Annotated in this window: 58 protein-coding genes and 1 tRNA gene (1 of these 59 only partly in view); 32 read left to right on the forward strand and 27 right to left on the reverse strand. The window is 69.9% G+C overall.

From position 1 onward, the window contains the following. Positions 1-125 precede the first annotated feature (125 nt). The 4 genes from ABZS97_RS03825 to ABZS97_RS03840 all read right to left on the reverse strand — a co-directional run bounded on the left by ABZS97_RS03825 (position 126) and on the right by ABZS97_RS03840 (position 3,876). Positions 126-374 (reverse strand): hypothetical protein, encoded by a 249-nt coding sequence (locus tag ABZS97_RS03825; protein ID WP_356133177.1) that lies wholly within the window; start codon positions 372-374, stop codon positions 126-128. A gap of 81 nt (positions 375-455) precedes the next feature. Further along, a complete protein-coding gene (locus tag ABZS97_RS03830; protein ID WP_356133179.1) occupies positions 456-1,346 on the reverse strand; it encodes an SDR family oxidoreductase in 891 nt (296 codons plus the stop codon). Next, positions 1,343-2,341 carry an alpha/beta hydrolase gene (locus tag ABZS97_RS03835; protein ID WP_356133181.1) on the reverse strand — a complete coding sequence of 333 codons (999 nt, stop codon included), beginning with the start codon at positions 2,339-2,341 and terminating at the stop codon, positions 1,343-1,345. The genes ABZS97_RS03830 and ABZS97_RS03835 overlap by 4 nt, the downstream gene beginning before the upstream one ends. After that, complete coding sequence (locus ABZS97_RS03840; RefSeq protein ID WP_356133183.1) at positions 2,338-3,876, reverse strand: NAD(P)/FAD-dependent oxidoreductase; 1,539 nt, start codon at positions 3,874-3,876, stop codon at positions 2,338-2,340. Before ABZS97_RS03840 ends, ABZS97_RS03835 begins: the two co-directional genes overlap by 4 nt. A gap of 163 nt (positions 3,877-4,039) precedes the next feature. Between ABZS97_RS03840 and ABZS97_RS03845 the strand changes: the two genes are divergently transcribed. After that, on the forward strand, positions 4,040-4,669 hold the full coding sequence (locus ABZS97_RS03845; RefSeq protein ID WP_356133367.1) for a MerR family transcriptional regulator: 630 nt from the start codon (positions 4,040-4,042) through the stop codon (positions 4,667-4,669). Positions 4,670-4,697: 28 nt separating this feature from the next. On the opposite strand, the gene ABZS97_RS03850 is transcribed toward ABZS97_RS03845, so the two are convergent. Continuing rightward, positions 4,698-5,495, reverse strand: a complete 798-nt coding sequence (locus tag ABZS97_RS03850) for an exodeoxyribonuclease III (protein ID WP_356133185.1) — start codon at positions 5,493-5,495, stop codon at positions 4,698-4,700. Positions 5,496-5,553: 58 nt separating this feature from the next. On the opposite strand from ABZS97_RS03850, the gene ABZS97_RS03855 reads away from it, so the two are divergent. Beyond that, positions 5,554-6,030 carry a GNAT family N-acetyltransferase gene (locus ABZS97_RS03855; protein WP_356133187.1) on the forward strand — a complete coding sequence of 159 codons (477 nt, stop codon included), beginning with the start codon at positions 5,554-5,556 and terminating at the stop codon, positions 6,028-6,030. Between the two features lie 358 nt (positions 6,031-6,388). Here ABZS97_RS03855 and ABZS97_RS03860 read toward each other — a convergent pair whose 3' ends face one another. From ABZS97_RS03860 to ABZS97_RS03870, 3 genes are all read right to left on the reverse strand, one after another. After that, positions 6,389-6,985, reverse strand: coding sequence for a DUF6082 family protein (locus ABZS97_RS03860; protein WP_356133189.1), 597 nt, complete (start codon positions 6,983-6,985; stop codon positions 6,389-6,391). 605 nt (positions 6,986-7,590) lie between these two features. Continuing rightward, a complete protein-coding gene (locus ABZS97_RS03865) occupies positions 7,591-8,124 on the reverse strand; it encodes a GNAT family N-acetyltransferase (protein WP_356133191.1) in 534 nt (177 codons plus the stop codon). Between the two features lie 21 nt (positions 8,125-8,145). After that, complete coding sequence (locus tag ABZS97_RS03870; RefSeq protein ID WP_356133193.1) at positions 8,146-8,919, reverse strand: GntR family transcriptional regulator; 774 nt, start codon at positions 8,917-8,919, stop codon at positions 8,146-8,148. Between the two features lie 165 nt (positions 8,920-9,084). On the opposite strand from ABZS97_RS03870, the gene ABZS97_RS03875 reads away from it, so the two are divergent. From ABZS97_RS03875 to ABZS97_RS03940, 14 genes are all read left to right on the forward strand, one after another. Continuing rightward, positions 9,085-9,432, forward strand: a complete 348-nt coding sequence (locus tag ABZS97_RS03875; protein WP_356133196.1) for a hypothetical protein — start codon at positions 9,085-9,087, stop codon at positions 9,430-9,432. A 5-nt stretch (positions 9,433-9,437) separates the two neighbouring features. Then, on the forward strand, positions 9,438-10,790 hold the full coding sequence (locus ABZS97_RS03880; RefSeq protein WP_356133198.1) for an FtsK/SpoIIIE domain-containing protein: 1,353 nt from the start codon (positions 9,438-9,440) through the stop codon (positions 10,788-10,790). Between the two features lie 82 nt (positions 10,791-10,872). Further along, positions 10,873-11,067: a hypothetical protein gene (locus ABZS97_RS03885; RefSeq protein ID WP_356133200.1), complete on the forward strand. Its 195-nt coding sequence runs from the start codon at positions 10,873-10,875 to the stop codon at positions 11,065-11,067. A 2-nt stretch (positions 11,068-11,069) separates the two neighbouring features. Next, entirely contained in the window at positions 11,070-11,249 is a 180-nt protein-coding gene (locus tag ABZS97_RS03890; RefSeq protein WP_356133202.1) for a hypothetical protein, read from the forward strand. 29 nt (positions 11,250-11,278) lie between these two features. Next, entirely contained in the window at positions 11,279-11,455 is a 177-nt protein-coding gene (locus ABZS97_RS03895) for a pRL2-8 (RefSeq protein ID WP_356133204.1), read from the forward strand. 77 nt (positions 11,456-11,532) lie between these two features. Continuing rightward, entirely contained in the window at positions 11,533-12,195 is a 663-nt protein-coding gene (locus ABZS97_RS03900; RefSeq protein WP_356133206.1) for a DUF2637 domain-containing protein, read from the forward strand. A gap of 14 nt (positions 12,196-12,209) precedes the next feature. Further along, entirely contained in the window at positions 12,210-12,407 is a 198-nt protein-coding gene (locus tag ABZS97_RS03905; protein ID WP_356133208.1) for a hypothetical protein, read from the forward strand. A gap of 25 nt (positions 12,408-12,432) precedes the next feature. After that, on the forward strand, positions 12,433-12,774 hold the full coding sequence (locus ABZS97_RS03910) for a SpdD-like protein (RefSeq protein WP_356133210.1): 342 nt from the start codon (positions 12,433-12,435) through the stop codon (positions 12,772-12,774). A 91-nt stretch (positions 12,775-12,865) separates the two neighbouring features. Beyond that, on the forward strand, positions 12,866-13,105 hold the full coding sequence (locus ABZS97_RS03915) for a hypothetical protein (protein ID WP_356133212.1): 240 nt from the start codon (positions 12,866-12,868) through the stop codon (positions 13,103-13,105). Continuing rightward, positions 13,102-14,625, forward strand: coding sequence for a DNA cytosine methyltransferase (locus ABZS97_RS03920; protein ID WP_356133214.1), 1,524 nt, complete (start codon positions 13,102-13,104; stop codon positions 14,623-14,625). The genes ABZS97_RS03915 and ABZS97_RS03920 overlap by 4 nt, the downstream gene beginning before the upstream one ends. After that, complete coding sequence (locus ABZS97_RS03925; RefSeq protein ID WP_356133217.1) at positions 14,625-15,050, forward strand: hypothetical protein; 426 nt, start codon at positions 14,625-14,627, stop codon at positions 15,048-15,050. The genes ABZS97_RS03920 and ABZS97_RS03925 overlap by 1 nt, the downstream gene beginning before the upstream one ends. Continuing rightward, positions 15,043-16,419 carry a replication initiator protein RepSA gene (gene repSA / locus ABZS97_RS03930; protein WP_356133219.1) on the forward strand — a complete coding sequence of 459 codons (1,377 nt, stop codon included), beginning with the start codon at positions 15,043-15,045 and terminating at the stop codon, positions 16,417-16,419. The genes ABZS97_RS03925 and repSA overlap by 8 nt, the downstream gene beginning before the upstream one ends. Next, positions 16,416-16,625, forward strand: coding sequence for a helix-turn-helix domain-containing protein (locus ABZS97_RS03935; protein ID WP_356133221.1), 210 nt, complete (start codon positions 16,416-16,418; stop codon positions 16,623-16,625). The genes repSA and ABZS97_RS03935 overlap by 4 nt, the downstream gene beginning before the upstream one ends. Further along, complete coding sequence (locus ABZS97_RS03940; RefSeq protein ID WP_356133223.1) at positions 16,613-17,845, forward strand: tyrosine-type recombinase/integrase; 1,233 nt, start codon at positions 16,613-16,615, stop codon at positions 17,843-17,845. The genes ABZS97_RS03935 and ABZS97_RS03940 overlap by 13 nt, the downstream gene beginning before the upstream one ends. A 73-nt stretch (positions 17,846-17,918) precedes the next feature. Here the strand turns inward: ABZS97_RS03940 and ABZS97_RS03945 are convergent. From ABZS97_RS03945 to galU, 7 genes are all read right to left on the reverse strand, one after another. After that, positions 17,919-17,992: transfer RNA gene (locus tag ABZS97_RS03945), tRNA-Ala, on the reverse strand. A gap of 86 nt (positions 17,993-18,078) precedes the next feature. Continuing rightward, on the reverse strand, positions 18,079-19,335 hold the full coding sequence (gene glpR / locus ABZS97_RS03950; RefSeq protein WP_356133225.1) for a gephyrin-like molybdotransferase receptor GlpR: 1,257 nt from the start codon (positions 19,333-19,335) through the stop codon (positions 18,079-18,081). Positions 19,336-19,550: 215 nt separating this feature from the next. Beyond that, entirely contained in the window at positions 19,551-20,168 is a 618-nt protein-coding gene (locus ABZS97_RS03955) for a GNAT family protein (RefSeq protein ID WP_356133227.1), read from the reverse strand. Between the two features lie 26 nt (positions 20,169-20,194). After that, positions 20,195-20,701 carry a MogA/MoaB family molybdenum cofactor biosynthesis protein gene (locus ABZS97_RS03960; protein WP_356133229.1) on the reverse strand — a complete coding sequence of 169 codons (507 nt, stop codon included), beginning with the start codon at positions 20,699-20,701 and terminating at the stop codon, positions 20,195-20,197. Continuing rightward, entirely contained in the window at positions 20,698-21,174 is a 477-nt protein-coding gene (gene moaC / locus ABZS97_RS03965) for a cyclic pyranopterin monophosphate synthase MoaC (protein ID WP_356133231.1), read from the reverse strand. The genes ABZS97_RS03960 and moaC overlap by 4 nt, the downstream gene beginning before the upstream one ends. Before the next feature lie 83 nt (positions 21,175-21,257). Beyond that, on the reverse strand, positions 21,258-22,580 hold the full coding sequence (gene glp, locus ABZS97_RS03970) for a gephyrin-like molybdotransferase Glp (RefSeq protein ID WP_356133233.1): 1,323 nt from the start codon (positions 22,578-22,580) through the stop codon (positions 21,258-21,260). A gap of 5 nt (positions 22,581-22,585) precedes the next feature. Continuing rightward, complete coding sequence (gene galU / locus ABZS97_RS03975; RefSeq protein WP_356133235.1) at positions 22,586-23,488, reverse strand: UTP--glucose-1-phosphate uridylyltransferase GalU; 903 nt, start codon at positions 23,486-23,488, stop codon at positions 22,586-22,588. Between the two features lie 133 nt (positions 23,489-23,621). On the opposite strand from galU, the gene ABZS97_RS03980 reads away from it, so the two are divergent. Further along, entirely contained in the window at positions 23,622-24,197 is a 576-nt protein-coding gene (locus tag ABZS97_RS03980; protein ID WP_356133237.1) for a 5-formyltetrahydrofolate cyclo-ligase, read from the forward strand. An 87-nt stretch (positions 24,198-24,284) separates the two neighbouring features. Here ABZS97_RS03980 and ABZS97_RS03985 read toward each other — a convergent pair whose 3' ends face one another. Next, the gene (locus ABZS97_RS03985) at positions 24,285-27,044 is read right to left on the reverse strand and encodes a penicillin acylase family protein (RefSeq protein ID WP_356133239.1); all 2,760 of its coding nucleotides are present in this window, start codon (positions 27,042-27,044) and stop codon (positions 24,285-24,287) included. Between the two features lie 211 nt (positions 27,045-27,255). Here ABZS97_RS03985 and ABZS97_RS03990 point away from each other — a divergent pair, with 211 nt between their 5' ends. From ABZS97_RS03990 to ABZS97_RS04015, 6 genes are all read left to right on the forward strand, one after another. After that, the gene (locus ABZS97_RS03990) at positions 27,256-28,755 is read left to right on the forward strand and encodes a potassium/proton antiporter (protein WP_356133369.1); all 1,500 of its coding nucleotides are present in this window, start codon (positions 27,256-27,258) and stop codon (positions 28,753-28,755) included. A gap of 261 nt (positions 28,756-29,016) precedes the next feature. Further along, positions 29,017-30,315, forward strand: a complete 1,299-nt coding sequence (locus ABZS97_RS03995) for an MFS transporter (protein ID WP_356133242.1) — start codon at positions 29,017-29,019, stop codon at positions 30,313-30,315. A gap of 206 nt (positions 30,316-30,521) precedes the next feature. Then, positions 30,522-30,854 carry an FmdB family zinc ribbon protein gene (locus ABZS97_RS04000; RefSeq protein ID WP_356133246.1) on the forward strand — a complete coding sequence of 111 codons (333 nt, stop codon included), beginning with the start codon at positions 30,522-30,524 and terminating at the stop codon, positions 30,852-30,854. A 78-nt stretch (positions 30,855-30,932) separates the two neighbouring features. Beyond that, a complete protein-coding gene (locus ABZS97_RS04005; RefSeq protein WP_356133250.1) occupies positions 30,933-31,811 on the forward strand; it encodes an S-methyl-5'-thioadenosine phosphorylase in 879 nt (292 codons plus the stop codon). A 165-nt stretch (positions 31,812-31,976) separates the two neighbouring features. Next, the gene (locus tag ABZS97_RS04010) at positions 31,977-32,588 is read left to right on the forward strand and encodes a hypothetical protein (RefSeq protein ID WP_356133252.1); all 612 of its coding nucleotides are present in this window, start codon (positions 31,977-31,979) and stop codon (positions 32,586-32,588) included. A 129-nt stretch (positions 32,589-32,717) separates the two neighbouring features. After that, entirely contained in the window at positions 32,718-33,194 is a 477-nt protein-coding gene (locus tag ABZS97_RS04015; RefSeq protein ID WP_356133255.1) for an MscL family protein, read from the forward strand. 79 nt (positions 33,195-33,273) lie between these two features. On the opposite strand, the gene ABZS97_RS04020 is transcribed toward ABZS97_RS04015, so the two are convergent. Beyond that, positions 33,274-33,456: a hypothetical protein gene (locus ABZS97_RS04020; RefSeq protein ID WP_356133257.1), complete on the reverse strand. Its 183-nt coding sequence runs from the start codon at positions 33,454-33,456 to the stop codon at positions 33,274-33,276. Between the two features lie 259 nt (positions 33,457-33,715). Here ABZS97_RS04020 and ABZS97_RS04025 point away from each other — a divergent pair, with 259 nt between their 5' ends. The 4 genes from ABZS97_RS04025 to ABZS97_RS04040 all read left to right on the forward strand — a co-directional run bounded on the left by ABZS97_RS04025 (position 33,716) and on the right by ABZS97_RS04040 (position 38,267). After that, positions 33,716-34,936 carry a low temperature requirement protein A gene (locus tag ABZS97_RS04025; RefSeq protein WP_356133259.1) on the forward strand — a complete coding sequence of 407 codons (1,221 nt, stop codon included), beginning with the start codon at positions 33,716-33,718 and terminating at the stop codon, positions 34,934-34,936. Positions 34,937-34,954: 18 nt separating this feature from the next. Continuing rightward, a complete protein-coding gene (locus ABZS97_RS04030) occupies positions 34,955-36,007 on the forward strand; it encodes a P1 family peptidase (RefSeq protein WP_356133261.1) in 1,053 nt (350 codons plus the stop codon). Positions 36,008-36,145: 138 nt separating this feature from the next. Further along, positions 36,146-37,363, forward strand: coding sequence for an Ig-like domain-containing protein (locus ABZS97_RS04035; protein ID WP_356133263.1), 1,218 nt, complete (start codon positions 36,146-36,148; stop codon positions 37,361-37,363). 157 nt (positions 37,364-37,520) lie between these two features. Beyond that, the gene (locus ABZS97_RS04040; protein WP_356133265.1) at positions 37,521-38,267 is read left to right on the forward strand and encodes a DUF6227 family protein; all 747 of its coding nucleotides are present in this window, start codon (positions 37,521-37,523) and stop codon (positions 38,265-38,267) included. A gap of 52 nt (positions 38,268-38,319) precedes the next feature. Here the strand turns inward: ABZS97_RS04040 and ABZS97_RS04045 are convergent, their stop codons facing one another. From ABZS97_RS04045 to ABZS97_RS04065, 5 genes are all read right to left on the reverse strand, one after another. Further along, on the reverse strand, positions 38,320-38,577 hold the full coding sequence (locus ABZS97_RS04045; RefSeq protein WP_356133267.1) for a hypothetical protein: 258 nt from the start codon (positions 38,575-38,577) through the stop codon (positions 38,320-38,322). Positions 38,578-38,673: 96 nt separating this feature from the next. Next, positions 38,674-40,803: a fructose-specific PTS transporter subunit EIIC gene (locus ABZS97_RS04050; protein WP_356133269.1), complete on the reverse strand. Its 2,130-nt coding sequence runs from the start codon at positions 40,801-40,803 to the stop codon at positions 38,674-38,676. A gap of 358 nt (positions 40,804-41,161) precedes the next feature. Continuing rightward, positions 41,162-42,109 (reverse strand): 1-phosphofructokinase, encoded by a 948-nt coding sequence (gene pfkB, locus ABZS97_RS04055; protein ID WP_356133271.1) that lies wholly within the window; start codon positions 42,107-42,109, stop codon positions 41,162-41,164. Next, positions 42,106-42,867 (reverse strand): DeoR/GlpR family DNA-binding transcription regulator, encoded by a 762-nt coding sequence (locus ABZS97_RS04060; protein WP_356133273.1) that lies wholly within the window; start codon positions 42,865-42,867, stop codon positions 42,106-42,108. The genes pfkB and ABZS97_RS04060 overlap by 4 nt, the downstream gene beginning before the upstream one ends. Positions 42,868-43,053: 186 nt before the next feature. Next, complete coding sequence (locus ABZS97_RS04065; RefSeq protein WP_356133275.1) at positions 43,054-44,598, reverse strand: MFS transporter; 1,545 nt, start codon at positions 44,596-44,598, stop codon at positions 43,054-43,056. A gap of 116 nt (positions 44,599-44,714) precedes the next feature. On the opposite strand from ABZS97_RS04065, the gene ABZS97_RS04070 reads away from it, so the two are divergent. Then, on the forward strand, positions 44,715-45,689 hold the full coding sequence (locus ABZS97_RS04070; RefSeq protein ID WP_356133277.1) for a WYL domain-containing protein: 975 nt from the start codon (positions 44,715-44,717) through the stop codon (positions 45,687-45,689). A 43-nt stretch (positions 45,690-45,732) separates the two neighbouring features. Here the strand turns inward: ABZS97_RS04070 and ABZS97_RS04075 are convergent, their stop codons facing one another. Together ABZS97_RS04075 and ABZS97_RS04080 are read right to left on the reverse strand one after the other, a co-directional pair. Next, positions 45,733-46,392: a TetR family transcriptional regulator gene (locus ABZS97_RS04075; protein WP_356133372.1), complete on the reverse strand. Its 660-nt coding sequence runs from the start codon at positions 46,390-46,392 to the stop codon at positions 45,733-45,735. A gap of 472 nt (positions 46,393-46,864) precedes the next feature. Next, entirely contained in the window at positions 46,865-47,866 is a 1,002-nt protein-coding gene (locus ABZS97_RS04080; RefSeq protein WP_356133279.1) for a sigma-70 family RNA polymerase sigma factor, read from the reverse strand. A gap of 173 nt (positions 47,867-48,039) precedes the next feature. On the opposite strand from ABZS97_RS04080, the gene ABZS97_RS04085 reads away from it, so the two are divergent. After that, positions 48,040-48,555 (forward strand): N-acetyltransferase family protein, encoded by a 516-nt coding sequence (locus tag ABZS97_RS04085; RefSeq protein ID WP_356133281.1) that lies wholly within the window; start codon positions 48,040-48,042, stop codon positions 48,553-48,555. A gap of 37 nt (positions 48,556-48,592) precedes the next feature. On the opposite strand, the gene ABZS97_RS04090 is transcribed toward ABZS97_RS04085, so the two are convergent. Beyond that, a complete protein-coding gene (locus tag ABZS97_RS04090; protein WP_356133284.1) occupies positions 48,593-49,378 on the reverse strand; it encodes a class III extradiol ring-cleavage dioxygenase in 786 nt (261 codons plus the stop codon). A gap of 143 nt (positions 49,379-49,521) precedes the next feature. On the opposite strand from ABZS97_RS04090, the gene ABZS97_RS04095 reads away from it, so the two are divergent. Beyond that, the gene (locus ABZS97_RS04095) at positions 49,522-50,037 is read left to right on the forward strand and encodes a MarR family transcriptional regulator (RefSeq protein WP_356133286.1); all 516 of its coding nucleotides are present in this window, start codon (positions 49,522-49,524) and stop codon (positions 50,035-50,037) included. A 175-nt stretch (positions 50,038-50,212) separates the two neighbouring features. Here the strand turns inward: ABZS97_RS04095 and ABZS97_RS04100 are convergent, their stop codons facing one another. Together ABZS97_RS04100 and ABZS97_RS04105 are read right to left on the reverse strand one after the other, a co-directional pair. After that, complete coding sequence (locus ABZS97_RS04100; RefSeq protein WP_356133288.1) at positions 50,213-51,760, reverse strand: MFS transporter; 1,548 nt, start codon at positions 51,758-51,760, stop codon at positions 50,213-50,215. A 198-nt stretch (positions 51,761-51,958) separates the two neighbouring features. Then, positions 51,959-52,609, reverse strand: a complete 651-nt coding sequence (locus ABZS97_RS04105; RefSeq protein WP_356133290.1) for a helix-turn-helix domain-containing protein — start codon at positions 52,607-52,609, stop codon at positions 51,959-51,961. A 273-nt stretch (positions 52,610-52,882) separates the two neighbouring features. On the opposite strand from ABZS97_RS04105, the gene ABZS97_RS04110 reads away from it, so the two are divergent. Then, positions 52,883-54,178: a M6 family metalloprotease domain-containing protein gene (locus tag ABZS97_RS04110; RefSeq protein ID WP_356133292.1), complete on the forward strand. Its 1,296-nt coding sequence runs from the start codon at positions 52,883-52,885 to the stop codon at positions 54,176-54,178. Positions 54,179-54,371: 193 nt separating this feature from the next. Continuing rightward, positions 54,372-55,320, forward strand: partial view of an IclR family transcriptional regulator C-terminal domain-containing protein gene (locus ABZS97_RS04115; protein ID WP_356133374.1) — the 5' portion only. The gene runs 689 nt beyond the window's last position; 949 of the gene's 1,638 nt are visible here — the first part of the coding sequence; the start codon lies at positions 54,372-54,374; its stop codon lies beyond the right edge, outside the window.

Below are 55,320 nucleotides of genomic sequence, written 5' to 3' on the forward strand. Positions count from 1 at the left end.
AAACCCCCCGCGGGGGCTCCCCCCCCCGGGCCCCCGGCGCCGGGGGGGGGGCCCCCACGGACAGCGGAATGGGGCGCCCTCTTCAAGAAGAGGGCGCCCCAAACACAGCTCAGCCAAGTGCAACGTCAGACGTCGTAGTCCTGGTCGAACCGGTCCTGCTCGTCCTGCATGGCGCGCTGCGTGTCCTGGTCACCGCGGTCACGCTGCTGACCTCGGTCACGCTGCTGCTGCTGGCCACGCTGCTGGCCGCGCTGCGCTTCGTCGCGCATCGGCTGCGAGCGCTCGCTCGCCTCGTCCTGGCCTTGGCCCTGCTTCTGCTTGGCCTTGTCGCGCATCTGCTCGGCCTTGTCCTGGAACTGGTCCTTCATACCCATGGAAGTTCACTCCCGTTTGCGGGTGAGGGGATTGGGCTCGACCAGACTGACACGGGCGAATAAAGCGCGCATTTCGACCAGTTACTCACCGTGAGAAAGAGCGCCGCGCTCCCCCTCGTCCGCCGCCCCACCAGCGCCGACGAGCCCCTTGGAGACGGTGCCGAGACGGGGCTCGAACCGCCGCATCTCCCGCTGCCCCACCGCCCCGATGAGCCCCGGCAGATACCCCCGGACGCCCTGCATCCCGCGCAGCCACCACTGCGCGTACACATGGCTCGACCGCCGCTCGATCCCGGCGACGATACGGTCGACGGCCGGGCCCAGTGGATACGTCTTGTTGGACGGCCACGGCAGCCGCTGCCGCAGCTCGCGCATCACGTCGTCCTGGTCGGCCCCGCGCACCATGTCGGTGTCGGTCCAGGACAGATACCCCACCCCGACGCGTACGCCCTTGTAGCCGACCTCGGCGCGCAGGCTGTGCGCGAACGCCTCCACACCGGACTTGGACGCGCAGTACGCCGTCATCATGGGGGCCGGGGTGATGGCGGCGAGCGAGGCGATCTGCAGCAGATAGCCGCGGCTCTCCATCAGGACGGGCAGGAAGGCCCGCGCGGTCACCGCCGAGCCGATCAGGTTGACCTCGACGACCCGGCGCCAGGCGGCCGGATCGGAGTCGGCGAACGGACCGCCGCTCGCGACCCCGGCGTTCGCGACGACGATGTCCACCTTCCCGAACCGCTGCTTGACCTCCTCCGCGACCCGGGCCATCGCCTCGTGGTCGGTCACGTCGGCGTGCCAGTAGTGGCTGTCACTGTGCAGCCGCTGCGAGACCTGCTTGAGCTCGTCCGGCTCCAGACCGACGAGCGCGATCCTCGCGCCGCGCGCGGAGAGCTTGCGCGCAAGGAGCTCGCCGACACCTCGCGCGGCCCCCGTGACGACCGCGACCTGTCCTTCCAGGCTGACCTTGCTCATGCGCCCTCCCTCATCTCCGCGCTGTCCACGACCTCTGCGCTCTCCACGACCTCCGCAGCCTCTGTGACCACCGCGAGCTCCGCGTCCTCGGCACTCACGAGATACGTGGCCACGAGTTCCCGGATGCGTGAGCCGACCAGCTCCGGCGCCTCCACGGGCGTCATGTGCCCGACCCCGGTGAGCTCGGTGCTGCCGACGCAGTTCGGCAGCGCGGCGACGAGTGCCCGCGCGTGCACCACGGGGGTCAGCCGGTCCGCCGTTCCCGCGACCACGGCCGTCGGCACCTTCAGCTCCCGTACGCCGTGATCCAGGTCGATCAGCTCAAGGACCCGTGACCAGGCGTGCCGCACCGCGCGCGGACATGCGTGCACCACCCGGGCGCACGCCTCCACCATCACCGGCGACGAACCGGGGCCCATGGTCGCGTACTTGAGGATCCGCCGGGCCACGGGCGTGACGGGCCCGAGCGGCGCCCGCGAGCCGAGGACCTTCCCGGTGAGCCACGACCGCGCCCGGCCGGCGCCCATCGGCACCACCAGCGCCTCGGCGACCAGCTTCGAGCTGCCCGTGCTGCACAGCAGCGCGGCCGCCGCGTGCTCCCGGAAACGGGGCCGCGCGGAGGCGGCCATCAGCGTCATCCCGCCCATGGAGTGCCCCACGAGCACGGCCTTCTCGCCGGGTGCGAGCGTGGCCGCGAGCACCGCCTCCAGGTCGTCGGCCAGCGCGTCGGTGGTGCACGCGGGGCTCGCGGGACTGCGCCCGTGCCCCCTCTGGTCGTACGCGATCACCCGGTGGTCGACGGCGAGGTCCCTGATCTGCGCCGCCCAGAAGGCGGTCGAGCAGGTCCACCCGTGTGCGAGGACCACAGCGGGCGCATGCTCGCTCCCGTGCACCTCGACGTGCAGCCGCGCGCCGTCCGCGGAGACCGCGGTCAGCTCGCGCTCCGCCGCGGGCGGCGCGTACGGCCCCTGCGTCACATGCGTCAGTCGGCTCATGCTCCGGCCTCCACCTTCTTCTTGCGGGCGTTCCTGGCGGGGGCCGCGCCCGGCGCCAGGGGCTCGGGCGTGCGCAGCACCTCGTACTCCGCGAGGTCGACGCGCCGTGTGGCGCCCCGGAACTCGGTCGTCGTACCCGGCCAGATGGTGGTGTTGCGCCCGCTCGCGTCGAGGTACCAGCTCGTGCAGCCGCCGGTGTTCCACACCGTGCGCTCCATGCGCTTCTGCACGCGCTGGTTCCAGGCGTGCACGGCGCTCGGCCGCGGGTCGAGCGCCACCCGGCCGCCCAGGACGTCGAGCTGCCGCATGTAGTCGGCCAGGTAGTTCAGCTGGGACTCGATCATCAGGATCATGGAGGAGTTCCCGAGGCCCGTGTTGGGTCCGATGATCGTCATCCAGTTGGGGAAGCCGGCCGCGGTGGCGCCGCGCAGCGACTTCATGCCCTCCTGCCAGGTCTCCATCAGGGTCCTGCCGTCCGCCCCGACGACCCGTTCGGCGATCGGCATGTCGGTGACATGGAAGCCCGTACCGAAGATGATCGCGTCGACCTCGGTCTCGGTGCCGTCGGCGGCGACGAGTGTGGAGCCGCGGATCTCGCTGAGCCCACTGGCGACCACGTCCACGTTGGGCTGGGTGAGCGCGGGGTAGTAGGTGTTGGACAGCAGGATGCGCTTGCAGCCGATGCGGTAGTCGGGAGTGAGCCGGGCGCGCAGCTCCGGGTCCTTGACGGCGCGCGCGATGTTCCGTTTGGCCAGCCGCTCGACCATGCCCAGTTCGTCGGGCCGCTTGGTGAACGCCTGGACCTGCAGTTCCCGGATGCCCCACAGGAGGCCGCGCCGCGCGTGCGTGGTGAAGGGCAGCTGCCGGTGCAGCCACCGCTCGGCGCCGCTGATGGCCCGGTCGACGCGCGGCATCACCCATGGCGGGGTGCGCTGGAAGAGGGTGAGCCGGGAGACCTCCGGCTGGATGGACGGCACGATCTGGATCGCGGACGCGCCGGTGCCGATCATGGCGACCCGCTTGCCGCGCAGGTCGTAGTCGTGGTCCCAGCGGGCCGAGTGGAAGACCTTGCCGGGGAAGGAGTCGATCCCCGCGACGTCCGGGAGCTTCGGATCGGAGAGCGGCCCGGTGGCGGAGACGACGACATCGGCGGTGAGGGTCCCGCTGCTGGTCTCGATCACCCATCGCAGGTGTTCCGCGTCCCAGGTCATCATCTTCACTTCGCAGTCGAAGCGGATGTGCGACCGCAGCCGGAACACATCGGCGACGTGCTCCAGGTACTCCCGGATGTGCTCCTGCCCGGAGAAGGTGCGCGGCCAGTCCGGGTTGGGCGCGAACGAGAACGAGTAGAGATGCGACGGCACATCGCACGCGCACCCGGGATAACTGTTGTCCCGCCAGGTGCCGCCCACGCTGCCGGCCCGTTCCAGCACGACGAAGTCGGTGACACCTTCGCGGCGCAGCCGCACGGCGGCCCCCAGCCCCCCGAACCCGGACCCGACCACCGCCACCCGCACATGCTCGTGCTCGGCCATCCCGACGCCTCCCTAACCGCCCGACTCTGCCAGTGAACACTGGCACAATGGGGAGAGTAGAGGAACCTTGTACTCACGGGTAGGGGTAGCGGCCGGGAAAGTTACCGGGGGTACGACATAGGGTGCGCAAGTGGCTGAGGGATCGGAAAAACGCGAGTACCGCATGGAGGAGCTGGCCAAGGAGGCGGGCATAACAGTCCGCACCCTGCGCTTCTACCGGGAGCGCGGCCTGCTCCCGCCACCCCGCAGAGAGGGCCGGATCGCCTGGTACGACCACCACCACCTGGCCCGGCTGCGCACCGTCGCCGCCCTCCTGGAGCGCGGCCACACCCTCTCGGGCATCGCCGACCTCACCGCCGCCTTCGAGTCCGGCCGGGACGCCGGCGAGGCCCTGGGCCTGGCCCGGCCCAGCGAGGAGAGTCCCGTCCACCTCACCCCGGAGGCCCTGGCCGACCACTTCGCGGGCGAGGTGACCCCGGAGAACCTGGCCGCCGCCCTGGACCTCGGCTATCTCGCGGTGGACGGCGACGAGATCATCCACATCAGCCGCCGGCTGCTCGACGTCTCCTCGGCGCTGGTCCGCGCGGGCGTCCCGCTCGCCGCCGTCATGGCCGCCGGCCGCGAGGTCCGCGTGCACGCCGACGCCATGGCCGAACTCTTCGCCACCCTGCTGCACACCCACGCCCCCGAACGGGACCCGGCCGAGCTGCGCCCGCTCGCCAAAGCGGTGGTCGACGCCGAACTCTCGCTGGCACTGGACCGCCGCCTGGCCGCGGAGGAGAACGGCTCCTGACGGCGGCTCCCGCTTCCGTCCAGGGTTTCTACAGGTCGTAGACCACCGTCACCGGCGCGTGGTCCGACCAGCGCTCGTCGTGCGTGGCCGCCCGCTCCACGAACCCCTTGACGGCCTTGCCGGCGAGTCCGGGCGTCGCCACGTGGTAGTCGATGCGCCATCCGGCGTCGTTGTCGAAGGCCCGCCCCCGGTAGGACCACCACGAGTACGGCCCCTCGACATCGGGATGCAGGGCGCGCACGACATCGACGTACCCGCCCTCCTGGAACACGTTCCCGAGCCACTCCCGCTCCTCGGGCAGGAACCCGGCGTTCTTCTTGTTGGACTTCCAGTTCTTGAGGTCGGCCTCCTGGTGGGCGATGTTCCAGTCGCCGCACACCACGACCTCGCGCCCGTCGGCGGCCGCCCGCTCCCGCAGCCCCTTCAGATAGCCGAGGAACTCCCCCATGAACCGGACCTTCTCGTCCTGCCGCTCGGTCCCGACCTCACCGGAGGGCAGGTAGAGGCTGGCGACGGTGACACCGGGCAGGTCGGCCTCGACGTAGCGCCCGCTGGAGTCGAACTCCGCCGACCCGAAGCCGACCTGGACGCGGTCGGGCTCGCGCCGGGTATAGAGGGAGACACCGGCCCGCCCCTTGGCGGCGGCGGGCGCGTGGACGACGTGCCACCCCTCGGGCGCCCGCACGTCCTCGGTCAGCTGTCCGGGTTCGGCCCGCACCTCCTGCAGGCACAGCACGTCCGCGGAGGTCTCGGCGAGCCACTCCACGAAGCCCTTCCTGGCGGCGGCCCGGAGCCCGTTCACATTCACAGAGGTAACAGTCAGCACCCGGGCACGATACTTAATCCATCGCCCCATCCCGACGCATAGAAGTACGATGCCACGCATGAATATCCGCCCGGTCCCCTTCGACCATCCCGACGCCGTCAAGCTCAACGACGAGGTGCAGCTCGAATACGCCGAGCGCTACGGCGACGAGGGCGACGCCACCCCGCTGGACGCGTCGATGTTCGAGCCACCGCTCGGCCGGTATCTCATCGCCTACGACGGGCAGGACCTTCCCGTGGCGACGGGCGGCTGGCGCACCCAGGACGAGAACGACGAGGGGTACTCGGACGGCGACGCGGAACTCAAGCGCATGTACGTCATCCCGGGCGCCCGCGGCCTCGGCGTCGCCCGCCGCATCCTCGCTGCCCTGGAGCTGGACGCCCGCACGGCGGGCCGCAGCCGCATGGTCCTGGAGACCGGCACCAAGCAGCCCGAGGCGATAGCCCTCTACCTGTCGAGCGGCTACGAACCCTGCACCAAGTTCGGCCACTACCGCTTCCACGACGAGAGCCGCTGCTTCGCCAAGCCGCTGTAGATCGCTGCTGCTCACTGCAGGAAACGGGCGGCCGCAAGGCCGCCCGTTTCTCCCGCACGCACATGCAAGAACCCCGCCGGACGAATCCGGCGGGGTTCTGAATTGCGGTGGACCTGTGGGGATTTGAACCCCAGACCCCCTCGATGCGAACTACGGGCGCGGAGGTCACTGAGGTCTGGCGGGCTGGTCAGTCGTCCAGCCATGGCCCTGGTCGGCCGGTGCTGGTCGGCGTGGTTGCTGTACTCCGCTGCTGTACAGCATCGGACCAGGGGCTACGAGCACTGCTTGAGCCGGGTTACTTTCCTGATCAGCGTGCAACGCTCGTACGCCACCAAGGAGCCCCTGCTGTCTCTCGCTCCTACATCGGCTCGCCGTTCGGCTCGGGGGTAAAGTAGTCCCTCGCAGCAATAGGCGGTCCAGCCGCATCTGACAACTTCAAGGCCTCGTCGAGGATTTCGACGAACCTTCGGTCCTTACGCCCCTGCGTGCGCGCCCACGCATGCCATAGCGCACGTCGGGTTTGCCAGAACTCCCTCGCGATCTCGCCCTTCATCACGGACTGTGCCGATAGTTGGACGGCTTCCTCGCTCGCCGTTCCATTCAGATAGTCAACTCGCCAGTTGCTAAAGATTATGTTGATGTAGAGGATCTGACGTGCCCGGGTTTGGGTGGTTGGGACGGCGGGTGGCTCCCAGCATTCCTGAAGTGCAGGATCCTGAAGAGCCTGCATGATCAGCTCACGATGAGCAGCGCGGAACTCGTTGTCATTTGTGATCTTTAGTTGGCGGGCCTGCATGATCAAAGACCAGACCACGCCAAGAAGTGCCGCTCCTGACAAGGGTATCGACACAGCTGCGTAGGTCTGGCTCACGTCGCTGAGGTGGCTCCACTGCAGTTTTTGCGGAGCCCACCATTTCAAGGCGAAGGGTGTGAGCATCATCATCGCCAGCAGCAAGCTTGTGGCAGTCGTCCAGAGTAGCCACTGCCACCGCGTTCGGACGCGCAACATTTCTTCCCCTCCGGCTCCCCTGACGTCTGTCTGTACACCTGCTACGTCATGGTCACTCGACATGTCAGCGCGCGCCAGACCTCCTCAACCCACCGCTCTCCCCAGCTCCCATCCCGTCCGCCGTCGACCCACACACCGTGGAGCGGGCGTGGTTCATGGCGTCCAGGTGGAGCGCGCCACTGTACGAACGACCTGGACGCCATGGGCCACGTCTGCTCGGCTCTGCCTGGGTCGACGGTGGTCGGGATGGGAGCACCCCGCGCACGCCACTACGGACCTGGGGACGGGAACGGCGCCCCCGCCATCCCGGTGCCGGCCGATCCCCCGCCGGAGGCCTCGTCTTGACCGTGGGCCGCGCTATGCGGTGATCGACTCATGGCCACCGGCCCTATCCACATGTGGGCGCGCGTCGGCGCAGCGCGGGCGGAGCGGGCCGGAGGCAGGAGCGGCGCCCGCAGCGGAGCCGGGAGCGCGCCCGGCGGAGCGGAGCGCAGCCGGGGCTTGATGAAGTAGGGAAACTTTGTCCGCACCTCGGCACCGCCCGGATCCGCCTACGCGGTTGGAGCCACGAAGCACAGAGCTTCGGTCTCTTGGCCGTCTCCGTAGCTGTGCGTGGTCGTTCCGATGATCCTGCAACCAAGGCGCTCGTACAGTCGGATTGCGGCTGTGTCCTTCGACATCACGTCGCCTACGAGATTGATCCCGTTTTGGCGGGCGTAGGAAATCGCAGCCCGAACGAGTCGGGCACCAGTCGACTCGCCACGCGCTTCCGGGATCACGAAGAGCCGAGCCATTACAGAAACTTCGTCTCGTTTCTCGATTGTCGTCTGATCAAGGAACATGTCCACGGCCGCTTCGCCATGGCCGCGAGTAATGCATACGTGGCCTACGACGTTTCCCGCTGCTTCTGCGATCCATGCTTGAATCAGGTCGTCAGGCGTGAGCCATTCCTCAGGGTGCTCTACGCCTTCAACGGGATATCCGTCCGATTCATGGACAGTTACGAGTGCTCGCGCCGCTCCGGGAATGTCTTCATCGCGGCGCTCTCGTACTGCGATCTCGATTTCCACCCTCTTCTTCGGCATGTTTCCTCCGTTTGTGGAAGTTCACTCGACGGGAACGTCGTAAACCAGTCCGTTCATGTCGGAGCGCATAACAAACTTCGTCACCTCGTACGGCTCGCCCTCCTGGTCGACGCTTGTGTGCAGAACCTCGATGACCGGTACGCCACCCGGCAACCGCAGGTAGCTAACCTCTGTGGGTGTAGGCATGCGGGCTGTCACCTCATCGAGGATGCGCGTCATGACGTGACCTTGATCCTCGAAGACGCCATGAATCCCGTATTGGTGCGGCACTTCCTCTTCAAGGAGTCCGGTGCCTTGCGCGATGCTCCATGGAATCCATGTAGTCACCCGATAGACCGGATCGTCATCCGCATAGAAAACGTTCTCGCGTCGAAGTACTGATTTCGACTTGGTAGAGACCTTCAGCCTGTCCGCCAAGTCGCTTTCCGGCTTGACGCGTTCAATGCTCAGGACCTGGAATCGCCCAGACTTCCCCTGCTTTGCGCATTCAATAAAGAAGGGCGATAGGCCGCTCTCGCGGTATTTCGGCGAGTATCGGTCGCTTCCGAGGCGGATAAGGGGCCGCTTTTCCCGTACGAATACGCCTCGTCCGTGTTCTTTTGTGACGAGACCCTCTTGAGCCAAGATCCCAAGCGCAGCATCGATGGTGTTGCGCACCGCGTCGTAGCGCACGGCTAGTTGGCGAGTGGAAGGCAGCTTTACCCCTGGCGTGTACTGCCCCGCCTCGATGGCCGTACGCAGTTCGTCCGCGATCTCTCGGCTTCGGGGCTTCCTGCCCTCGTTCGGTTCCGGCATTGACTCTCCTGGTTCTGGCTGAAGCCAGCTTAACGCCTGGCTCAAGCCAGTTCCTCGAAGGGGCTTGACGCAACTGGCTCATGCCAGTTCACTGGTGCATGTCGGGCCAACTGGCTTGAGCCAGTTGCTAGTTGGCGATCACCTCTCATTCGAGGAGCACGTCTCATGCGTCAGATCCCCGTGGACACCGCCGTCATGACGATCATGCTGATCCAGGCCCCGGAGCCGAAGGTCAAGAACAAGGAGACCGGCGAGATCGCGACCGACCGCACGACGGGCAAGACCCTGTTCAACGTCAACGTGGCCGTGATCGTGGACGGTCGCCCGGACGCGCTGACGATCGTGGTTGCTGAGGACGGCATTCAGCCGGACCTCGTTCCGGGTATGCCGGTCGAGTTCCCCGGCCTGGTGGCCCGCCCGTGGGAGAACGACTTCGGGCACGGCATCAGCTACCGCGCGATCGCGGTCACCTCCAAGACCCTGACTCCGGCCGGCTCCAACGGCAAGGGCTGATCGCCATGACCGAACTGCTCCTGGTCGTCGCCGCGTTAGTGGTCTTCGTGCTGGTCCTGCGGGTCAAGGCCCCGACCGCGTACTGGATCCTGATCGGCTTCCCGGTCACGCTGGTGCGAGTGTTCGCCTCCTACCGCGAGGCGCTCGAAGCGTGTGAGCTGACGGTGTCCCCGCCGTGGTGGAAGGTCTTCGCCAAGAGGGCGTCCGGCTCGGAGGACGTGGCCCGCCCGAGGCTCCCGAGGATCCGTCGGATCCGCCCGACCGCGACCGGCATGCGGCTGCGGATGAAGCTCCCCGCGGGGCTCGCGCCGGAGGACGTGGAGAAGTCCGCTGAGCGGCTGCGGCACGCCTGGGGAGTCCATTCCCTGCACGTCGCCGAACTGCGGCCCGGCATCGTCGAGTTGCGGATGACCTCCTTCGACATCCTTTCCCACGTGCGCATGCCGCGCCGGCTCGCTGCCGGACTGCTGTCCGCCGTGGTCGCCCTGCGCGAAGACGGACGCCCGTATGTGCGCAACTATCAGGACTCGCCGCACGGCCTGATCCTGGGTGCCACGAAGTCGGGCAAGTCGATGTTCCAACGCTGCCTGATCAAGGCACTCGCACCGCTGGATGTCGCCCTGGTCGGGATCGACTGCAAGCGCGGCGTGGAGCAGGGCCCGTTCGCCCCGCGGCTGACCGCGCTGGCCACCACGCCGGATGAGGCTGACGGCCTGCTGGATGCGCTGGTGCGGGAGATGGAAGACCGCTTCGACCTGCTGTGCCTGCACCAAGGGATCTCCCCGTCCACCCCGCTGGAAGACATCACCTCCGACATCTGGGGCCTGCCCGCCAAGCTGCGGCCGATACCGATCGTGGTCCTGGTCGACGAGATCGCCGAACTGTTCCTGGTCGCCTCCAAGGTCGACACGGCCCGCCGCGACCGCATGGTCACCCAGCTCGTACGCCTCGCTCAGCTCTCCCGCGCGGTCGGGATCCATCTGGAGATCGCCGGGCAGCGCTTCGGCTCCGAACTCGGCAAGGGCGCCACCGCGCTGCGGGCGCAGTTGACCAACCGGGTCACGCATCGCTGCAACGACAAGCAGACGGCCGAAATGGGCCTGGGCGACATCAACGAACTCGCCGTGAAGGCCGCGACCGCGATCGCCTCCGAGCGCGCCGGTATGGCCGTGGCCGGTGACTCCTCGGGTACCTGGGTCCGCATCCGCACCCCGAAGGTCTCGATCGGTGAAGTCGTCCAGGTCTGCCGCGAGTTCGCGCACCTGACCCCGGACCTTCCGGCCCTCGCCGCGTACCGGCCCGCCGTGGTCACGGTTTCCGCGTCGGCCGCGGCACCGACCCCGGTCCCCGCCCCGTAGCACTCCCTGTACTCCGGTCGGCGTGACCGCCTCGCGCCGGGTCCCTACCCCCGCCATGCCTGAGACCGGAAAGGAACCGGCTATGTGCGCCTCCTGTGAGGACCTCAACCGCACCGTGCTGATGCTCGGCTTCCTCGTCCAGTACGCCGAACACCCCCGCGCAGACCAGCACTTCGCCGATGTCGTCGGCGGCGCGCTGGCTCTGTCCCTGCCGCTGGATGAGGCCTCGACCCTGTATCGGCTCCCGCCGGCGACCGACCCCGAGAGCGAGTGGTGAGCATGCCGACGAAGAAGCGGACCGCCCGCCCCGTCCCGGCCGCCAAACAGTGCACGACCTGCCTGGGCTCGGGAGAGGTCTCCATCCCGGTCAAAGTCGGCCGCAAGCGCCGGATCACCGAGAACCAGCAGACCGGCCTGTGCCTGACCTGCCTGGGCTCGGGCGAAGCACCCACCGACTGAACACGGCACGCATATGAGAGGAGCCCGCCATGGGCCTGTTCGGAACCTCGTCCCGCACCGCCGAATCCACGCCGAAGGGTGAATGCCCGCAGTGCTGGCGCCACGCCCACGACCCGTCGGCGCACCGGGGGCTCGGCCCGCGTCAGGACTGCCCGCAGTGCATCGACCACATGATCAACGGCTGCCCCGGAATCAACCGCCGCTGACCGCACCTCCACGACGGGGCGGCCGGCCTCCACACCCCGCCCCGCCGTGGCCCAACCCTCTGAAGGAGGTGAAGACCATGAACCGCTCGATCCGCCCGGATGCCGTACTCGTACAGGCCGTGATCGCCGGTGCCCTGTCCTTCGCCCACCTGCACGACCTTGCCGCCGCTGCCGGACAAGACGGCTGGAAAGCCTGGGCCTACCCCATCTCTGTGGATCTGCTGCTCGTCGCCGCGTGGCGTCGACTGCGCGATGGGGGCCCCTCCCGCCTGGCCTGGTGCTGGTTCCTGATCGCCCTGGTCGCCTCGCTCGGCGCGAACGTGGCTACCGCTGGGTTCCTCGACCTGGCCCATGCCCCGGCCTGGCTGCGGTTCCTCGTCGCCGGCTGGCCCGCCCTCGCCTTCCTCGGCGGCACCCTCCTCGCCCACACCCCCGACCCCGCCGCTCGCCCTGCGCCCGCGAACGAGGTAGACGACGTGGCGCCAACGCCGGACCCGGTGATCCCGCCCGTGCCGGAGCCTGCGGCCGAAGCGCTCGATGCCCCGGAGCCGACTCCCGCCCTGCCCCCGGCCGCTGCCGCACTGCCGGTGAGCGTGCCGCCCGCTCTCGTCGACCGCGCCCAGAAGATCGCCGATGCGCACCGCACCGCGACCGGTGACCGCATCGACGCAGCCACCCTCCGCGCCCGCCTCGGTGTCCCCGGACCGATGGCCGACGCCCTCGCCGCCCACCTCGCCTGAAAGGCCCGCCCGCCATGCATGTCGAACTGCCCCTGGTCCTGGTCATCGCCGTACTCGGCTACTTCGGCATCCGCCTCTACCGGCCCCCGACCTGGGTGATCGTCGTCCTCCTGCTGGGCGGCTTCCTCCTCGCCGACACCTTCCTCGCCCCCGCGATCGAGTCCGGCACCAAGACCGGAACCTCGGTCGTCAACCACACCACCGACAAGTGACCTTGATCTGAAAGGAGTTCCACTCATGCTCAGGCCCCGCATCCCGGTCAATCAGCAGCCCACCGGCGGGATCATCCCCGTCGTCACCACCCTGGGGACCGTCGTCCCCCACAACCCGGCTCAGGCGCCGTGCGGCTGCCAGCACCACACCCCGGCCCCGTCCGCTCCCGCATCGGCGCGGCCCACGGTGCAGCTCACCCCCGGCTCCCTGCTCCTGCTCGTCGGCGGTGGCACCGCTGCCGTGCTCGTCGTCGGCGCCGTGCTGGTCTCCCTGCTCCTCGCGGTCGCCATCACCGCCGGCTCGCTCGCCATCGTCGCCCTGGTCGTGCGCTCGCTCATCAACAGCGAGACCAAGCACCGTCGTTGACCGGCCCCGGAGCGGCCTCAACCGCCAAGTCTCGTCCGCTCCGGAGCCGTGCCTCCTGCCCGAACCAAGAGATCCGGAAGGAAGTCCCATCATGGCCCAGCACACCCCTGCCCGCGCACGCATCTGCGGCGACTGCGACGGCTTCGCCTCCGTCAAGGTCACCCTCGGCGGACGCGACCGCCACGGCCACCTGCGCACCATCACCGCGCACTGCACGGCCTGCCACGGCACCGGTACCCGCCCGACTCTCACGGCTCCCCGCCCCGCCGCGACCGAAGCGACCCATGTCCTGGACGCCATAGCCCGCGACTGGGTGGAGGTGGCCCGATGACCCGCCGTTCCGCGACCTCCCGCCCGACCTCCATCCACCTGTTCTGCGGCGCGGGCGGCGACTCCGACGGATTCCGCCGGGCCGGCTTCGACGTCGTCCTCGGCGCCAACCACTGGAACCGCGCGGTCGAGACGCACGCCGCGAACTTCCCCGAGGCAGAGCACCTGTGCGTGGACCTCGACCACTACGACATGCGACGTCTGCCCAAGGCCCGCGTCCTGGTCGGCTCACCGATCTGCACCGAAGGCAGCCCCGCCGACGGCATCAGCCGCCCCAAGCCCGCTGCCATCCCCGGACAGCTCGATCTCCTCGAAGAGGGCTCCATGGCCGATGCGGCGTGGGAGCGCACCCGCGCCACCGCTTATGACATCCTGCGCGCTGCCGAAGTGCACCACTTCGATGCCGTGGTCTGTGAGAACGTGCCCCGCTTCGCCACCGCCTGGCCGCTGTTCTCCTGGTGGCTGCACGGCATGGAGATCCTCGGCTTCCGGCATCAGATCGTCTCCGTCTCCGCCGCGCACGTCGGCGACGACACCACCAACCCGCACGCCCCGCAGTGGCGGGACCGGATCTTCATCGTCTTCACGCGTACCGGGATGCGCGCCCCGAACCTCGACGTCCGCCCCACCGCGTGGTGCCCCACCTGCGAGTCGGACGTGAGCGCGGTGCAGTCCTGGCGCAACGGCCGAAAGATCGGCAAGTACCGGCAGCAATACGACTTCCGCTGCCCGAACACCACCTGCCGTCACCGGATCGTCGAACCGTACGTACGCCCCGCCGCTTCCGCGATCAACTGGACCGACCCCGGTATCCGCATCGGCGACCGCGCGAGCCACGGCCGTGGACCGCTCGCCCCCTCCACCCTCCGCAAGATCCGTCTGGGCCTGGCCAAGCACCGCGTCCCGTCGGTGGTCACGGTCAACCACTCCGACACTGGCGACGGCCGTGCCTTCCCCGCCTACGCCGCTCCGCTGTCCACTCGCACCGTGCGTATCGGTGATGGCCTCGCCGTGCCTCCGCCGCTGCTGGTTCCGGGCGGCGGGAGCTGGAACACCGACGCCACCCCCGCCACCGTGCCGATGCGGACCCGCACCACCCGCGACAGCGAAGCCCTCTTACTGCCCGCGCCGTTCATTACCGAGCACCGCGGCGGCGGCTCCACCACCCGCGCGATCGCCGACCCGCTCGCCTCGATCACCGCCGGAGGCAACCACCACGGCCTCGTCGTCCCCTATCGCAAGGGCGATGCGACGACGACCGGGATGCCGCTGCACACCATCGCGACCCGCACGTCCGCCGGTCTCGTCCTCGACACCGCCCCGGGCCCGGAGCCTTCGGGGATCGAGGTGGAGGACTGCTACTTCCGGATGCTGTCCCCGCGCGAGCACCTGCGCGCCCAGCGCTTCACTGACGAGTACCAGGTCCTCGGTCACGGCGGGGAGCAGACCAAGCAGGCAGGAAACGCCGTACCCGCCAACGTCGCCCAGTGGATCGCCTCCCGCCTCCTGGAGGTGCTGTGATGACCACCTCCTCCGCCGCCGTGCCCGAGATCCGTGCGCTGACCCTGTGGCAGCCCTGGGCGTCGTGCATCGCGTACGGCACCAAGCGGATCGAGAACCGCACCTGGGCGCCCGACTACCGCGGCTGGATCCTCATCCACGCTGGCCTCACCGACGACCGCCGCGCGCATGACCTCCCCCTCGCCCGGCCCTTCCTCATCCGCCCCCAGCCTCGGGGTGCCGTGGTCGCCGTGGGCCGCCTCGTCGACTGCCACCAAAGCGACGGGTACTGCACCCTGTGGTCCGCCCCCGGGCAATGGCACTGGAGGTTCGACGACATCCGCCCCCTGGCCCGACCCCTCGCCTGGCCCGGAGCACGCGGCCTGTGGACACCGACCCCGCAACTCATCGCCTCCGTACGGGAGTTGGTGACGGCCCGTGCCTGAGACGAACACGCTGGATCCACTCGTCCTGTCCGACCTGCTGCGGGTTGCGTCCGCCCCGGACTTCGACCACTGGCGCGAACAGATCCGCCGCACCGGAGGCTGCGCGAACCCCATCCACCTGACAGGCTGGTCCACCACCACGGACAAAGCCACCGGCACGGTGCTCCACCACACCACCACCGCGGACCAGCCCGGCGGCCGGCTGCGCATCGCCTGCGGCAACCGCCGCGCCTCCCGCTGCCAGCCCTGCGCCTACCTCTACGCCGGGGACGCCTACCACCTCGTACGCGCGGGCCTGACGGGCGACGACCGGATGAACATCCCCGCCACCGTGCGTGAGCGGCCCCGGGTCTTCGTCACACTGACGGCCCCCTCCTTCGGCCCCGTCCACAACCGGCCCGATACCGGACGCTGCCGCTGCGGCTCTCGCCACCCCGAGGATGATCCGGCGCTCGGTACCGCACTCGATCCCGGGACGTACGACTACGCGGGCGCCGTGCTGTTCAACAACCACGCCGGGGAGCTGTGGCACCGCTTCACCAACCGCCTGCGCCGCGAACTCGCCGCCGCGGCCGGACTCACCCAGACCGCGTTCCGCGACAGGGCCCGGCTCTCCTTCAACAAGGTCGCCGAGTTCCAGAAGCGCGGCGCGATCCACTTCCATGCCGTCATCCGCATCGACGGACCCGACGGACCCGACACCGCCCCACCGCGTTGGGCCACCCTCGACCTCCTCGCCGACAGCATCCGCGCCACCGCCGATCACCCCTACGTGACCGTGCCGGTACCTGCCGCAGGTGACGAACCCGCCCGCATCCTGCGCTGGGGGACCCAACTCGACATACGCCCCATCCGGGCCTACGACGACACCGGAGACCTCACCGAACAGGCCGTGGCCTCCTACGTCGCCAAGTACGCCACCAAAGCAGCCGAGACCACCGGCGCCCTGGACCGACGCATCGGCGAACTCGCCGAACTCGACCACGCCGACGTACCCGACCACGCCCAACGCCTCATCCGTGCCTGCCACGACCTGGATCCGCTCTACCCAGACCGAAAGCTGTGGACCTGGGCTCACATGCTCGGCTTTCGCGGCCACTTCCTCACCAAGTCCCGCCGCTACTCCTCCACCTTCGGCGCCCGCCGACAGGTCCGTGCCGACTACCGCGCCACACAGCAACGAGAACACCTGGGCCTGCCCGACCCGGACACCACCTTGGTCCTCGCGCACTGGCAGTACGCCGGCCACGGCCACACCCCCGGCGAATCCGCCCTCGCCGAAGCGATCGCCCACGACATCGCCCTCAACCGCGAAACCGCCCGCCAAGCCCTCCATGACCAACTCAGCCTGGAAGGAGCCGCAGCATGACCACCACAGTGATCGAAAGGAAGTGGTACACCACAGCAGAGGTCGCTGAGATGCTCGGCTACGGCCTCTCCAAGGCCAAGATGCTGGTCCTGACCGGGCAGATCCGCTCCATCAAAGACGGCCGCAACCGCCGCATCCTGCCCCGCTACGTGGACGAATACGTCGAACGCCGTGCTCAGGAAGCCGAAAAGGAGTGGTCGGCATGAGCGGCAAGCGCGGCAACGGTGAGGGATCGATCTACCCGTACAAGAACGGCTTCGCCGCGTACGCCTGGGTCACCACCCCGGAGGGCAACCGCAAGCGGAAGTACGTCTACGGCAAGACCCGCGAAGAGGTCCACGACAAGTGGATCAAGTTGCACGCGGAGGCCAAGGACGGTCCGGTAGCAACGTCCACGCCGACCATGGCGCAGTACCTCACGCGGTGGCTTCGCGAGGTCGTAGAGCCTGATCTGAAGCCCAAGACGGCCGAAACCTACGCGATGCACGTCCGGCTCTACATCACGCCAGGCCTCGGCTCGAAACGGCTCGACAAGCTCACCGTGCGGGACGTCCGGAGTTGGGTCAACGCCCTGTTGGATCAGTGCCAGTGTTGCGCTCAGGGTCTGGACGCGAAGCGGGACACGCCGCGCTGCTGCGCCGCTGACGACTGCTGCAAGCGCGTCCCGTCCCGTCGCACGGTGCAGGACGCACGCGCGGTGCTGCGGTCGGCGTTGACCAACGCGATGACGGAGGAGCTGATCTCGAAGAACGTGGCAGGCCTGGTCAAGGTGCGGTCGGCTCGCAAGGTGAAGCGGCACCCGTGGTCAGTGGAAGAGGCTCGACAGTTCCTCGAAGCGGCCAGCACTGCGCATGACTCGCTGTACGCGGCGTACGTGCTCATTCTGGTTCTGGGCTTCCGGCGCGGCGAGGTGCTGGGCCTCACCTGGGAGAGCGTGAACCTGGATGCCGCAGAGATCACGGTACAAATGCAGCTACAGCGGATCAATCGGCGCCTTGTCCATGACGAGACCAAGACCGAGGCGTCCACGGCCACGCTTCCGCTGCCACAGATCTGCGTGACCGCGCTTCAACTCCGCGTGAAGGATCAGGAGCTGGCGAAGCGAGCCGCCGGCGAGCTGTGGACCGATTCAGACTTCGTGTTCACCACGCGCTATGGCACGCCCTTTGAGCCGCGCAATTTCAACCGCCGGTTCACCGATCGCTCGTCCAGGGCGGGCGTCCGCCGCATCCGGCTGCACGACACTCGGCACACGTGCGGCTCGCTCCTGGCTGCCCTCGACGTACACCCTCGCGTCGCGATGCAGATCCTTCGCCACAGCAAGATCGCCGTGACGATGGAGGTCTACACGCACGTACCGTCCGAGTCGACCCGGCGGGCACTTCGCAAGCTGGGTAAGCACCTTGGGAAGCAAGATCCAAAGTAGTTGCTGTACTTCGCTACTGTACGACGCCAAGGAGCCCCAATCGGATCAATCCGACTGGGGCTCTGAGCTGCGGTGGACCTGTGGGGATTTGAACCCCAGACCCCCTCGATGCGAACGAGGTGCGCTACCAGACTGCGCCACAGGCCCTTGCAACGAGTGAAACTCTAGCATCCTCATCCGGGTGCTTGGAAATCCGTTCCTGGCTGGTCAGCCGCGGGCCGGCGGAGGCGATGTCACTCGTTGGCCGCGCGCGGGCGGTCCCCGTCCTCGTACTGGTCGAACAGGGGCGTGCGGCCGCGCTCGCGGGCGCGCCGGGCGGACGCGGCGCGGCGGGCGTCGCTCCTGCCGTCGCAGTCGGCGTCGTCCGACTGGTCCTCGTCCGCGGGCTCGGCCTCCGGCGCGCTCTGCGCACCGGAGGCGCTCGGCTCGGCGGCGCTCGACCGCGCGGAGCTCCAGGCGTCGGGAGCCCCCAGGTCGACGCTGGACGTGGCCCGGGGCGCGACCGGCGCGGTCACGTACGTCGGCAACGGAACCGGCACCGGGTCCCAGCTCTCTCCGTTGCCGGGGCCCCGCTGGCGCTCGCGCTGCTGGTCGACCCACTCCGCGTGGTCGGTCTGCTCGACGAGGGCGCGGCGGTCGGCCGCCAGTGCCAGCAGCCCGGGGTCGGTCTCGTTCTCTGGTCCGTCCTCCGGTTCGTCGCCGCCGGGGTCGACGGGCGGCCGACGGCGCGGCTGACGCTCCCGCAGCCGCTGGGCCGCGACTTCGGCCTGGCGGCGGTCCATGACGTAGGTGAAGCGCCGGCGCTCCTGGGCGCGCAGGTACACGATGTACGCGCTGAGCAGCACCGCGGGTACGCCGGGCGCCCACAGGAACGCGAGCCCGCCGACGGCCGCGACGATCGCGCCGAGCGTGAAGGCGAGGAAGAGCATGACGGTCGTACGCCGCCGGCGTGCGAGTACCTTCGTGCGCCGGGCGCGGGCCGCGGCCTCCGCGGAGGCGGCGCGGCGCGCCGCCGAGGGCTGCCGGGGCGCGGACTTGGCCGTGGGCTTGGGAGACTGCTTGGCCGACTGCTGCGGTACGGGCCTGGCGGGCGCCTGGGACGCCTGCTTGACACTCTGCTGGGCGCCCTGACCGGCAGCGGCCTGCGGTGCCTGCTTCTGCGCCTGCTTCTGCTCCGGCTCGGCCCGCGACGGCAGTTGGGCCGAGACCTGCGGCCGCGCCGGAGGCATGGCGAAGGCCCGGACGTCCACCGAGTCGGTGACCGTGCCCGGTTCGGCGCTGGGCTCCCCCTCGTCGGTGGAGCGCGCCCGCAGGTCCTTGGCGTACCGGCGCTCCATTCCCGCCCGTCCGGACAGCAGCCGGATGGCGGTGCTGAAGCGTTCCGTCGGACGGGCTTCGTTCAGCTCGTCCTGCCTACGGAGCCACATCGGCACCAAGTAGGCGGCCCAGGCCCCGACGATGACTGCGTAGATGAGGCCGCTGCTGCTCACGCCTCACACGGTAGAGGGGTTTGCGTGAGGCCATCTGCCAATTGGGCCGGTGTGTCGCACGATCTGGCTGATATTTCGAGCTTTTTTTGTGACCGATGCGATCAGCAGGCCACCGGGAGCGTGAATTTAATGCCCTCAGGTGATCGCCGGGCGATCAATTTCGAACATGTATTTCATTTATGCCGCGCTGTCCGACCCACCCCGCTCACCGGCACTTACGCCGTGTTCCTCGGAGTGTTCCGCGGCGACTTCTGTGAGCGTGCCCGCCGCCAGCGGGCGAGCAACCCCTCCGGTACCTCTTCGGCGGTGAGCGCGAAGACGAGATGGTCGCGCCAGGCCCCGTCGATGTGGAGATAACGTGGCCGCAGGCCTTCCTCACGGAATCCGAGTTTCTCCACGACCCGGCGGCTGGGCCCGTTCTCCGGGCGAATGCAGACCTCGATGCGGTGCAGTCCGACGGTGCGGAAGCAGTGGTCGGTCACCAGCGCCACGGCGGTCGGCATCACTCCGCGGCCCGCCACCCCCTGGTCCACCCAGTAGCCGATATGCCCTGAGCACATCGATCCCCAGGTGATCCCTGCGACGGTCAACTGCCCGACGAGCTGCCCCTGGTACTCGATCACGAAGGGCAGCATCCGGCCCGAGTTGGCCTCGGCGCGCAGATGCCGGACCATCTGCCGGTAGGTCGGCCGGTGCGCGATCGGACCGCTGGGCGTGGGCGGCGGAATCGTCGCCTCCCACGGGCGCAGCCAGTCCCGGTTGCGCCGGTTGACCTCGCGCCAGGCCCGCTGGTCGCGCAGCTTTATGGGCCGGAGGACCACATCGCCGTCCACCAGCTCGACGGGCCAGGATGGGGTGTTCAGTTCGCACCCCCGCCGGGTCTGGGGTGGTCGCCGCCACGGATCTGGTCGACGGCGTGGATCAGCAGGGGCTCCAGGACGGCCAGGCCGTCCCGTACTCCGCCGGTGGAACCCGGCAGGTTGACGATCAGCGTCGCTCCCGCGACTCCGGCGAGCCCGCGGGACAGCGCCGCCGTCGGCACCTTCTCCCTGCCGAACGCCCTGATGGCCTCCGGGATGCCCGGGACCTCGTGGTCGAGGACGCGCCGGGTGGCCTCGGGGGTCCTATCGGTGGGCGAGATCCCCGTACCACCGGTGGTCACGATGACGTCGTACCCGGCGTCCACGCCCGCGCGCAGCGCGGCCTCGACGGGATCGCCGTCGGGGACGACCTGCGGCCCCTCGACCGTGAAGCCGAACGCCGCCAGCCCCTGCGCGATCAGCGGTCCGCCCCTGTCCTCGTAGACGCCCGCGGCGGCCCGGTTGGAGGCGGTGACCACCAGGGCGCGGTACGGCCCGGCGGTCATGCCCGGCTCCAGTCGCCCGACTTGCCGCCCGTCTTCTCCTCCACCCGCACGTCCGTGATGACCGCTCCCTTGTCGACCGCCTTGACCATGTCGATCACGGTGAGGGCCGCCACGCTGACCGCGGTGAGGGCTTCCATCTCGACACCCGTGCGGTCGGTGGTCTTCACGGTGGCGCGGATCTCGACGGCGTCGTCCGCGACCGACAGATCAATCTTGACACCTGACACCGACAACGGGTGGCAGAGCGGGATCAGGTCCGGCGTGCGCTTGGCACCCATGATCCCCGCGATGCGCGCGGTGGCGAGGGCGTCTCCCTTGGGAACCCCCTCGCCGCGCAGCAGCTCGACCACCCGGGGCGAGACCAGGACACGGCCGCTGGCGCGGGCGGTGCGCGCGGTCACGTCCTTCCCGGATACGTCGACCATACGGGCGGCGCCCGCGTCGTCGATGTGCGTCAGTCGGTCCGTACTCATCTGTTGTGGCGCTCCCGGTCCGGGCCCGTCGCGGTGCGGCGCGTGGCCTGTGTGCGCGACACGGTACCGCCAAGTCGGGGCACTCAGCCGAGCAGGACCACCTCGACCTCGGCGCCGGGCTCGACAGAGGTGTCGTCCTCGGGGACCACGATCAGCGCGTCCGCCTGGGCCAGGGCGGCGATCAGATGGGATCCGGCGCCTCCGACCGGGGTCACCTTCCCGTCGGCGTACTTCCCCCGCAGGAATTGCCGGCGGCCACCGGGCGAGGTCAGTGCCTTGGCCGTCTCCAGGGTCGCCCGGGTCGTGGGCCGGTGGACGTCCTCCAGGCCCATCAGGGTGCGGATCGCGGGGCGCACGAACAGCTCGAAGGAGACGTACGAGGAGACCGGGTTGCCCGGGAGCGCGAGCAGCGGGATGTGCTCGGGGCCGATGGAACCGAAGCCCTGGGGCTTGCCGGGCTGCATGGCGAGCTTGCGGAAGTCGATGCCGCTGCCCGGCTCGTCCTCGTCACCCACGGAGGAGAGCGCTTCCTTGACGACGTCGTACGCCCCCACGCTCACCCCGCCCGTCGTGACGAGCAGGTCGGCGCGGATGAGCTGGTCCTCGATGGTGGAGCGCAGTGTCTCGGCGTCGTCGGCCACCGCGCCCACCCGGTAGGCGATGGCTCCGGCGTCACGGGCGGCCGCGCAGAGGGCGAAGCTGTTGGAGTCGTAGATCTGGCCGGGGCCCAATTCCTCGTCGGGCTGGGCCAGTTCGCTGCCGGTCGACAGGACCACCACGCGCGGGCGCGGGCGCACGCGCACCGTTCCGCGGCCGATCGCGGCGAGCAGTGCGATCTGCGGCGGGCCGAGGACGGTGCCCGCGTCGAGGGCGCGGTCGCCGGCCTTGACGTCGCTGCCCTGCGCGCGCACATGCGCGCGTGCCTCGGCCGAGCGGTGCACCTGCACCTCGCCACGGGCTCCGTCGGGGGCCGCGCTGTGGGCGCGCATCCCGGAGACGGGACCACCGCCCAGTCCGCCGTCGGTCCACTCCACGGGGACGACGGCCTCGGCGCCGGGCGGCAGCGGCGCTCCGGTCATGATGCGGGCGGCCTGGCCGGGGCCCACGTGGGGCTGCTCGGCCTGGCCCGCGGCGACATCGCCGACGACCGTCAGCACCGCCGGGTACTCCTCGCTCGCGCCCGCGACATCGGCGACCCGGACCGCGTACCCGTCCATGGAGCTGTTGTCGAACGGCGGCAGGGAGACCGACACCGTGACGTCCTCGACCAGGACGCAGCCCTGGGCGTCGAGGAGTTGCAGCTCGATGGGTTCGAGGGGGCGGACTGTCGCGAGGATGTCCTCCAGGTGTTCGGTCACCGACCAGAGGTGGTCCTGGCCGACGGCGCGGGGCGCGGCGCTGCTCAAAGTTGCTACATCTCCTCGGCTACGTAACTGCGAAGCCAGGACCGGAAGTCCGGGCCCAGGTCTTCACGTTCGCACGCGAGTCTGACAATGGCACGCAGATAGTCGCCGCGGTCACCGGTGTCATAGCGGCGGCCCTTGAAGACCACGCCGTGCACGGGTCCGCCGACCTTCTCGTCCGCGGCGAGCTGCTGCAGCGCGTCGGTGAGCTGGATCTCGCCGCCGCGGCCCGGCTCGGTCTTGCGCAGTATGTCGAAGATGTGCGGGTCGAGGACGTAGCGTCCGATGATCGCGTAGTTGCTGGGGGCGTCCGCCGGGTCCGGCTTCTCGACCAGGCCCGTCACCTTCACCAGATCACCCTCGTCGGTGGCGTCGACGGCGGCGCATCCGTAGAGGTGGATCTGCTCGGGGGCGACCTCCATGAGCGCGATGACGCTGCCGCCGTGCTGCTCCTGGACCTCGACCATGCGCGCCAGCAGCGGGTCGCGCGGGTCGATCAGGTCGTCGCCGAGGAGCACGGCGAAGGGCTCGTGGCCGACGTGCGGAGCCGCGCACAGGACGGCGTGACCGAGGCCCCTGGGGTCGCCCTGGCGCACGTAGTGCATGGTCGCGAGGTCGCTGGACTCCTGGACCTTGGCGAGCCGGCTGGCGTCGCCCTTCTTTTGAAGGGCCGACTCCAGCTCGTAGTTGCGGTCGAAGTGGTCCTCAAGGGGGCGTTTGTTGCGACCGGTGATCATCAGGACGTCGTCCAGACCCGCCGACACGGCCTCTTCGACCACGTATTGGATCGCCGGCTTGTCGACGACCGGCAGCATCTCCTTGGGAGTGGCTTTGGTGGCCGGCAGGAACCGGGTGCCGAGGCCTGCGGCGGGGATGACAGCCTTGCTGATCCTGGGGTGCGACTCAGTCATGCCCACAACCATATCCGGTGGCTATGTGCGGAATCTGTGTCTCCGGTTAATTCGCTCTCATATGAGCATGTTTGGAAGAATACGGGAGTCACCTGTGAGCCGGCCCGGACCAGGATCAGAGCTTGACAAGGGAATGTTGCGGCGAGAGTTCCTCACGGTGAGAAGCCGGTTGACGGCGGATGACGTGCGGGAAACGGCGGCGGCGCTCGCCGCCCGCGCGCTCGGGCTGCCCGAACTGGCGCAAGCGCGCACGGTGGCGGCGTACGTCTCCGTGGGGAGTGAGCCCGGCACTCTCGCGCTCTTGGACGCGCTGCGCGCGCGGGGCGCACGCGTTCTGCTCCCCGCGCTCCTGCCCGACAACGATCTGGACTGGGGCACCTACACCGGCGAGGACTCCCTCGCGCGCGTCCGGCACGGCGGGAAGATGGCCCTCCTGGAACCCGTCGGCGAGCGCCTCGGCCCGGACGCCGTGCGGGACGCCGACGTCGTGCTCCTGCCAGGGCTGGCGGTGGACGCGCGCGGCATGCGCCTGGGCCGCGGCGGGGGCTCGTACGACCGCGTACTGGCCCGGCTGGAGCGCGCGGGCGCCGATCCCGCCCTCGTGGTGCTCCTGTACGACACGGAGGTCGTCGAGCACGTCCCCGAGGAAGCGCACGACCGGCCGGTGCACGCGGTGGTGACCCCCTCGGGAGTGCGCCGCTTCCGCTGAACGATCTCGTGCCCGGCAGGCGAAACGGCCCTCCACGCACGCGTGGAGGGCCGTTTTCGTCATCCGTTCTTCGTCATCCGCCGGCCGTCAGGGCTTGAGCACCAGCGTGTCGCTCGTGCTCTTGTCGACCGCCTTCTTGGAGAAGGACCACGGCAGCAGTTCGCCCTTGGCCCACTTGTCCGTCTGGTCGGTGTAGTGGGCGCTGTAGGCGTGTCCGGAGGCGCCGGAGAGGTTGATCCACTTGGACTTGTCGAGGTCCCCGAGGTTGACCACCATCCGCATCGACGGCACCCAGACCACTCCGTAGCCGCCCGCCGCGTTCCAGCCGGTCGCGTTGACCGTCGCCTCGCCGCCGCTGAGCTTCCAGGGGCCGCGGTTGAGCATGTACTTGATGAAGCGGGGCCCTTCGGTACCGAGGGTCTGGTTCTTCAGGAACAGGCGGTGCAGCCGGCCCCAGCTCCAGGTGTCGATGTCCTTGCCGAGCTTGGCGGTCAGCTCCCAGCGGGCGTCCTTGAGGGCCCGCGCGAACAACTCGTCACGGGTGTCGGCCGGCTTGTCCAGGCGCGTCTTGGGCGCCGTCCACCAGTCGTTCTTCTCGTCGTCGACGATCTTGCGGACCACCTCGAACCAGCGGTCGCCGCCGTCCGGTTGGGCCTGGTCGGCGTCGCGCTGACCGCACTCGCGGACCTTGGCGTCGTCGTCGTCCACGGGGCCCGTGGTGTCCACCGGGTCGACGTACAGGCACTGGCCCTTGACCCGCAGCTCCTTGGGCAGCTTGTTGCCGAAGGCGAGCTTGAGGATGTTGCGCCAGGTCGCGTTGAAGTACGCGGCGGCCGCCGAGTCGGCGTCCTGCGTGTAGTCCCAGCCCTCCAGGAGCTTCTGCGCCTCGCGGACGTTCTTGTCCTTGACGTCGATCTTGAGCAGCTTGGGCACCAGGAGCTTGGCGATCTCACTGCTGTTGTCCAGCTGCATCTGGCGCATGTCGTCGGTGGAGATCTTGCCGCCGCCGTCGATCTTCGACTGGATCAGGTCGGTGATCCGCTGACTGCGCGCGCCGTAACCCCAGTCCGCGGTGAGCGTGTAGGGGTACTTGTCCTTGTCGACGACAGCCTGGTTGGCGGTCACGATGTAGCCGCGCTTCGGGTTGTACTCGTAGGGCAGTTCGGCCTGCTTGATGTAACCGGTCCACTGGTACTTGGAGTCCCAGCCCGGCGACGGGAGCGAGCCGTCGCCCTCGCCGCGCGTCGGGATCTTCCCCGGCAGCTGGTAGCCGATGTTGTCCTTGGTGTCGGCGTAGATCAGGTTCTGCGAGGGCACGTCGAAGGACGCGGAGGCCTTGCGGAACTCGCTCCAGTCGGAGGCCTTGTCCATCTCGAAGACGGCGTCCATGGAGTTGCCCGGGTCCAGCGCGGTCCAGCGCAGCGAGATGCCGTAGCCGTCGCCGCGGTCGGGCGCCGCGGTGTCGACGGTGGCCTTCTTGCCGACCTTGACGAGTTCGTCGTTGCGGTCGGACAGCAGGGGCCCGTTGTTGGTCTCCCGGACGACGATCGTCTTGGAGTCGCCGCCCGCGACCTTGATCGTCTCCTCGCGGGTCCTGAAGGGCAGCACCTTGCCGTCGTACTGGTAGCCGTTGCCGGTGAGCTTCTCCAGGTAGAGGTCGGTCACGTCGACCCCGGAGTTGGTCATGCCCCAGGCGATGTCCTGGTTGTGGCCGATGACCACACCCGGCATGCCCGCGAAGGTGTAACCGGACACGTCGTACTGGCACTTGCTGGAGATGCCCCGGCAGTGCAGGCCCATCTGGTACCAGACCGAGGGCAGCGAGGCCGACAGGTGCGGGTCGTTGGCCAGCAGCGGCTTGTTGGTGATGGTGTGCGACCCGGCGACGACCCAGGAGTTGGAGCCGATGCCGTTGCCGTTCACGCCGACGGCCGTGGGCACGTCGTCGAGCACGTCGTAGAGCCCCGACAGCTGACTCTGCAGGTCGGCACCGGACGCCGTGGCGTTGCCCGTGAGTCCGGTACCCGCCGTGCCGGTCGAGGATGCCGTACTGGAGCTTCCCTGGACGTACGACTTGGTGACCGTGTCGTACTCGCCCTCCTGGACGATCGCCTTGTTCCGGCTGTACGGGTACTCCGGATACAGGTCGGCGATCTGCTTCGGGCCGAGGCGGCTGGTCATCAGGGACCGGTCGATCTCTTCCTGCATGTTGCCGCGCAGGTCCCAGGCCATCGCCTTGAGCCAGGCCACCGAGTCGACCGGAGTCCACTCCTTGGGCGTGTAGTCGTTGGTGAAGCCAAGGGCCGCGTACTCCAGGGAGATATCCTCGGCGTCCTTGCCCTTCAGGTAGGCGTTGACTCCCTTGGCGTACGCCTGGAGGTACTTCTTCGTGGAGGCCGACAGCTTGGTGTCGTACTCCTTCTTCGCCACCCGGTCCCAGCCCAGTGTGCGCAGGAACTCGTCGTCCTTGACCTGGCCCTTGCCGAACATCTCGGACAGCCGGCCCGAGGTCATGTGGCGGCGTACGTCCATCTCGTAGAACCGGTCCTGCGCCTGGACGTACCCCTGCGCCATGAACAGGTCCGCGTCCGAGGCGGCGTAGATCTGCGGGATTCCGTTGCCGTCACGCTGCACGTCCACGGGTCCTGACAGACCGTCGAGCGTGAGTGAGCCCTTGGTCTGCGGGAAGGAGGCGCGCACGGTACTGATGCTCCAGTACGCACCGAAGGCGACGCCTCCGATGATGGCCAGGACCAGGACAATCAAGAACAGACGGGCTTTGCGCCCCTTCTTCCTGCCGGACTTGCCGGGCTTTTGGCCGGAAGAGGCGGTGGTGTTGGGGGGCATCGCTGTCCTTGCTGTCCTAACGCGAGCGGCAGGCGGTCCTGGAGTGCTGGAGCAACCATAGGCGCAGGGCCCACCGCACCTTGACGCGGAGTCGGTCCCTGGGCGGACGGCCGTTCGATCTTGCCCTGCGAAGTGTCAAGAAAGCGTCAAGAGTTAGGTAGGGTAACTAGACAAGGTAACTAAGTGCTCGGGTCAGAGAAGGGAAGGTCCGCTGACTGTCCACCACCTCAACCAGCTCCTGCTCGTCTGCTCGCTCGTTCTGCTCGTCGCGGTGGCGGCGGTTCGGATCTCCTCGCGCAGCGGGCTCCCCAGCCTGCTCGTCTACCTGGGCATCGGCATCGCCATGGGCCAGGACGGGCTGGGCGACGTCCACTTCAACAACGCCGAGATGACCCAGGTCATCGGATACGCGGCCCTGGTCGTGATCCTGGCCGAGGGCGGTCTCGGAACGAAGTGGAAGGAGGTCAGACCGGCGCTGCCGGCTGCCACCTCCCTGGCGCTGGTCGGAGTCGCGGTGAGCGTCGGGGTCACGGCCACGGGGGCGCACTACCTCGTCGGGCTGGAGTGGCGCCAGGCGCTCATCATCGGAGCGGTGGTGTCCTCCACGGACGCGGCGGCGGTCTTCTCGGTCCTGCGGAAAGTACCCCTCCCCGCGCGCGTGACGGGCGTCCTGGAGGCCGAGTCCGGCTTCAACGACGCTCCGGTGGTCATCCTGGTCGTCGCCTTCTCCGAGGTCGGTCCGGTGGAGCACTGGTACGTGCTGCTGGGCGAGATAGCCCTGGAGCTGGCCATCGGCGCGGCCCTCGGTCTCGCGGTCGGCTGGCTCGGCTCATGGGGGCTCAGGCATGTGGCGCTGCCCGCCTCCGGCCTCTACCCGATCGCCGTGATGGCGATCGCGGTCACGGCCTACGCCGCCGGCGCCCTGGCACACGGCAGCGGCTTCCTCGCCGTGTACCTCGCGTCGATGGTGCTCGGCAACGCGAAACTCCCGCACTGGCCCGCCACCCGCGGCTTCGCCGAAGGGCTCGGCTGGATCGCCCAGATCGGCATGTTCGTCCTGCTCGGTCTGCTGGTCACACCGCACCAGATGGGCGACGACATCTGGCCCGCACTCCTCATAGGCCTGATCCTCACCATGGTGGCGCGACCGCTCAGCGTGCTGGTCAGCCTGCTGCCGTTCCGGCTGCCCTGGCAGGAGCAGACCCTGATGTCCTGGGCTGGCCTGCGCGGCGCCGTGCCCATCATCCTCGCGACGATCCCCATGGTCAGCGGCATCCAGGGAAGCGTGCGGATCTTCAACATCGTCTTCGTCCTGGTGGTCGTCTACACCTTCATCCAGGGGCCCACCCTGCCCTGGCTGGCCCGCAAGCTGCGGCTGGGCGAGTCCACGGGGGCGGCCGACCTGGGAATCGAATCGGCGCCCCTGGAGCGGCTGCGCGGACACCTGCTGTCCGTCGCGATCCCGAAGGGGTCGCGCATGCACGGCGTCGAGGTCCACGAGCTGCGCCTGCCCGCGGGCGCCGCCGTCACGCTCGTCGTACGCGGCGGAACGTCCTTCGTGCCACTGCCCACGACCGTGCTGCGGCGCGGCGACGAACTGCTCGTGGTGGCCACCGACCCGGTCCGGGACGCGGCGGAGAAGCGGCTGCGCGCCGTCGGCCAGGGCGGCAAACTGGCCGGCTGGCTGGGCACGGGCGACAACGGGCATTAACGGGCGATATCCGGGCGATATGCATTCACAGGTGAACGTCATCATGGTGCTCGTTTTCACAGGCACCGCATCGCCCGCCCCTGTAGGATGAAGGCAGACTTAGATCGAACCAACTCTGCCTGACGCAGAGCTGGCGCGACCGTATGGCGGTCGTGGTGCCCTCGCAGGGGGTGCCCGGCATCTACCGCAGTTCCGCGCAAGAGGACAGCTCTCGGCGCCCCCCGCACGGGCGCGCTACCAGGCGGCAGAAAGGCACGGGCCGTGGCATCCACGGTCACCTCCGAGCCGTCGAAGACCTCGTCGGCTCCCGCCCGCCCGGGATACGGACAGCTGCTGCGCACCCGCGGCGCCTGGACGTTCCTGCTTCCCGGTTTCGCCGCACGCCAGCCGTTCGCGATGCTGACCATCTCAATCGTGCTCCTGGTGCAGCACACCACCGGTTCGTACGGCGCCGCAGGCGCCGTCGCCGCCGTCACCGGGGTCGCCATGGCCCTGTTCGCGCCCTACAGCGGCCGCCTGGCGGACCGCCACGGGCAGCGCGCCGTCCTGCTGCCGGGCGTCCTCGTACACTCCGTCTCCGGTCTCACGCTGACCGCGCTGGCGCTCTCGGGCGCCCCCCTGTGGGCGCTGTTCGCGGCGGCCGTACCGACCGGCGCCTCGGTGCCGCAGGTCGGCCCCATGGTCCGCGCCCGCTGGGGCGTGAAGCTCCAGGGCTCACCCCTGATGACCACCGCGGCGGCCTTCGAGTCCGTCACGGACGAGCTGACCTTCGTGCTCGGCCCGCTGGTGGCGACCGCCCTGTGCACCACCGTGGACCCCTCCGCGGGCCTGCTGACCGAGTCCGCGCTGACTCTGATCGGCGGACTTCTTTTCGCCGCACAGAAGAGCACCCAGCCTTCCGTCGCCCCCGCGACCCACGCGCGCGTGGAGCACGTTTCCGCGCTGCGCGTCCCCGGCATCCGCGTCCTGATCGTGACCTTCCTCGGCATCGGCTCCGTCTTCGGCGGCATGCAGGTCTCGCTCGCCGCCTTCGCCGAGTCGATCGGCGAACCCGGGCTGAACGGCGTCCTGTACGGCGTCTTCGCCGCGGGCAACATGCTCTCCGGTGTCGTCTGCGGCGCCGTCGCCTGGAAGATCGCCCCGCAGCGGCGGCTGCTCGTCGGGTACGCGGCCCTCGCGCTGACCGCCTCCGGGCTGTGGGCCGCCCACTCCGTGGTGGTGCTCGCCGGAATCGGCCTCCTGGTCGGCATGTGCATCGCTCCGGCCCTGATCACCGGCTACACGCTGGTCGAGGGCCTGGTACCGCCGACCGCCCGCACCGAGGCCTTCACCTGGCTGACGGGCGCGGTCGCGCTCGGCCAGGCGGCGGCCGTCACGGTCGCCGGACAACTGGAGGACCGCCTCTGGGACGGTGCAGGTTTCCTGGTGCCGATGGCCGGTACGGCACTGGCTCTGGCGACCCTGGTGACCCTGCGCTCGCACCTCGCGCCGCCGCGCGCGACCAGAGTGGTCACGCGCGGCGTGGCCCATCGCGAGCCTGTCGCGATCGGTGAGATGTGACGTGTCGAATATTCCGTTTCCGCAGGAATACGTCACTGTGACTCCGCCGCAAAGCGGCTTCTCACTTGGGCACAAGGCCCTCATGACGGTCAAGCCCTGACCGCCGCCCGCGGGCAGGTGACGCACGTTACTCCATTTGCTGGCCGCACAGGTTAATATGGACGATCGTTAGCACTCACTGAGTGAGAGTGCCAGGAGGAAGACAAGTGCCGACCTACCAGTACCAGTGCACCGAGTGCGGCGAGGGCCTCGAGGCGGTGCAGAAGTTCACCGACGACGCCCTGACCGAGTGCCCCAACTGCGGTGGCCGCCTGAAGAAGGTGTTCTCGGCCGTCGGCATCGTCTTCAAGGGCTCCGGCTTCTACCGCAATGACAGCCGCGGCTCCTCGTCGAGCAGCTCGCCGGCGTCGAAGCCGTCGACGTCCACGTCGCCGAGCTCTTCGTCGTCGACTTCCACGTCCTCGTCGAGCTCCTCGTCCTCCTCGGACGCGAAGTCGTCGGGCAGCGGCTCGTCCAGCAGCAGCAGCTCCGCCGCGTAAGGCTCACTTCTTACGGGACCCTGTCGTCATACGACGACGGGGTCTTCGGCGTCCCCCGACCCGGCTAGGGTGCGGTCCATGGCGAACACGGAGAATCCTCAGGGCCCGGCCGGGGCGAAGACGCAGGCCAGGGCCGAGATCGGTGTCATCGGTGGCTCGGGCCTCTACTCCTTCCTCGACGACGTCACCGAGATACAGGTCGACACCCCTTACGGACCGCCCAGCGACTCCCTGTTCCTCGGCGAGGTCGCCGGGCGACGGGTCGCCTTCCTCCCCCGGCACGGCCGCGGCCACCATCTGCCGCCGCACCGCATCAACTACCGGGCCAACCTGTGGGCGCTGCGCTCCGTCGGCGCCCGCCAGGTGCTCGGCCCCTGCGCGGTGGGCGGTCTGCGCCCCGAGTACGGGCCGGGGACGCTGCTCGTTCCGGACCAGATGGTCGACCGTACGAAGGCACGGGCGCAGACGTACTTCGACGGGCACCCCCTGCCCGGTGGGGGCGTGCCGAACGTCGTGCACGTGTCGCTGGCCGACCCGTACTGCCCCGTCGGCCGCAAGGCCGCGCTGGAGGCCGCCCGCGGCCGGGACTGGGAGCCCGTGGACGGCGGCACGCTCGTGGTGGTGGAGGGGCCGCGCTTCTCGACCCGCGCCGAATCGCTGTGGCACCGGGCGCAGGGCTGGTCCGTGGTGGGCATGACCGGTCACCCCGAGGCGGCTCTCGCCCGTGAACTGGAGCTCTGCTACACGTCGCTGACCCTGGTCACCGACCTCGACGCGGGTGTCGAGACCGGTGAGGGCGTCTCGCACGACGAGGTGCTGAAGGTGTTCGCGGCGAACGTCGACCGGCTGCGCAGCGTGCTGTTCGACCTGGTGGCGGGGCTGCCGGCGAACGAGACGCGGGATTGTCCGTGCACCAGGGCGCTGGGCGGGATGGACCCGGGCTTCGAGCTGCCGTGACCCTCCGGCCGACCGCTCGCCACCACCGGTGGCCGGGGCGGAACTTCCCGTTCGGGTGAGGGAGTTGTCCACAACCCGCCAGTAACCCACCGGCCGCGGCGGGCCTCGCCGCGAAGCCTCATCGTGGGATCGCAAGCCGATCTCTCGTCGCAGGTGGTGGTCACCATGGCACAGCTCCCTTCCGCGGTCTCTCCCTCGGTCCCTCGCTCGGTCTCTCCTCCGGTACGCCCGCTGGGCACGGACGCTCCTCCCACGTGCGAGGTGCCGCACTTCGCGCCTGTGCGGGTGCGGGGCGGCGCGTATCTGCTGCGGCGTCTGCTGCGGCACCGGAGGCGAGCCGTGGCCGCGGGGCTCGCGGTCACGGCGGCCGCGCTGGTGGCGGCGGGCCCTCGTGACGCCGAGCGTGCACGAGGGCGTCCCGCGGCGGCACCGGCCTCCGCCTCCGCTCCTGCTTCAGCCCCTGCTTCTGTCTCCGGTTCTGTCTCCGGTTCTGTCTCCGGGCGCGAGCGGCATGCGGTCGAGAGGGTGACGGCGCCGGTACGGATCGCCGACGCGGCCACCGTCCGGTTGCTGCGGCCGGGCGACCGGGTCGACGTGGTCGCCGCGGACAGCGGCGGTGCGGCGCGGGTGGTCGCGTCCGGTGCGCGGGTGACCGACGTGCCGGACATCGGTGCCACCGAGACGGGAGCGCTGCTCGTCCTGTCGGTCCCACGGGCCGCGGCCGCGCGGCTGGCCGGGGCGAGCGCGACCTCTCGGCTGGCGGTGACGCTGTGCTGAGCCTCCCAGGACGCACCACCGACCAGGTGTCAAGTCCCTCGTTGGAGCTGCCCAATTGGACAGGCCCGGCAGACCCTGACGTAGGTTGCGGAGCTGTTTGTTCCACAACTTGTGCAGAGGGGCCTCTTGGTGAGCGAGAAGAAGCCGGGCGTCTGGGTGGGCTTCAAGACCTTCCTGACACGTGGGAACGTCGTCGATCTGGCAGTCGCCGTGGTCATCGGCGCCGCCTTCACGAATGTCGTCAACTCGGTGGTGAAGGGCATCATCAATCCACTGGTCGGCGCGTTCGGCACCAAGGATCTCGACAAGTACCGCTCGTGCCTGAAGTCGCCCTGCACGGTCAACAAGGCGACGGGTGCGGTCACGAGCGGCATCCCGATCATGTGGGGCACGGTCCTCAGTGCCACGCTCACGTTCCTGATCACCGCGGCCGTCGTCTACTTCCTGATGGTCCTGCCGATGTCCAAGTACCTGGCCCGGCAGGCCGCCCGCCAGAAGGCGAAGGAGGGCACGCAGGAGATCATCGAGGTGTCCGAGCTGGAGGTCCTCAAGGAGATCCGCGACGCCCTGGTGGCGCAGCGCGGTTCGGGGCACAGCCGGGAGTAGCCGGCGCGTTGCGGCGCCTGGCACGGCACCTCGGGGCCCGGACACGGGGGTTCGGGGCCCTGGGGTGCCGGGCCCGGGCTCAGATGTGGTGGGGCGGCTTCTCGTCGAGGAAGCGCTTCAGGTCGGCCGCGCTGTCGCCGCCGGTGGTGGGCCGCTCGCCCCAGCCGTCGTCCGTGTCGTCCGAGGACTGCCGGTACAGCGGGTCGTCGAAGTCGAGCGCGTTCTTCGGGTCGCGCGGTTCGGGGGCGGGGGCGGTACTCATGCCCCCAGGGTACGCCGAGGGGCCGCGGCCCCCTGGTCCAGCTGGGGACCGGGTCGGCGCCGCACCACCGGGGGTTCCGGCCGGCACCGCACCACCGGGGGTCCCGGCCGGCACCGCACCACCGGGGGTCCCGGCCGGCACCGCACCACCGGCGCAAGGAGAGCCCGTCCGCCGCATCGGCCCACGCCCGCGCCCGCCCCGTCGCCTTCGGGTGCCGTGCCGTCTCCCGGGCCCGGGAGTTTCTGATGTGCTTGGCCGTATGACGTCCACTTCCCCATCAGAAGCCGCTTCCACGCCACAGCCGGTCCCGCGTGGACCGCTGCGCACCATGACCGCACGCGGTCGGGACGAGGAACACCGGGTCGCGTCGCCGCTGGAACTCTTCTTCGACCTCTGTTTCGTGGTGGCCATCGCCCAGGCCGGTGTCCAACTGGTGCACTCCGTGGCCGAGGGGCACGCGGGCGAGGGCGTCCTCAACTACGCGATGGTCTTCTTCTCCATCTGGTGGGCGTGGATGAACTTCACGTGGTTCGCCTCCGCGTACGACAACGACGACGCGCTCTACCGGGTCGTCACCCTGGTCCAGATCGCCGGAGTCCTGGTGCTCGCCGCCGGGGTGACGCGGGCGTTCGAGGACCACGCGTTCCTGCTCGTCTGGCTCGGTTACGTGATCATGCGGTTCGCGATGATCGCGCAGTGGCTGCGGGCGTCACGCGCGGCCGAGGGCAGTGAGAGAACCACGGCGCTGCGGTATGCGGGCGGTGTGCTGCTGTGCCAGGTCGGCTGGGTGGGTTTGTTCCTGCCGGAGCCCGCCCTTCCCTGGGTGTTCCTGGTGATGGTGGCCGCCGAGCTGTGCGTCCCGCTGTACGCGGAGAAGAGCTTCACCACGTCCTGGCACCCGCACCACATCTCCGAGCGGTACGGGCTGTTCACGATCATCGTGCTGGGCGAGACGATCGCCGCCGCCACGGTCGCCGTGAAGTCGGCCATGGACGAGCAGGAGGCCCTGGGCGAGTTGCTGCCGATCGCCGCGGGCGGGCTGCTGATCGTCTTCTCCGCGTGGTGGATCTACTTCGCGGTCCCCATCCACGGTCGGCTGCGCTCCAACGGGCAGGCCTTCCTGTGGGGTTACGGCCATTACGTGATCTTCGCGTCGGCGGCGGCGATCGGTGCGGGCCTGGAGGTCGCGGTGGAGCAGGCGGTCGGCAAGGCGCACGTCTCGACGCTTGCCGCGTCCGGTGCGGTGACCCTGCCGACGGCGCTGTACCTGCTGACGGTGTGGGCGTTGCATGCCCGCCACTTCAAGGTGGGCATCGCCCAGCAGCTCGTCCTTCCGGTGACCGCGCTGCTGGTCCTCGTGTGCACGTTCCTGGGCGACTGGGGAGTGCTCGCGGCCGGCATCGTGGCGGCGCTGGCGGTGGCGGCCGGGGTGACGCTGATCGGGCGGGCCCCGGAGCGGGGGGAGGCGGAGGCCGTCTAGCGAAGGAACACTGGGCGCATGACAGTTGACGCTCTGACGGATGTCGCGGGCCTGCGTGTGGGGCATGCGACACGCACCGGCGACGGTTGGCTCACCGGCAGCACGGTCGTGCTCACCCCCGAGGGGGGCGCGATCGCGGCTGTGGACGTACGTGGAGGCGGCCCCGGCACGAAGGAGACCGACGCGCTCGACCCGCGCAACCTGGTGCAGAAGGTCGAGGCGGTCGTCCTGACCGGGGGCAGCGCCTACGGGCTGGACTCGGCGTCCGGGGTGATGGCCTGGCTGGAGGAAAGGGGACGCGGGGTACGTGTGGGCCCGAGCCCGGCGCACGTCGTCCCGGTCGTGCCCGCCGCCTGCGTCTTCGACCTGGGCCGCGGCGGCGAGTTCCGGGCGAGGCCGGACGCGTCGACGGGCCGGGCCGCGGTCGAGGCCGCCGCCGCGAGCGAACCCGGTGCTCCGGTGCGGGAGGGGTGCGTGGGCGCCGGCACGGGAGCGACGGTCGGCGCGGTCAAGGGCGGGATCGGAACGGCGAGTGCCGTCCTCGACTCGGGGATCACGGTGGCGGCGCTGGTGGTGGCCAACGCGGCGGGGTCGGCTGTGGATCCGCTGACGGGGGCGTTGTACGGGGAGTTGTTCCAGGGCCGTATGGCATATCCGTCGGACGAGGTCCACGAGACGGCCCGGCTGCGGCTGGCCGAGGCGGCCGCGAAGAACTCCCCTCCCCCGCTGAACACCACGCTCGCGGTCGTCGCCACCGACGCCGACCTGACGCGCGCGCAGGCGCAGAAGCTCGCGGGCACGGCGCACGACGGCATCGCGCGGGCCGTGCGGCCGGTGCATCTGCTGAACGACGGGGACACGGTGTTCGCGCTGGCCACGGGTGCTCGGCCGCTCGCCGCCGGGAATCCCCTCGCGCTGAACGAGATCCTCGCGGCGGGCGCGGACCTGGTCACGCGCGCGATCGTCCGGGCCGTGCGCGCGGCCGAGTCGGTGGACGGGCCCGGCGGGTCATGGCCCTCGTACCGGGAGCTCTACGGCAGCGAACGCGGCAGCGGACACGGCAGCGATTAGGGACGACGGTTGGCTGATTGTCCTGGTTCTGTCACGTGATGGCGTCAGGCGTGGAGGGCGGGAACCCTTCGCGCCACGGCTCGCTCTCTCTCCACGTACTGGAGCGGATCACGCACATCACGACACTTGGAGCAGCTCGTGGCAACGCCGGACATAACAGCGCGGCGCGCACTGGGCGCCTGTGCCGCCCTGGTGGTCGGCGCCCTCACCCTGACCGCCTGCGGCGGCAATGCCAACGCCGACACCGACGGCAAGAACGGCAAGGGCGGCACCAAGACGTCGACGGCGAAGATCGCGATCTCCGCCAAGGACGGTTCGACGAGCGCGTCCATCAACGCCACCGGGGTGAAGGTCAGCGACGGGAAGCTGACCGATGTGAGGATGACGGTGGCGGAGGCGGGCACGGAGGTGGCCGGGTCGGTTTCCGGGGACGGGAAGAGCTGGAAGCCCGCGAAGCAGTTGGAGCGCGGCACCAAATACCGGATCTCCGCGACCGCCAAGGACTCCGACGGCCGGACCTCGGCCGCCAACTCCATTTTCACGACCGTCGATTCGGCCAACAGCTTCATCGGCACGTACACGCCGGACAACGGCACCACGGTCGGCGCCGGCATGCCGGTGTCCTTCACCTTCGACAAGGCGATCAGCGCGAAGAAGGCCGTGCAGTCGCACATCACGGTCACCTCCAGCAGCGGGCAGCAGGTTGTCGGGCACTGGTTCGGGACGCAGCGGCTCGACTTCCGGCCGAAGGAGTACTGGAAGGCGGGCTCCAAGGTCACCATGAAGATCGACCTGGACGGTGTGCAGGGTGCCGGTGGCATCTACGGCGTGCAGAAGAAAACGGTCACCTTCACCGTCGGGCGCTCCCAGGTGTCCACGGTCGACGTGAAGACGCAGACCATGACGGTCGTGCGCGACGGCAGGACCCTCAAGTCGATCCCGATCTCGGCGGGCAGCGCGGAACACACCACGTACAACGGGCAGATGGTGATCTCCGAGAAGTTCCGGCAGACGCGTATGAACGGCTCGACGGTCGGTTATGGCGGCGAGTACGACATCCCGGACGTGCCGGACGCGATGCGGCTGACGACGTCGGGGACGTTCGTGCACGGCAACTACTGGTACAACCAGGGGAACCCGCCGTTCGGCCGGGAGGGCACGAGCCACGGCTGTGTCGGGCTCGCGGACGTGCAGGGGGCGCAGGGCGACACGCCTGCCCACTGGTTCTTCGACAACTCCCTCGTCGGGGACGTGGTCGTCGTGAAGAACTCCCCCGACAAGACGGTCGCGCCGGACAACGGTCTCAACGGCTGGAACATGGCGTGGAGCGCGTGGACCGCGGGAAGTGCCGTCTGACGAGGGCTTTTTGGCGCTTCGGCGGGCCGCGGGGGAACTTGCCGCGCGGCCCGCTCGTTTTCTGTGCGGACGTTTTCTCGGTTCGAGGACATGATGTCCGACCGAGGGGCTACGGTATGCACCCACGAGGTGACATGCAGCAACGCCGGGAGAAACCTTGAGCGTTCCGTACGAGACGGCAGCGTACGAACAACCCGAGTCGCCCGAGTCTCCGGAGGAGCACCTTGAGCGACTTCTCGGGCGTGCCCTGAACTCCTTCGAGCTGCCCGACGACGCGATACGGCGACTCGACTGCGCGCTGGCGCACGACAGTTCACTGCACTCCGCGCACCACAGCGCGGGGCTGCACCGCGAGACGTACCGACACACATGGCTGCTCGTGGACGGCTCTGCGCTCACCCTGTGGGAGCTCGTCCACAACACGGCACCCGGCAGCCATCCGCAGCACGAGGTGTACGTGGACGAGGAGGAGCTGCGCGCGGCGACGGCCAGGCTGCCGCTACCGCCGGACGCCCCCGACTTCGAACTGCCCGTGATGGTGCAGCTGTCGCCGATCCCCGAGCCCCGGCACGCCTACGTGCCCGACGACTCGGCGGATCACGCGCGCCGGCTGCTGCGGCGGGCGGAGAATCCGGACGGCCCGGGTGCGGACATCGTCGCGCTGCTGCGCACGGCGACCGCCCACCAGATCACCCAGGCCTTCGGGCGCCCGTGCCGGGCCGGTCAGGTGAGGCTCTGCTTCTCGCTGTACGAGCACGCTTTCCTGCTGCGCGACGGGCAGGAGATCTCCCTGTGGGAGGTCGAGCACACGGCGACGCCGGACAAGCGGCACATGTGCGAGGTCTATCCGACGGAGGGCGCGGCGCGCGAGGCGATGGAGCGCCGGGCGGCTCAGCGGAGTTAGCCCATCACCCTGGCGAGGCTGCCGGCTCATCCGGCCGAAGCGGGCCTTCCGGTTACGGTCGGCCGTCGCTGAACTGGCGTACCAGACCGTCGAATGCGTCGCGTTCCGCCGGGGTCAGCTCGACGCATTCCACGCCGGGGCCCGTCTGGCGCTGGCTGGGCAGGGCCCACAGAGCGTCGCCGGGGCGCACCGCCGTGGCCTCGAACCGGTTCCGGCGCAGGAGCCGTACCAGGCCGACGACCCAGACGGCGGTCGCCAGGACGAGGACGGTCACGCCTGTCAGTTGGAGGATCGACGGGTGCTCGGGCATACGTTCCAGTAGACACCACAGTCCGGGACTTTGGTCCCGGACCGTGACGCATCTCGCAGGTGCGGCAAATGACTCACCGTTGCCGCAAAGGGTAATTCAGGCCGCGACCGGCTCCTTTGAGTCGGCCTTGGCGGATATCGGTGCCCCGGCCGGCTCGGCGGCGCCCCCGGGAGCCTGCTTCCGCATGCCCTTCAGGACGACCACCAGGGCGGTGGAGACGCAGACACCCGCGGCGATGGCGACGAGGTAGAGGAACGGGTTGCCCATCAGCGGGACCACGAAGACGCCGCCGTGCGGGACGCGCTGCGAGGCGCCGAAGGCCATCGACAGGGCGCCGGTGACCGCGCCGCCCGCCATCGAGGCCGGGATGACGCGCAGCGGGTCGGCCGCCGCGAACGGGATCGCGCCCTCCGAGATGAAGGAGGCGCCGAGGACCCAGGCCGCCTTGCCGTTCTCGCGTTCGGTCTCGGTGAAGAGCTTGCCGCGCACGGTCGTGGCGAGGGCCATGGCCAGCGGCGGAACCATGCCGGCCGCCATCACCGCGGCCATGATCTTCATGGCGGAGTCGCTGGGGCTGGCGACCGCGATACCGGCGGTGGCGAAGGTGTACGCGACCTTGTTGACGGGGCCGCCGAGGTCGAAGCACATCATCAGGCCGAGGATGACGCCGAGTCCGATGGCGTTGGCTCCGGAGAGGCCGTTGAGCCAGTCGGTCATGCCCTTCTGGGCGGACGCGATCGGCTTGCCGATCACCACGAACATCAGGAAGCCGACGACGATCGAGGAGATCAGTGGGATCACGACGACCGGCATGATGCCGCGCATCACCGGCGGGATGTCGATCTTCTGGATCGCCAGGACGGTCGCGCCGGCGATCAGACCCGCGGCCAGACCGCCGAGGAAGCCCGCGTTGATGGTGAGGGAGATCGCGCCGCCGACGAAGCCGGGGACGAGGCCTGGCCGATCCGCCATGCCGTAGGCGATGTAGCCCGCCAGGACCGGGACCAGGAAGCCGAAGGCCGCGACGCCGATCTGGAAGCTGAGCGCACCCCAGCTGTCGATCTGGCCCCAGTCGAAGTGCTGGGTGACCGACGGCATCTTGGCGACCAGGTACCCGTTGTCGCCGCCCAGGGCGAAGCCGAGGGCGATCAGCAGACCGCCCGCGGCGACGAACGGCACCATGTAACTGACGCCGGACATCAGCCACTTGCGGAGCTTGGTTCCGTAGCCCTCGCCGGAGTCGCCGACGCGCTCGACGGGGCTGCCGGGCGACGCGGCGCCCGCGGTGACCTCGCCGCGCTCCGCCTTGCCGCGGACCTCGGAGATCAGCTCGGCGGGGCGGTTGATGCCCGCCTTCACGCCGACGTCGACGGTCGGCTTTCCGGCGAAGCGGTCCTTTTCCCGTACGGGCACGTCGTGGGCGAAGATCACGCCGTCCGCGGCGGCGATGACGGCCGGGTCGAGCCGGGCGAAGCCGGCCGAGCCCTGCGTCTCCACGACGATCTCGACGTCGGCGGCGTCGCGTCCCGCGTTCTCCAGCGACTCGGCGGCCATGTACGTGTGCGCGATGCCGGTGGGGCAGGAGGTGACGGCGACGATACGGAAGGGGCGCGCGTCCTCGCCGCCGGTGGCGCCCGGCGCCGGGGCGGGTCCGTCCTCGACGGTCGCACCCGGCACCGGGGCCGTGCTGCCCGCGGCGGCGTCGGAGGAGGCCGTCCCGGCCGGCGCCGCCGCGGAGTCCGTGGCTTCCTGGGTGCCGTCCGACGCGGCCGCGGCCGCCGGGGACGAGTCCCCGCGGATGAGTGCGGCCGCGGCCCCCGCGTCGTCCACGGACCGCAGCGCGGACGTGAACTCGGCGTTCATCAGCTGGCGGGCCAGGGACGACAGGATCGTGAGATGCGCGTCGTCGGCGCCCGCCGGTGCGGCGATCAGGAAGATCAGGTCGGCGGGCCCGTCCGGCGCGCCGAAGTCGATGCCGGCGGCGCTGCGCCCGAAGGCGAGCGTCGGCTCGGTGACATGGGCGCTCCGGCAGTGCGGGATGCCGATGCCGCCGTCGAGGCCGGTCGGCATCTGGGCCTCGCGGGCGGCCACGTCGGCGAGGAAGCCGTCGAGGTCGGTCACCCGGCCCAGGGTCACCATGCGCTCGGCGAGGGCGCGTGCCGCCGCCTCTTTGGTATCGGCGGACAGGTCGAGGTCGACCAGGTCCGCGGTGATCATCTCGCTCATCGCGGGCTCCTTCGCACGCGTGCCGCCCGAGGGGAGTGGTGGGCGGGGGTGGGGACGGGGGTGCTGCACCCGGAGGGGGGCTCCGAGGGGATGGGGATGCCAGGGGTGGCAGGAGTGCCAGGGGTGGCACGAGGGGCGGAGGCGGGGCCGGGGAAGCCCCGCCTCCGGACGGCTGCGGCGAGGAACGGGGAGTACCGCCGCGTCAGGGCCGGTTCAGGGGATGTGCGGGGTGCGGACATCGCCGTACGGGACGCACGGGACACGCGGGACTCGCCGGACGCGCGGACCGTCGTACGGAACGCGCCCGTCGCGCAGGTGTGCGGCTCACCGCATGCGCCGCGGGTGCGTCGTCCGGTGTTCATGACACCGGCTCCGTCAGGGCGCGGTCCATGGGGATCTCCGGGGTGACCGTGACGGTGGAGGGGTCGAGGTCGGCCGGGGTCGGCATCACGCTGCCGGGGAGTCGGACGGCCGCGGCGCCGTGGGCGACGGCGGAGGCGAGGGCCCCGGGGCCGCTGCCGCCGGCGATCAGGAAGCCGGCGAGCGAGGAGTCGCCGGCGCCCACGTTGCTGCGTACGGCGTCGACGCGCGCGCTGGCGAACCAGGCGCCCGACCCGTCGACGAGCAGTTGCCCGTCCGCGCCGAGGCTCGCGAGCACGGCGCGGGCGCCCAGTTCGCGCAGTTCCTCGGCCGCCTTCATCGCGTCGCCCACCGTGGCGAGGGGGCGCCCGACGGCTTCCGCGAGCTCCTCGGCGTTCGGCTTGACCACGTCGGGCCGCTCGCGCAGCGCGGCCAGCAGCGCGGGCCCGGAGGTGTCCAGCGCGATCCGCGCGCCCTCGGCGTGCGCCCGCGCGACCAGGGTGGCGTACCACGACGGCGCGAGCCCCCGCGGCAGGCTCCCGCAGCACGCGATCCAGGCGGCGTCGCGGGACTGCTGTCGTACGGTCTCCAGGAGCAGTTCCTCCTCGGCCGCCGACAGTTCAGGACCGGGAGCGTTGATCTTCGTCAGTACGCCGTCCGCCTCGGCGAGCGCGATGTTCGAGCGGGTGGCCCCGGCGACCGGGACCGGCGCGACCTCGATGCCCTGCGCGTCGAGCAGGTCCGCGACGAGTGCGCCCGGCGCACCGCCCAGGGGCAGTACGGCCACCGTGCGCTGTCCGGCGGCGGCGACCGCCCGTGAGACGTTCACGCCCTTGCCGCCCGGGTCCATGCGCTCGCCGGTGGCCCGGATGACCTCGCCGCGGTCGAGCGAGGGGACCTCGTAGGTGCGGTCCAGGGAGGGGTTGGGGGTGACGGTGACGATCATGCGCGTACTACTTCCGTGCCGGCGCGCTCAATGGCGGTGGCGTCCTCGGGGCTCAACCCGCTGTCGGTGATCAGCAGGTCCACATCGCTCAGGTCGCCGAAGCGGGCGAAGTGTTCCTGGCCGTGCTTGGCGGAGTCGGCGAGCAGGACCACACGGCGCGCGGCGTGGACGGCGGCGCGCTTCACGGCGGCCTCGGCGAGGTCGGGGGTGGTCAGTCCGTACTCGGCGGAGAAGCCGTTGGCGGCGATGAACAGGACGTCGGCGCGGATCTCGCCGTACGCGCGCAGCGCCCAGGCGTCCACGGCGGCGCGCGTCCGGTTCCGTACGCGCCCCCCGACCAGGTGGAGCTGGATGCCGGGGTGGTCCGCGAGGCGGGCCGCGTTCGGCAGGCTGTGGGTGACGACGGTGAGCGTCGACTCCAGCGGGATCATTCCGGCCAGCCGCGCGACCGTTGTACCGGCGTCGAGGATCATCGTGCCCTCGGCCGGCAGCTCCGCGAGGGCGGACTTGGCGATCCGGTCCTTCTCGTCGGCCGCGGTGGACTCGCGCTCGGCGAGGTCGGGCTCGAAGTCCAGGCGTCCGGCCGGTATCGCACCACCGTGCACGCGGCGTACCAGGCCCGCACGGTCGAGGGCCTTCAGGTCGCGGCGGATGGTCTCCGCGGTGACCTGGAACTCCTCGGCCAGCGACAGGACGTCCACCCGGCCGCCGTCACGGGCGAGCCGCAGGATCTCCTGCTGCCGCTCCGGTGCGTACATGTCCGTTCGCCTCCGATTGATGCCCGAACCTGTGGTTTCAGTCGGAGGCTACGCCCGGATTTCCGGAAAGTAAACAGGTTCGGGCTTCAAGTGGGCATGAACGGACTTTCGTCAAGCGTGAGGGAACAGCCATGGCCCCGCACCTGAGGTGCGGGGCCATGAGGCAGTGCTCTGGTTCGGAAGGGGTCAGGAGACGAGCTCCGGCTCCTTCGCCGCCCCCTCCGTCGCCCCGTCCTCGGCACCCTCCACGTGCTGCGCCGGCCGCTTCGGCAGGGCGAACATCAGCAGGAAGATGACGCCCATCACCGCCGCGACCCAGCCCAGCGAATGCTCGAAGGCGTTCGCGAAGGCGGGTCCCACCTGGGCCGCGGTGATCCGGTCGCTTATCTCGCCGAAGAAGACCACGGACACCAGCCCGAGCCCGAGCGCGTTGCCCATCTGCTGCACGGTGTTGATGAGTCCGGACGCCGAACCGGCGTGCTCGCGCGGGACCTCCGAGAGCACCGCGTCGGTCAGCGGGGCCACGATGAAGCCCATCCCGGCGCCCATGACCACCAGGGGGAGCGCCATCTGCCAGGAGGCGATGTCCATGCCGTACCGGTCGGACTCCCAGATGTAGATGAGCACGCCGAGCCCCATGATCAGGGCGCCCGCCTGGAGCACCTTGCGGCCGAAGCGCGGGACCAGCAGCTGTACCGACATGCCCGCCGCAGCCGACACGGCGATCGAGAACGGGACGCCGGTCAGACCGGCGTGCAGCGGGGTCCAGCCCAGCCCGTACTGCATGTACATCGTCCAGACCAGGAAGAAGATGCCGAGCGCGACACCGAAGACGGTCTGTACGGCGATGCCCGCGGCGAAGCTCTTCACCTTGAACAGCGACAGCTCGACCAGCGGCGAACCGTCCCGCGCCGCCTTCCGCCGCTCGTACGCCACCAGCGCCGCGAACACACCGAGCGCGCCGACCATCGACACGTACCCCCACAGCGGCCAGCCCAGCTCACGGCCACGGGTGAGCGGGTAGAGCAGCATCAGCAGGCCGAGGGTGACGAGCGCGACGCCGACGAGGTCCAGCTTGAGCGCCTTCGGCGCCTTGGACTCGGTGATGAACTTCCGGCCCAGGATCAGCGCGGCCACGCCCACCGGCAGGTTGATGAGGAAGATCGGCCGCCATTCGAGCCCGAACAGGTTCCACTCGGTGAGCAGGGCGCCGAGCAGCGGACCGGACACCGCGCCGAGTCCGACGACCGCGCCGAAGAGCCCGAAGACCTTGCCGCGCTCGTGCGCCGGGAACGTCGCGTGCACGATCGACAGCACCTGCGGCACCATCATCGCGGCCATGCCGCCCTGCAGAATGCGCGAGGCGACGAGCATCTCCGGGTTCGCGGCGAAGCCGCAGAGCGCGGAGGCGAGCGTGAATCCGCCGACGCCTATGAGGAACAGCCGCTTGCGGCCGTGGATGTCGCCGAGCCTTCCACCGGTGATGAGCCCGGCGGCGAAGGCCAGCGCGTAGCCCGCTGTGATCCACTGGATCTGGCTGAACGACGCGCCCGCGTCGCGCTGGATCGACGGGATCGCGATGTTGACGATCGTGACGTCGACCAGGTCCATGAAGGCGGCGGTCATCACGATGGCGAGCGCGAACCAGCGGCGCCGGTCGGTGGTGTCCGCTGCGGCGGCCCCGGCGGCCTCGGCGGCCGGTGTGCTCGGAGGGGTCTCGGTGGAGGTCATGCATCGAAGATTAGGACCCCATTAGGTCAGATCGTGTCCTAGTTGTGCGGCAATCTGAAAGACATGACGACAACACGGAACGACGACCGTGACGAACGCCCGCCCGAGGGGGCCTCATGACCACCGACACGCCGGCACGGCTGCTTCAGCTCCTCTCGCTCCTCCAGACCCCCCGCGAATGGCCCGGCGGCGAGCTCTCCGAGCGGCTCGGGGTGTCCCGTCGCACGGTCCGCCGCGATGTCGACCGGCTGCGCGAGCTGGGGTATCCGGTGCAGGCCACCAAGGGTTCCGACGGCGGGTACCGGCTGGTGGCCGGGAAGGCGATGCCGCCGCTCGTGCTGGACGACGAGGAGGCGGTGGCTATCGCGGTGGGGCTGCGGGCCGGCGCCGGGCACGCCGTCGAGGGCGTGGACGAGGCCTCCGTACGCGCCCTCGCCAAGCTGGAGCAGGTGCTGCCGAGCCGGCTTCGGCACCGGGTGTCCGTCCTCCAGGCCGCGACCACCCCGCTGACCAGCGGCGACGGGGCGAGCATCGCGCCCGAGACGCTGACCGTGATGGCCTCGACGGTGGCCGGGCAGGAGCGGCTGCGGTTCGCGTACCGCTCCGGGGACGGCACGCCGTCGCGGCGCCTGACCGAGCCCTACCGGCTCGTGTCGACCGGCCGCCGCTGGTACCTCGTCGCGTACGACCTCGACCGCGAGGACTGGCGGACCTTCCGCGTCGACCGGGTCACCGAGCCCTTCGCGACGGGGGCCCGCTTCACCCCGCGCGAGCTGCCCACGGGGGACGCTGCGGAGTTTCTGCGGCAGTCGATGTTCCGGCGCCAGGAGACCTACGAGTTCGACGTCACGTTCGCCGCGCCCGCCGACTTCATCATCGCGCGCCTGCCCAAGTGGGTCGGCCCACCGGAGCCGATCGACGACCACAGCTGCCGGCTGCGCGGCTCCTCCGGCGACTCCGTGGAGTGGCTGGCGGTGCGCATCGCGATGGTGGACTGCGAGTTCACGGTCCACGAGCCGCCGGAACTGGTCGGATACGTACGGGACCTGGGGGCTCGGCTGACTCGGGCGGCAGGCGGCCGGGCGGCGTGAGCACCCGCCGCTGAGCACGCCGTACAGCGCTTCGTGCGGCCCTTCATGCGGCGTTCCAGGGGAAGTCCCGCAGCGCCCCGAGGTGGCGCAGCGCCAGCTCGGCCGGGCCCTCCGGGCCGTCCGCCGCTGCGTCCCCGGCGGCCCAGGCCTCCACAGCCACGCGGACCGCCGCGCTCGCCACGGCGGCACCGAAACGGAGCTCGGGCGAGACGGCGATGGGGGCGGGGGCAGAAGCGGCCGAGACGTCGGGCTCGGCGGGGGCAGAAGCGGCCGAGACGTCGGGCTCGGCGCGCCCCTCGCCCCCGGAGACCCGCACCGTCAGCACCCTCGCGAGCGTCCGCTCCCCCGTCTGGCAGGCCTCGCCCCAGACCCGCAGCAGGGCCGGGCTGGTCTCCGCCAGCCGGATCAGGGAGCGGACCCACTCCAGGGATTCCCGCCGTACGCCTACGCCGGGTGTCAGGGTCTGCTTGACCGCGTGCCGGAGCGCCTCGGGGACGGACAGGTCGGCGGGGGCGTCGCGTACTGCCTCCGCCCACTTCTGGGCGCCTGCGGCGAAGAGGGGGCCGAGCGCCTCCTCCTTGCTCGCGAAGTAGCGGTAGAACGTGCGTGGCGCGATGCCGGCGGCGCGGGCGATGTCCTCGGCGCGGGTGGCCCGCAGACCGTTCCGCATGAAGAGCGCGGCCGCGGACCGGGCGATCTCCATGCGCGTGGCGGCCTTGCGTCGTTCGATCAGCGAAGGGCCCGACCGCGGCGCCCTTCCGCCAGGGGTGGTACCGGTCACAAACGGCAGGTTATGCCTCTGTGGCACAATCTGCCATCCGGGTCACCCCGGGGTTCAGGTTCGGGGTGGCCCGTCGGCCTGCCCGAAACCCGCCGCTCCGCGTGTGTGATGCCGGAAATGGAGCCGAGCCCCGGCGCCAGGGGGGGTGAGGCGCCGGAGCTCGGCTCTGGAAGAGTCCCGACGCGAGGGGGGAGTGCGTCGGAACTCGGCTCTGTGGGTCCTGGGCGCGGTGCCCGGGACCGTTCAGTGGGTCCTGAAGGCTGGGCCCTGAAGTCTTGTGCCCAGTGCTCAGCAGGTTGAAGCGGCCTTACATGGCCATGTCCGGTCGATTTTCGCCCCCGTTTCGACCGCGACACGACCCTTTGTGTCATCGTGCGTCATCGACGACGCTTCCTTACGCCGCCGCGTCGAAGCCGGTGTCGCGGGCGAGCTTCTTCAGTTCCAGCAGGGCGTGCTTCTCGATCTGGCGGATGCGCTCGCGTGTGAGGCCGTGCTGCTTGCCGACCTCGGTGAGCGTGCGCTCCCGGCCGTCCTCGATGCCGTACCGCATCTTGATGATCGAGGCCGTGCGCTGGTCGAGGCGGCCGATCAGGTCGTCCAGTTCCTCGCTGCGCAGCAGGGTCAGGACCGACTGCTCCGGCGAGACCGCGGACGTGTCCTCCAGGAGGTCACCGAACTGGGTGTCACCGTCGTCGTCCACCCCCATGTTCAGCGAGACCGGGTCGCGGGCCCAGTCCAGGACGTCACCCACGCGCTCCGGGGTCGAGCCGAGCTCGGCGGCGATCTCCGTGTGCTCGGGGTCGCGCCCGTGCTCGCGGTTGAACTCGCGCTGCACCCGGCGTATCCGGCCCAGTTCCTCGACCAGGTGGACGGGGAGGCGGATCGTGCGCGACTGGTCGGCGATGGAGCGGGTGATGGCCTGGCGGATCCACCACGTGGCGTACGTGGAGAACTTGAAGCCCTTGCGGTAGTCGAACTTCTCGACCGCGCGCACCAGGCCGGCGTTGCCCTCCTGGATCAGGTCGAGGAGCGGGAGGCCGCTGCGGGGGTAGCGGCGCGCCACGGCGACGACCAGCCGGAGGTTCGAGCGGATGAAGACGTCCTTGGCCCGCTCGCTCTCGGCGACGAGCGCTTCGAGTTCCTCACGGGTCGCCTCGGCCTTGGCATCGCCGACCTCCCCGGCAAGGATCTGCTGGGCGAACACACCCGCCTCGATGGTCTGCGACAGCTCGACTTCCTTCGCGGCGTCGAGCAGCGGCGTACGCGCGATTTCGTCGAGATACATGCCGACCAGGTCGCGGTCGGCGATCTCGCCGCCTGAGGTGCGAACGCTGTTTGCCGTGTCGGATCCGCGAGTGGCGGACGTACGACGCGCGGCGACGGCACGGGTTGCCATGCGTGCTCCCTTGCGATGGTGGGCTAGCGGGTGGTCCAGAACACTGGGTTCACCCTCGTCGGGTGCCCGGCATCCGATGGAAACAACGACTGGAAACCGGACAGAATTCCCACCCACCCCCTTATTTTTCTGATCATGCAGTACCCTGTGCCGCCACACCGGGAGGCCAAACGTTGTCGAAACGTACAGAGGTGCAGGTCAGGCCAGGAGTCGAAGCTGACCTCGACGCCCTCACGGACATCTACAACCACTACGTGCGTGAGACGCCGATCACATTCGACACCGCCGTCTTCACGCCGGAAGAACGGCGCCCCTGGCTGCTCTCCCACCCTGAAGACGGCCCGCATCGGCTCATGGTTGCCAGCGATGTGAACTCACAGGCGATTCTTGGGTACGCCACATCCAGCGCGTTTCGCCCCAAGCCCGCGTACGGCACCTCCGTGGAGGTGACCGTCTACCTCGCCCCCGATGCGGGTGGGCACGGTATCGGCACACTTCTCTACAAGTCCCTCTTCGAGGCCCTGGCCGGGGAGGACCTGCACCGGGCCTACGCGGGCATCGCCCAGCCGAACGAGGCGTCCGCGCGGCTGCACGAACGCTTCGGCTTCCGGCACATCGGCACCTATCGCGAGGTGGGCCGCAAGTTCGGCCGCTACTGGGATGTCGCCTGGTACGAGAAGGAGCTGTAGGGCTGTAGGTCTGCAGGGCCGCCCCACCGCCGCGAGGTCAGCCGAACTGCACCGACCGCTTCGCCAGCCCCATCCAGAAGCCGTCGATCACCGACCGCTGCCCGTCCAGCTCCCCCGTCGCGTCCGCCGCGCCCATCGCCACGAAGAGCGGGGCGAAGTGCTCGGTGCGGGGGTGGGCCAGCCGCCCGGCCGGGGACTTGCGGGTGAAGTCGAGCAGCGCGTCCCAGTCACGGGTGTCCAGCGCCCGGTGGCCCCAGTCGTCGAACTCGACCGACCAGGACGGGATGCCGCCCTGCCGCAGCGCCGCCAGGTTGTGCGTGAAGAACCCGGAGCCCATGATCAGGACGCCTTCGTCGCGCAGCGGGGCCAGCTTGCGGCCGATCTCGAACAGCCGGACCGGGTCGAGGGTCGGCATGGAGATCTGCAGGACCGGGATGTCGGCGCCCGGGAACATCTCGACGAGCGGGACGTACGCCCCGTGGTCGAGTCCGCGGTCCGGGATGTCCTGCACCGGGGTGCCGGGCGCGCGCAGCAACTTCCGTACGGACTCGGCGAGTTCGGGGGCGCCGGGAGCCGCGTACGTCACCTGGTAGTAGTGCTCGGGGAAGCCCCAGAAGTCGTACACGAGGGGGACGGTGTGCACCGCGCCGAGGGCGAGCGGGGCCTCCTCCCAGTGGGCGGAGACGACGAGGATCGCCTTGGGGCGCGGGAGGTCGGCCGACCAGGCGGCGAGTTCACCGGGCCAGACCGGGTCGTCCGCGAGCGGCGGGGCGCCGTGACTGAGATAGAGGGCGGGCATGCGCTCCTGAGTGGCGGCGGACATGACGGCGACTCCCTCCGGTGGATCAGCGATCCGAGGCCCTGCGCCCCGGCTTTCTGAATCTACTTGAATCCTCAAGCTTCTCTGCGCACAGCCTACCCCTTGGTTGTTTAATGTTCAAGGAGAAGGCTCGTACAGTGGAGTACATGAACACGGCACCGGCATCCGTACCCGCAGAAGAGCCCCGCTGGCTCACCGACGAGGAGCAGCGCATCTGGCGCTCCTACATGCACGCCACCACCCTCCTCGAGGACCACCTCGACCGCCAGTTGCAGCGTGACGCGGGTATGCCGCACATCTACTACGGCCTCCTCGTCGCGCTCGCCGAGGCACCGGAGCGCCGGCTGCGGATGACCGAGCTGGCCATGATGGCGAAGATCACCCGTTCCCGGCTCTCCCACGCGATCGCCCGCCTGGAGAAGAACGGCTGGGTGCGCCGCGAGGACTGTCCCTCCGACAAGCGGGGCCAGTTCGCGGTGCTGACCGACCAGGGCTACGAGGTCCTCGGCCGGACCGCGCCGGGCCATGTGAGCGCCGTACGGCAGGCGATGTTCGAGCGGCTCTCCCCCGAACAGCAGAAGGCCCTCGGCGAGATCATGGAGATCGTCGCCGAGGGACTCCAGCCGAAGGACCCGGGCGCCGACCTGCCCTGGCTGCGATAGCCGACCGGCAGAGGCAGCGGGTGGCGGACGCGGGTCCGCCCCGGCTCCGCTGAGTGCGGAACCGGGGCGGACCCTGGGATTCGTACGTGCGAGGCGTCCCCACCCCTCGTACGTACGCGAAGTACCCGGAGGAAAGCGGCTCGGCCGATGAGGGGCTGCCGGTGAGGTCAGCCGGTCAGTGGGCGATCACCGGCACCTTGAGCTCGTCCTCGACGCCGTCGCCCTCGGTCGAGCCGGAGGCCGGGGTGAGGTCCGGGCGGCCGGCGTTGACGAAGGTGAAGGCGATCGCCGAGGCGACGACGAGGATGCCGACGGCGAACCAGATCGCGCTGGTGTAGCCCTTCACCATGGCCTCCAGCTGCACGAGCTGCTGCTGCGGCTTGGAGGCAGCGCCGGCGATGTGGTCCTTGATGTACGACGTGGTGGCCGAGGCGGCGATCGTGTTCAGCAGCGCCGTACCGATCGCGCCGCCCACCTGCTGCGAGGTGTTGACCATGGCCGAGGCGACACCGGCGTCACGCGGCTGCACGCCGATGGTGGCCAGCGACATCGCCGGCATGAACGCCGTACCCATGCCGAGGCCGAGCAGCAGCATGGCCGGCAGCAGCAGAGCGGCGTAGGAGGAGCCGATCTCCATCTGGGTCAGCAGCAGCATGCCGACCGCGGCGGTCAGGAAGCCGGGGCCCATCAGCAGCCGCGCCGGGACGCGGGTCATCAGGCGGGCGCCGATCTGGGTGGAGCCCGTGATCATGCCCACGATCATCGGCAGGAAGGCGAAGCCGGTCTTGACCGGCGAGTAGCCCTTCACGATCTGCAGGTAGTAGGTCAGGAAGAGGAACAGGCCGAACATCGCGATGATCGCGAGGCCGAGCGAGAGGTACACACCACCGCGGTTGCGGTCGGTGATGACGCGCAGCGGCAGCAGCGGCGCCTTGACGCGGGACTCGACGAACACGAAGGACGCGAGCAGCACGGCGGAGGCGACGAACATGCCGATGGTCACGGAGTCGCTCCAGCCCTCGGACTCGGCGCGCGTGAAGCCGTAGACCAGGGAGACCAGACCGAGGGTCGAGAGGATGACGCCCGGGATGTCGAGCGGCGAGCGGTTGCGGCCGCCGGCCGGCTCACGGATGACGAAGTACGCGCCCGCGGCCGCGACGATCGCGAACGGGATGTTGACGAAGAAGGTCCAGCGCCAGTTCAGGTACTCGGTGAGGAATCCGCCGAGGATCAGGCCGACGGCGCCACCGCCACCGGCGATCGCACCGTAGATGCCGAACGCCTTCGCGCGCTCCTTGGCGTCGGTGAACATCACCGCGAGCAGGGAGAGCGCGGCGGGCGCGAGCAGCGCGCCGAAGGCACCCTGCAGGGCGCGGGAGCCGAGCAGCATGGCCTCGCTCTGGGCGGCGCCGCCGAGGGCGGAGGCGAGGGCGAAGCCGATCAGGCCGGTGACGAAGGTGCGCTTGCGGCCCCAGATGTCGGCGATACGGCCGCCGAAGAGCAGCAGTCCGCCGAAGGCGAGGGCGTAGGCCGTGATGACCCACTGCCGGTTGCCGTCCGATATCCCCAGATCCTGCTGGGCGGAGGGCAGTGCGATGTTCACGATCGTCGCGTCGAGGACGACCATCAGCTGGGCGAGCGCGATGAACGCGAGCGCCTTCCAGCGGTTGCTGTGAGCGGCCCGCTCCTCCAAGGAGGCGGTGGCCTTTGCTGTTTCAGACATGGGGATACCCACTCCGGGACTTCGTAGCGAATTTCGCAGTGAACTTCGCGGTGAATTTCGCGGTGAATTTCTAGACCCGCGAGGAACGTCGATGGCGAAAAAGTTGAGGAAGGAGGCGGTCCGTCGGCGCTGACGGCCGGAAGCCTGTTGCGAGTGGTGACCGGCGACGGGCGCCGAACCAATCGGTCGATCGGACGGTTACGGGGTGGCTCGTCGCAGGTCCTCCACGGTCGCGGCCGCGCCCGGCAGCACGGAGCGGGCGGGCGCCCGCAGCCCGTCCAGGAACAGCTGCAGATGACGGTGGACGAAGCTGTCGATGCCCTGGCACGCGGTGCCGGGCAGCGGCCTGCTGAGCTGGCTGAGGGCGATCATCAGGTCGCCGAACTCGACGTCGGGGCGCAGCTGCCCTGCCGTACGGGCGCGCCGCATCAGCTCCTCCACCCGTTCCGTCGCCCGCTCGCGTGCGGCGAGCAGGTCCGGGTGGCTCTGGTCGAAGCTCCCGCTGAGCATCGGGCAGAGCGCGCCGATCCGGTCCTCGACGGAGGCGTGCACGAAGCGGCTCAGCGCCTCGAAGGCATCGCCGTCCTCGGCCAGCGCCGTCTCGATCCGCTCCGACATACGGTCCATGACCGAGCAGACGACCTCGCGGGCCAGGGCGTCCCGGTCCGGGAAGTTGCGGTACACCGTGGCGTTGCCGACACCGGCCCGGCGGGCGATCTCGTCGAACGGCACCTCGTGGCCGAACTCGACGAACATCTCGCGGGCGGCGGCGACGATCCGCTCCCGGTTGCGCAGGGCATCGGCCCGCGGCCGGGGCACTCGGCGCTGCACGGGGGTGGCGGTCTCCACGGCGTACTCCTCGACTGACGGATGACTCTGGGTGCGATCCGGGGAGTGGATCCCCGTTTCACTCGGACACATGGCTAAACGGGGAAACGATCCCCGGTTATTTCCCGCTCCCGGATTGTTTTCATGTGACCTGAGTCACATGCCCAACAGGGGCCTTCGGACAGGAACCCCTCGATCGGTCGACTCCAGCGCGCGCCCCCGCATCCCTCGACACAGGGTGATCGAAAGGGTGCAGCCGGCGACCGGTGGCTGCCGTGGAGCGAAGGGCCGCGTATGCAGCCGACCAGCCGTCGCGTGCAGCCCGTCAGCCGTCGGATACGCCCGCGCCGCGCGGCCGCGCTCGCCTCGGTGACCGTCCTGACGCTGGCGGTCAGCACCTCCGCCGGCACCGGGCACCTGACGGCGGGCCCCTCCGCGGCGGGCTCCATCGCGCTGGCCCGCACCACGGCGCTCGGTCCCTGCATGATCAACGGCCCCACGGACGTCCAGATGTCCGAGGGCCTGCCTACCCAGACCGGCTACTCCCGCTCCACCGGTACCGTCCGGGCCCTCAACCTCATGGTCGACTTCTCCGACGCGCCCGGGCAGGGCAGCGCCCTCGACCGGTTCCACGAGTTCTTCCCGCAGACCCAGAAGTGGTTCGCCACCAGTTCCTACGGCCGCCTCGACTACCGCCCCGAAGCCCCGATCCCGCACTGGCTGCGCATGCCCAAGTCCTTCAGGGCCTACGGCATAGAGCGCGGCGCCCCTTTCGACCCCGGCTACCGCGACCTGGTCCAGGACATCGTGGCCGCGGCCGACCCCAAGGTCGACTTCCGCTCCTACGACCTCCTGAACGTCCTGGTCACCCCGAACGCGGGCCCCTCCGCCCTGGACACCGTCCTGTCGGTGACGTTCGCCGGGAACGCGGAGGCGCCGGTCGCGGACGGCGTCCCCGTCGCCAACGCGTCCTTCATCTACAGCCGCCAGGACGACGGCTCCGGCTCCTACCCGGACACCGGCTACCGGGTGCTGCCGCACGAGAACGGCCACACCTTCGGCCTGCCCGACCTCTACACGGCGGACGGCGGCGGCGCCGTCGGGCACTGGGACATCATGAGCGAGGACTGGGGCGCCGACAACGACCTGCTCGGCTGGCACAAGTGGAAACTGGGCTGGCTCGACGACTCCCAGGTCAGCTGCGCCGCGGCACGCGGGCCCACCGAGTACACGCTCACTCCGCTGGCCCGGACCGGCGGCGCCAAGCTCGTCTTCGTACCGATCAGCAGGAAGACCGGCTACGCCCTCGAACTGCGCACCCGCGAGGGCAACGACTCCACCGTCTGCCGCCCCGGAATCCTCATCTACAAGGTCGCGGCGAACGTCGACACCGGCAACGGTCCCATCAGCGTCTACGACTCCCGGCGCGACAGCGGCGGCTGCACCCGCAGCCCCAACGTCCACGCGGAACTCTCCGACGCGACCTTCGAGCCCGGCGAGTCCTTCAAGGACCCCCGCAGCGGCATCACGATCACGGTCGCGGGGGCGGACCCCTCCGGGGACTACCGGGTGCGGGTGACGCGGCGCTGAGCGAGGCGGGCCTCCCCCTCGCCGAGCCATCAGGCGCATCTCCCGGGCACGCACTACCGTCTACGGTGTCTCTTCCGAGATCCGCAACGGAGAGCCCATGCCATCGAACGCCGCCTCGGCCGCCACTCCGGAGAGTGCGGTGCCCGCCGAGGATTTCGCCGCAGCGGTGCCTGCCGAGGCGGTCGCCCCCCTCATGCGCGGTATCGCCGTCCTGCGACGGCTGACCGAGGCCGACGGGATGTCCAGCCTGAGCGGACTGGAGCGCGCCACCGGCCTCGCCCGTTCCACGGTCGACCGGATCACCGCGACCCTCGCACGCATGGGATACGTACGCCTCGACGGCCGCGACGCCGTCCTCGCCCCACGCCTGATGGAGCTCGGCAACGCCTACCTGTCCGCGCTGCGCCTGCCTCGCCTCCTGGACGCCCACGCGGACGCCCTCGCCGACGAGTTGGACGAGTCGGTGTCCCTCGCGGTCGGCGACCGCGACGGGATCCGCTTCATCCACCAGGCGACCCGGCGCCGCGCCATGTCACTGAGCTTCCGCATCGGCGATCTCCTGCCCGCCGAACGCACCGCGCCCGGACCGCTGTTCGCCACCGAGTGGGACGACGCGCAGTGGGCGCACTGGCACGAGCGCCGCGCGTCCGACCCGGAGGACCGCGGGTTCCCGGCGGTACCGGCGCGCAGCCGGCCGATCGACGTCACCGGCGACGGCGACGGCGTACGGCGCCGACAGCCCATCCCCGGCGAGGACTTCGAGCAGCGTACGGCCGAGGCGCGGGAGGCCGGTTGGGCGCTCGACGACCAGTTGATCGAGCCGGGGCTGGTCGCCCTCTCCGTACCCGTGCGGGAGGCCGACGGCGGCCGTATCGCCTGCGTGGTGAGCGTGGTGAGCCACACCAGCCGGCACAGCGCGGCCGATCTGCGCGACACGCTGCTGCCGCGGCTGCGCGCGGCCGTCGAAACGATGGAACGGGAGCTGCGCGAGGCGCCGCCCGCCCAGCCCGCCCCCGCGTCCGGCCTCGCCGCCTGGACCGGCGCCTCCAAGCAGGAACTGGGCCGGGAGTTCATCGAGTCGCTGGCCCGCGGGCTGACCGTGATCACCTCGTTCGGCGAGGGCCGCGCCGAGCTGACGCTCA

The organism is Streptomyces sp. NPDC005485, assembly GCF_040606085.1.
In the GTDB taxonomy this organism is placed as follows: Bacteria; Actinomycetota; Actinomycetes; order Streptomycetales; family Streptomycetaceae; genus Streptomyces.

Coding starts and splice junctions, on each gene's coding strand:
- ABZS97_RS03825 (WP_356133177.1), bottom strand. CDS start 374: ATGGGTATGAAGGACCAGTTCCAGGACAAGGCCGAGCAGATGCGCGAC.
- ABZS97_RS03830 (WP_356133179.1), bottom strand. CDS start 1,346: ATGAGCAAGGTCAGCCTGGAAGGACAGGTCGCGGTCGTCACGGGGGCC.
- ABZS97_RS03835 (WP_356133181.1), bottom strand. CDS start 2,341: ATGAGCCGACTGACGCATGTGACGCAGGGGCCGTACGCGCCGCCCGCG.
- ABZS97_RS03840 (WP_356133183.1), bottom strand. CDS start 3,876: ATGGCCGAGCACGAGCATGTGCGGGTGGCGGTGGTCGGGTCCGGGTTC.
- ABZS97_RS03845 (WP_356133367.1), top strand. CDS start 4,040: ATGGAGGAGCTGGCCAAGGAGGCGGGCATAACAGTCCGCACCCTGCGC.
- ABZS97_RS03855 (WP_356133187.1), top strand. CDS start 5,554: ATGAATATCCGCCCGGTCCCCTTCGACCATCCCGACGCCGTCAAGCTC.
- ABZS97_RS03865 (WP_356133191.1), bottom strand. CDS start 8,124: ATGCCGAAGAAGAGGGTGGAAATCGAGATCGCAGTACGAGAGCGCCGC.
- ABZS97_RS03870 (WP_356133193.1), bottom strand. CDS start 8,919: ATGCCGGAACCGAACGAGGGCAGGAAGCCCCGAAGCCGAGAGATCGCG.
- ABZS97_RS03875 (WP_356133196.1), top strand. CDS start 9,085: ATGCGTCAGATCCCCGTGGACACCGCCGTCATGACGATCATGCTGATC.
- ABZS97_RS03880 (WP_356133198.1), top strand. CDS start 9,438: ATGACCGAACTGCTCCTGGTCGTCGCCGCGTTAGTGGTCTTCGTGCTG.
- ABZS97_RS03885 (WP_356133200.1), top strand. CDS start 10,873: ATGTGCGCCTCCTGTGAGGACCTCAACCGCACCGTGCTGATGCTCGGC.
- ABZS97_RS03890 (WP_356133202.1), top strand. CDS start 11,070: ATGCCGACGAAGAAGCGGACCGCCCGCCCCGTCCCGGCCGCCAAACAG.
- ABZS97_RS03895 (WP_356133204.1), top strand. CDS start 11,279: ATGGGCCTGTTCGGAACCTCGTCCCGCACCGCCGAATCCACGCCGAAG.
- ABZS97_RS03900 (WP_356133206.1), top strand. CDS start 11,533: ATGAACCGCTCGATCCGCCCGGATGCCGTACTCGTACAGGCCGTGATC.
- ABZS97_RS03905 (WP_356133208.1), top strand. CDS start 12,210: ATGCATGTCGAACTGCCCCTGGTCCTGGTCATCGCCGTACTCGGCTAC.
- ABZS97_RS03910 (WP_356133210.1), top strand. CDS start 12,433: ATGCTCAGGCCCCGCATCCCGGTCAATCAGCAGCCCACCGGCGGGATC.
- ABZS97_RS03915 (WP_356133212.1), top strand. CDS start 12,866: ATGGCCCAGCACACCCCTGCCCGCGCACGCATCTGCGGCGACTGCGAC.
- ABZS97_RS03920 (WP_356133214.1), top strand. CDS start 13,102: ATGACCCGCCGTTCCGCGACCTCCCGCCCGACCTCCATCCACCTGTTC.
- ABZS97_RS03925 (WP_356133217.1), top strand. CDS start 14,625: ATGACCACCTCCTCCGCCGCCGTGCCCGAGATCCGTGCGCTGACCCTG.
- ABZS97_RS03935 (WP_356133221.1), top strand. CDS start 16,416: ATGACCACCACAGTGATCGAAAGGAAGTGGTACACCACAGCAGAGGTC.
- ABZS97_RS03960 (WP_356133229.1), bottom strand. CDS start 20,701: ATGACCGCCGGGCCGTACCGCGCCCTGGTGGTCACCGCCTCCAACCGG.
- moaC (WP_356133231.1), bottom strand. CDS start 21,174: ATGAGTACGGACCGACTGACGCACATCGACGACGCGGGCGCCGCCCGT.
- galU (WP_356133235.1), bottom strand. CDS start 23,488: ATGACTGAGTCGCACCCCAGGATCAGCAAGGCTGTCATCCCCGCCGCA.
- ABZS97_RS03980 (WP_356133237.1), top strand. CDS start 23,622: ATGTTGCGGCGAGAGTTCCTCACGGTGAGAAGCCGGTTGACGGCGGAT.
- ABZS97_RS03985 (WP_356133239.1), bottom strand. CDS start 27,044: ATGCCCCCCAACACCACCGCCTCTTCCGGCCAAAAGCCCGGCAAGTCC.
- ABZS97_RS04005 (WP_356133250.1), top strand. CDS start 30,933: ATGGCGAACACGGAGAATCCTCAGGGCCCGGCCGGGGCGAAGACGCAG.
- ABZS97_RS04010 (WP_356133252.1), top strand. CDS start 31,977: ATGGCACAGCTCCCTTCCGCGGTCTCTCCCTCGGTCCCTCGCTCGGTC.
- ABZS97_RS04020 (WP_356133257.1), bottom strand. CDS start 33,456: ATGAGTACCGCCCCCGCCCCCGAACCGCGCGACCCGAAGAACGCGCTC.
- ABZS97_RS04025 (WP_356133259.1), top strand. CDS start 33,716: ATGACGTCCACTTCCCCATCAGAAGCCGCTTCCACGCCACAGCCGGTC.
- ABZS97_RS04030 (WP_356133261.1), top strand. CDS start 34,955: ATGACAGTTGACGCTCTGACGGATGTCGCGGGCCTGCGTGTGGGGCAT.
- ABZS97_RS04045 (WP_356133267.1), bottom strand. CDS start 38,577: ATGCCCGAGCACCCGTCGATCCTCCAACTGACAGGCGTGACCGTCCTC.
- ABZS97_RS04050 (WP_356133269.1), bottom strand. CDS start 40,803: ATGAGCGAGATGATCACCGCGGACCTGGTCGACCTCGACCTGTCCGCC.
- pfkB (WP_356133271.1), bottom strand. CDS start 42,109: ATGATCGTCACCGTCACCCCCAACCCCTCCCTGGACCGCACCTACGAG.
- ABZS97_RS04060 (WP_356133273.1), bottom strand. CDS start 42,867: ATGTACGCACCGGAGCGGCAGCAGGAGATCCTGCGGCTCGCCCGTGAC.
- ABZS97_RS04065 (WP_356133275.1), bottom strand. CDS start 44,598: ATGACCTCCACCGAGACCCCTCCGAGCACACCGGCCGCCGAGGCCGCC.
- ABZS97_RS04070 (WP_356133277.1), top strand. CDS start 44,715: ATGACCACCGACACGCCGGCACGGCTGCTTCAGCTCCTCTCGCTCCTC.
- ABZS97_RS04075 (WP_356133372.1), bottom strand. CDS start 46,392: ATGGAGATCGCCCGGTCCGCGGCCGCGCTCTTCATGCGGAACGGTCTG.
- ABZS97_RS04080 (WP_356133279.1), bottom strand. CDS start 47,866: ATGGCAACCCGTGCCGTCGCCGCGCGTCGTACGTCCGCCACTCGCGGA.
- ABZS97_RS04090 (WP_356133284.1), bottom strand. CDS start 49,378: ATGTCCGCCGCCACTCAGGAGCGCATGCCCGCCCTCTATCTCAGTCAC.
- ABZS97_RS04095 (WP_356133286.1), top strand. CDS start 49,522: ATGAACACGGCACCGGCATCCGTACCCGCAGAAGAGCCCCGCTGGCTC.
- ABZS97_RS04100 (WP_356133288.1), bottom strand. CDS start 51,760: ATGTCTGAAACAGCAAAGGCCACCGCCTCCTTGGAGGAGCGGGCCGCT.
- ABZS97_RS04110 (WP_356133292.1), top strand. CDS start 52,883: ATGCAGCCGACCAGCCGTCGCGTGCAGCCCGTCAGCCGTCGGATACGC.